Origin of the sequence: Bradyrhizobium sp. BRP20, assembly GCF_020194215.1 — a bacterium.
Classification (GTDB): Bacteria; Pseudomonadota; Alphaproteobacteria; order Rhizobiales; family Xanthobacteraceae; genus Bradyrhizobium; species Bradyrhizobium yuanmingense.
The window spans coordinates 56,420-111,630 of the sequence record NZ_JADYVY010000005.1 but is presented as its reverse complement, the minus strand read 5'-3'; the positions used below and the strand labels follow the sequence as shown (position 1 = coordinate 111,630).

56 protein-coding genes (2 of these 56 running past the window's edge) are annotated in these 55,211 nt (G+C 64.4%); 23 read left to right on the top strand and 33 right to left on the bottom strand.

Annotated elements, in window-relative coordinates; genetic code table 11:
• The 3 genes in view from hutI to hutU are tightly spaced (at most 10 nt apart) and all read left to right on the top strand, a layout consistent with a single transcriptional unit that may run on beyond the window.
• On the top strand, positions 1-200 hold the end of the coding sequence (gene hutI / locus I6F33_RS14195) for an imidazolonepropionase (RefSeq protein ID WP_225142982.1). Its footprint begins 1,015 nt before the window's first position; the window shows 200 of its 1,215 coding nt (coding positions 1,016-1,215); its start codon lies beyond the left edge, outside the window; the stop codon is at positions 198-200.
• Positions 197-1,756, top strand: coding sequence for a histidine ammonia-lyase (gene hutH / locus I6F33_RS14190; RefSeq protein ID WP_225142980.1), 1,560 nt, complete (start codon positions 197-199; stop codon positions 1,754-1,756). Before hutI ends, hutH begins: the two co-directional genes overlap by 4 nt.
• 10 nt (positions 1,757-1,766) lie before the next feature.
• Complete coding sequence (gene hutU, locus I6F33_RS14185) at positions 1,767-3,437, top strand: urocanate hydratase (protein WP_225142978.1); 1,671 nt, start codon at positions 1,767-1,769, stop codon at positions 3,435-3,437.
• A 7-nt stretch (positions 3,438-3,444) separates the two neighbouring features.
• On the opposite strand, the gene I6F33_RS14180 is transcribed toward hutU, so the two are convergent.
• Both I6F33_RS14180 and I6F33_RS14175 read right to left on the bottom strand, forming a co-directional pair.
• A complete protein-coding gene (locus I6F33_RS14180; protein ID WP_225142976.1) occupies positions 3,445-5,454 on the bottom strand; it encodes a bifunctional diguanylate cyclase/phosphodiesterase in 2,010 nt (669 codons plus the stop codon).
• A gap of 268 nt (positions 5,455-5,722) precedes the next feature.
• Entirely contained in the window at positions 5,723-6,856 is a 1,134-nt protein-coding gene (locus I6F33_RS14175; protein ID WP_225142974.1) for a hypothetical protein, read from the bottom strand.
• A gap of 457 nt (positions 6,857-7,313) precedes the next feature.
• Here I6F33_RS14175 and I6F33_RS14170 point away from each other — a divergent pair, with 457 nt between their 5' ends.
• Positions 7,314-8,123 (top strand): substrate-binding domain-containing protein, encoded by an 810-nt coding sequence (locus tag I6F33_RS14170; RefSeq protein ID WP_225133404.1) that lies wholly within the window; start codon positions 7,314-7,316, stop codon positions 8,121-8,123.
• Here I6F33_RS14170 and I6F33_RS14165 read toward each other — a convergent pair.
• Positions 8,097-8,795 (bottom strand): ABC transporter permease, encoded by a 699-nt coding sequence (locus tag I6F33_RS14165; RefSeq protein WP_036007971.1) that lies wholly within the window; start codon positions 8,793-8,795, stop codon positions 8,097-8,099. The genes I6F33_RS14170 and I6F33_RS14165 overlap by 27 nt on opposite strands.
• A 316-nt stretch (positions 8,796-9,111) precedes the next feature.
• Between I6F33_RS14165 and I6F33_RS14160 the strand changes: the two genes are divergently transcribed.
• From I6F33_RS14160 to I6F33_RS14145, 4 genes are all read left to right on the top strand, one after another.
• Positions 9,112-9,963: a 3-hydroxybutyryl-CoA dehydrogenase gene (locus tag I6F33_RS14160; protein WP_225142972.1), complete on the top strand. Its 852-nt coding sequence runs from the start codon at positions 9,112-9,114 to the stop codon at positions 9,961-9,963.
• Between the two features lie 138 nt (positions 9,964-10,101).
• Complete coding sequence (locus I6F33_RS14155; protein WP_036029348.1) at positions 10,102-10,566, top strand: group III truncated hemoglobin; 465 nt, start codon at positions 10,102-10,104, stop codon at positions 10,564-10,566.
• Positions 10,567-10,803: 237 nt separating this feature from the next.
• On the top strand, positions 10,804-11,457 hold the full coding sequence (locus tag I6F33_RS14150; protein WP_036007969.1) for a ubiquinol-cytochrome c reductase iron-sulfur subunit: 654 nt from the start codon (positions 10,804-10,806) through the stop codon (positions 11,455-11,457).
• A gap of 142 nt (positions 11,458-11,599) precedes the next feature.
• Positions 11,600-13,324, top strand: coding sequence for a methanol/ethanol family PQQ-dependent dehydrogenase (locus tag I6F33_RS14145; protein ID WP_085969009.1), 1,725 nt, complete (start codon positions 11,600-11,602; stop codon positions 13,322-13,324).
• Between the two features lie 92 nt (positions 13,325-13,416).
• Here the strand turns inward: I6F33_RS14145 and I6F33_RS14140 are convergent, their stop codons facing one another.
• The 7 genes from I6F33_RS14140 to xoxF5 all read right to left on the bottom strand — a co-directional run bounded on the left by I6F33_RS14140 (position 13,417) and on the right by xoxF5 (position 21,336).
• Positions 13,417-13,674: a hypothetical protein gene (locus tag I6F33_RS14140; RefSeq protein ID WP_036007962.1), complete on the bottom strand. Its 258-nt coding sequence runs from the start codon at positions 13,672-13,674 to the stop codon at positions 13,417-13,419.
• A gap of 72 nt (positions 13,675-13,746) precedes the next feature.
• Entirely contained in the window at positions 13,747-16,059 is a 2,313-nt protein-coding gene (locus I6F33_RS14135) for a molybdopterin cofactor-binding domain-containing protein (protein ID WP_225142969.1), read from the bottom strand.
• 1 nt (position 16,060) lies between these two features.
• A complete protein-coding gene (locus I6F33_RS14130) occupies positions 16,061-16,513 on the bottom strand; it encodes a (2Fe-2S)-binding protein (RefSeq protein WP_109142932.1) in 453 nt (150 codons plus the stop codon).
• A 647-nt stretch (positions 16,514-17,160) separates the two neighbouring features.
• Positions 17,161-17,724: an S-(hydroxymethyl)glutathione synthase gene (gene gfa / locus I6F33_RS14125; protein ID WP_036007953.1), complete on the bottom strand. Its 564-nt coding sequence runs from the start codon at positions 17,722-17,724 to the stop codon at positions 17,161-17,163.
• 31 nt (positions 17,725-17,755) lie between these two features.
• Positions 17,756-18,865: an S-(hydroxymethyl)glutathione dehydrogenase/class III alcohol dehydrogenase gene (locus tag I6F33_RS14120; RefSeq protein ID WP_027574628.1), complete on the bottom strand. Its 1,110-nt coding sequence runs from the start codon at positions 18,863-18,865 to the stop codon at positions 17,756-17,758.
• 60 nt (positions 18,866-18,925) lie between these two features.
• Entirely contained in the window at positions 18,926-19,417 is a 492-nt protein-coding gene (locus I6F33_RS14115) for a c-type cytochrome, methanol metabolism-related (RefSeq protein WP_036007993.1), read from the bottom strand.
• Between the two features lie 113 nt (positions 19,418-19,530).
• A complete protein-coding gene (xoxF5, locus tag I6F33_RS14110; protein WP_036007949.1) occupies positions 19,531-21,336 on the bottom strand; it encodes a lanthanide-dependent methanol dehydrogenase XoxF5 in 1,806 nt (601 codons plus the stop codon).
• 514 nt (positions 21,337-21,850) lie between these two features.
• On the opposite strand from xoxF5, the gene I6F33_RS14105 reads away from it, so the two are divergent.
• Positions 21,851-22,819 carry a helix-turn-helix domain-containing protein gene (locus I6F33_RS14105; RefSeq protein WP_025037738.1) on the top strand — a complete coding sequence of 323 codons (969 nt, stop codon included), beginning with the start codon at positions 21,851-21,853 and terminating at the stop codon, positions 22,817-22,819.
• A 55-nt stretch (positions 22,820-22,874) separates the two neighbouring features.
• On the opposite strand, the gene I6F33_RS14100 is transcribed toward I6F33_RS14105, so the two are convergent.
• The 4 genes from I6F33_RS14100 to I6F33_RS14085 form a co-directional block, all read right to left on the bottom strand.
• Positions 22,875-23,864, bottom strand: a complete 990-nt coding sequence (locus I6F33_RS14100) for a tripartite tricarboxylate transporter substrate binding protein (protein WP_036007944.1) — start codon at positions 23,862-23,864, stop codon at positions 22,875-22,877.
• Between the two features lie 111 nt (positions 23,865-23,975).
• Positions 23,976-24,905: an ABC transporter substrate-binding protein gene (locus tag I6F33_RS14095; protein ID WP_225142967.1), complete on the bottom strand. Its 930-nt coding sequence runs from the start codon at positions 24,903-24,905 to the stop codon at positions 23,976-23,978.
• Positions 24,902-25,255 carry a cytochrome c gene (locus I6F33_RS14090; protein WP_036007938.1) on the bottom strand — a complete coding sequence of 118 codons (354 nt, stop codon included), beginning with the start codon at positions 25,253-25,255 and terminating at the stop codon, positions 24,902-24,904. Before I6F33_RS14090 ends, I6F33_RS14095 begins: the two co-directional genes overlap by 4 nt.
• Positions 25,256-25,266: 11 nt before the next feature.
• Positions 25,267-26,931 carry a methanol/ethanol family PQQ-dependent dehydrogenase gene (locus I6F33_RS14085; protein ID WP_036007936.1) on the bottom strand — a complete coding sequence of 555 codons (1,665 nt, stop codon included), beginning with the start codon at positions 26,929-26,931 and terminating at the stop codon, positions 25,267-25,269.
• Between the two features lie 319 nt (positions 26,932-27,250).
• Between I6F33_RS14085 and I6F33_RS14080 the strand changes: the two genes are divergently transcribed.
• The 5 genes from I6F33_RS14080 (at position 27,251) to I6F33_RS14060 (ending at position 29,950) form a co-directional block, all read left to right on the top strand.
• Positions 27,251-27,643 carry an EF-hand domain-containing protein gene (locus tag I6F33_RS14080; RefSeq protein ID WP_036007934.1) on the top strand — a complete coding sequence of 131 codons (393 nt, stop codon included), beginning with the start codon at positions 27,251-27,253 and terminating at the stop codon, positions 27,641-27,643.
• Positions 27,640-28,125 (top strand): hypothetical protein, encoded by a 486-nt coding sequence (locus I6F33_RS14075; protein ID WP_225127670.1) that lies wholly within the window; start codon positions 27,640-27,642, stop codon positions 28,123-28,125. Before I6F33_RS14080 ends, I6F33_RS14075 begins: the two co-directional genes overlap by 4 nt.
• A 218-nt stretch (positions 28,126-28,343) precedes the next feature.
• Positions 28,344-28,424, top strand: a complete 81-nt coding sequence (pqqA, locus tag I6F33_RS14070) for a pyrroloquinoline quinone precursor peptide PqqA (RefSeq protein ID WP_008562446.1) — start codon at positions 28,344-28,346, stop codon at positions 28,422-28,424.
• Between the two features lie 228 nt (positions 28,425-28,652).
• On the top strand, positions 28,653-29,522 hold the full coding sequence (locus tag I6F33_RS14065) for a hypothetical protein (RefSeq protein WP_051056922.1): 870 nt from the start codon (positions 28,653-28,655) through the stop codon (positions 29,520-29,522).
• A gap of 218 nt (positions 29,523-29,740) precedes the next feature.
• Positions 29,741-29,950 carry a hypothetical protein gene (locus I6F33_RS14060; protein ID WP_036007926.1) on the top strand — a complete coding sequence of 70 codons (210 nt, stop codon included), beginning with the start codon at positions 29,741-29,743 and terminating at the stop codon, positions 29,948-29,950.
• 22 nt (positions 29,951-29,972) lie between these two features.
• Here the strand turns inward: I6F33_RS14060 and I6F33_RS14055 are convergent, their stop codons facing one another.
• Genes I6F33_RS14055 through I6F33_RS14035 form a run of 5 tightly spaced genes read right to left on the bottom strand, consistent with a single transcriptional unit; the run spans position 29,973 to position 33,634 of the window.
• Positions 29,973-30,320 (bottom strand): hypothetical protein, encoded by a 348-nt coding sequence (locus I6F33_RS14055; protein ID WP_085969007.1) that lies wholly within the window; start codon positions 30,318-30,320, stop codon positions 29,973-29,975.
• Between the two features lie 25 nt (positions 30,321-30,345).
• Positions 30,346-31,155 carry a pentapeptide repeat-containing protein gene (locus I6F33_RS14050; protein WP_036007988.1) on the bottom strand — a complete coding sequence of 270 codons (810 nt, stop codon included), beginning with the start codon at positions 31,153-31,155 and terminating at the stop codon, positions 30,346-30,348.
• A gap of 47 nt (positions 31,156-31,202) precedes the next feature.
• Positions 31,203-31,931: an ATP-binding cassette domain-containing protein gene (locus I6F33_RS14045; RefSeq protein WP_225142965.1), complete on the bottom strand. Its 729-nt coding sequence runs from the start codon at positions 31,929-31,931 to the stop codon at positions 31,203-31,205.
• The gene (locus I6F33_RS14040; RefSeq protein WP_225142963.1) at positions 31,921-32,658 is read right to left on the bottom strand and encodes an ABC transporter permease subunit; all 738 of its coding nucleotides are present in this window, start codon (positions 32,656-32,658) and stop codon (positions 31,921-31,923) included. Before I6F33_RS14040 ends, I6F33_RS14045 begins: the two co-directional genes overlap by 11 nt.
• A gap of 1 nt (position 32,659) precedes the next feature.
• Positions 32,660-33,634, bottom strand: a complete 975-nt coding sequence (locus tag I6F33_RS14035; RefSeq protein ID WP_225112040.1) for an ABC transporter substrate-binding protein — start codon at positions 33,632-33,634, stop codon at positions 32,660-32,662.
• Positions 33,635-33,721: 87 nt separating this feature from the next.
• Between I6F33_RS14035 and I6F33_RS14030 the strand changes: the two genes are divergently transcribed.
• Positions 33,722-34,081: a hypothetical protein gene (locus tag I6F33_RS14030; protein WP_109142938.1), complete on the top strand. Its 360-nt coding sequence runs from the start codon at positions 33,722-33,724 to the stop codon at positions 34,079-34,081.
• Positions 34,082-34,284: 203 nt separating this feature from the next.
• Here I6F33_RS14030 and I6F33_RS14025 read toward each other — a convergent pair whose 3' ends face one another.
• Both I6F33_RS14025 and I6F33_RS14020 read right to left on the bottom strand, forming a co-directional pair.
• A complete protein-coding gene (locus I6F33_RS14025; RefSeq protein WP_225112026.1) occupies positions 34,285-35,103 on the bottom strand; it encodes a quinoprotein dehydrogenase-associated SoxYZ-like carrier in 819 nt (272 codons plus the stop codon).
• 54 nt (positions 35,104-35,157) lie between these two features.
• Positions 35,158-36,081: a quinoprotein relay system zinc metallohydrolase 2 gene (locus tag I6F33_RS14020; RefSeq protein ID WP_225142956.1), complete on the bottom strand. Its 924-nt coding sequence runs from the start codon at positions 36,079-36,081 to the stop codon at positions 35,158-35,160.
• 126 nt (positions 36,082-36,207) lie between these two features.
• Here I6F33_RS14020 and I6F33_RS14015 point away from each other — a divergent pair, with 126 nt between their 5' ends.
• Together I6F33_RS14015 and I6F33_RS14010 are read left to right on the top strand one after the other, a co-directional pair.
• Positions 36,208-37,092 (top strand): substrate-binding domain-containing protein, encoded by an 885-nt coding sequence (locus I6F33_RS14015; protein WP_225142955.1) that lies wholly within the window; start codon positions 36,208-36,210, stop codon positions 37,090-37,092.
• On the top strand, positions 37,089-37,649 hold the full coding sequence (locus tag I6F33_RS14010; RefSeq protein WP_225142954.1) for a PQQ-dependent catabolism-associated CXXCW motif protein: 561 nt from the start codon (positions 37,089-37,091) through the stop codon (positions 37,647-37,649). The genes I6F33_RS14015 and I6F33_RS14010 overlap by 4 nt, the downstream gene beginning before the upstream one ends.
• A gap of 31 nt (positions 37,650-37,680) precedes the next feature.
• Here I6F33_RS14010 and I6F33_RS14005 read toward each other — a convergent pair whose 3' ends face one another.
• From I6F33_RS14005 to I6F33_RS13980, 6 genes are all read right to left on the bottom strand, one after another.
• Entirely contained in the window at positions 37,681-37,983 is a 303-nt protein-coding gene (locus I6F33_RS14005; protein WP_036007909.1) for a copper-binding protein, read from the bottom strand.
• Between the two features lie 136 nt (positions 37,984-38,119).
• Positions 38,120-38,734, bottom strand: a complete 615-nt coding sequence (locus I6F33_RS14000; protein WP_225142953.1) for a hypothetical protein — start codon at positions 38,732-38,734, stop codon at positions 38,120-38,122.
• Positions 38,731-39,579 carry an ABC transporter permease gene (locus tag I6F33_RS13995; protein ID WP_225112021.1) on the bottom strand — a complete coding sequence of 283 codons (849 nt, stop codon included), beginning with the start codon at positions 39,577-39,579 and terminating at the stop codon, positions 38,731-38,733. The genes I6F33_RS14000 and I6F33_RS13995 overlap by 4 nt, the downstream gene beginning before the upstream one ends.
• Positions 39,576-40,382, bottom strand: coding sequence for an ABC transporter ATP-binding protein (locus tag I6F33_RS13990; RefSeq protein WP_225142952.1), 807 nt, complete (start codon positions 40,380-40,382; stop codon positions 39,576-39,578). The genes I6F33_RS13995 and I6F33_RS13990 overlap by 4 nt, the downstream gene beginning before the upstream one ends.
• Positions 40,379-41,347, bottom strand: coding sequence for a YVTN family beta-propeller repeat protein (locus I6F33_RS13985; protein WP_225143216.1), 969 nt, complete (start codon positions 41,345-41,347; stop codon positions 40,379-40,381). Before I6F33_RS13985 ends, I6F33_RS13990 begins: the two co-directional genes overlap by 4 nt.
• Positions 41,348-41,355: 8 nt before the next feature.
• Positions 41,356-42,537, bottom strand: coding sequence for an ABC transporter substrate-binding protein (locus I6F33_RS13980; RefSeq protein WP_225142951.1), 1,182 nt, complete (start codon positions 42,535-42,537; stop codon positions 41,356-41,358).
• A 60-nt stretch (positions 42,538-42,597) separates the two neighbouring features.
• On the opposite strand from I6F33_RS13980, the gene I6F33_RS13975 reads away from it, so the two are divergent.
• Positions 42,598-43,167, top strand: a complete 570-nt coding sequence (locus tag I6F33_RS13975) for a DUF3280 domain-containing protein (protein ID WP_225142950.1) — start codon at positions 42,598-42,600, stop codon at positions 43,165-43,167.
• Positions 43,168-43,327: 160 nt separating this feature from the next.
• Here I6F33_RS13975 and fghA read toward each other — a convergent pair whose 3' ends face one another.
• Positions 43,328-44,173, bottom strand: a complete 846-nt coding sequence (fghA, locus tag I6F33_RS13970) for an S-formylglutathione hydrolase (RefSeq protein WP_128263293.1) — start codon at positions 44,171-44,173, stop codon at positions 43,328-43,330.
• Between the two features lie 69 nt (positions 44,174-44,242).
• Entirely contained in the window at positions 44,243-44,863 is a 621-nt protein-coding gene (locus I6F33_RS13965; protein WP_036007891.1) for a response regulator transcription factor, read from the bottom strand.
• A gap of 201 nt (positions 44,864-45,064) precedes the next feature.
• Between I6F33_RS13965 and I6F33_RS13960 the strand changes: the two genes are divergently transcribed.
• Together I6F33_RS13960 and I6F33_RS13955 are read left to right on the top strand one after the other, a co-directional pair.
• Positions 45,065-46,417 carry a histidine kinase gene (locus I6F33_RS13960; protein ID WP_225142949.1) on the top strand — a complete coding sequence of 451 codons (1,353 nt, stop codon included), beginning with the start codon at positions 45,065-45,067 and terminating at the stop codon, positions 46,415-46,417.
• A 164-nt stretch (positions 46,418-46,581) separates the two neighbouring features.
• Positions 46,582-49,050, top strand: a complete 2,469-nt coding sequence (locus tag I6F33_RS13955) for a TonB-dependent receptor (protein ID WP_225142947.1) — start codon at positions 46,582-46,584, stop codon at positions 49,048-49,050.
• A 4-nt stretch (positions 49,051-49,054) separates the two neighbouring features.
• On the opposite strand, the gene I6F33_RS13950 is transcribed toward I6F33_RS13955, so the two are convergent.
• From I6F33_RS13950 to I6F33_RS13940, 3 genes are read right to left on the bottom strand one after another with little or no spacing between them, the layout of a single operon-like run.
• Positions 49,055-50,080, bottom strand: coding sequence for an ABC transporter permease (locus tag I6F33_RS13950; protein ID WP_225142945.1), 1,026 nt, complete (start codon positions 50,078-50,080; stop codon positions 49,055-49,057).
• Complete coding sequence (locus I6F33_RS13945; protein WP_225142646.1) at positions 50,077-51,594, bottom strand: sugar ABC transporter ATP-binding protein; 1,518 nt, start codon at positions 51,592-51,594, stop codon at positions 50,077-50,079. Before I6F33_RS13945 ends, I6F33_RS13950 begins: the two co-directional genes overlap by 4 nt.
• A 33-nt stretch (positions 51,595-51,627) precedes the next feature.
• The gene (locus tag I6F33_RS13940; protein WP_036007875.1) at positions 51,628-52,581 is read right to left on the bottom strand and encodes a sugar-binding protein; all 954 of its coding nucleotides are present in this window, start codon (positions 52,579-52,581) and stop codon (positions 51,628-51,630) included.
• 382 nt (positions 52,582-52,963) lie between these two features.
• Here I6F33_RS13940 and I6F33_RS13935 point away from each other — a divergent pair, with 382 nt between their 5' ends.
• Positions 52,964-53,131: a hypothetical protein gene (locus I6F33_RS13935; protein ID WP_192893123.1), complete on the top strand. Its 168-nt coding sequence runs from the start codon at positions 52,964-52,966 to the stop codon at positions 53,129-53,131.
• A 61-nt stretch (positions 53,132-53,192) separates the two neighbouring features.
• Complete coding sequence (locus tag I6F33_RS13930; protein ID WP_036007872.1) at positions 53,193-53,600, top strand: hypothetical protein; 408 nt, start codon at positions 53,193-53,195, stop codon at positions 53,598-53,600.
• Positions 53,601-53,675: 75 nt separating this feature from the next.
• Here the strand turns inward: I6F33_RS13930 and I6F33_RS13925 are convergent, their stop codons facing one another.
• Complete coding sequence (locus I6F33_RS13925) at positions 53,676-54,251, bottom strand: nuclear transport factor 2 family protein (RefSeq protein ID WP_225142943.1); 576 nt, start codon at positions 54,249-54,251, stop codon at positions 53,676-53,678.
• Between the two features lie 80 nt (positions 54,252-54,331).
• Here I6F33_RS13925 and I6F33_RS13920 point away from each other — a divergent pair, with 80 nt between their 5' ends.
• Positions 54,332-55,211 carry the 5' portion of a LysR family transcriptional regulator gene (locus I6F33_RS13920; protein WP_225142941.1) on the top strand. It continues 74 nt past the right edge of the window, so only the first 880 of its 954 coding nucleotides appear in the window; it begins with the start codon at positions 54,332-54,334; the stop codon falls past the right edge of the window.

Below are 55,211 nucleotides of genomic sequence, written 5' to 3'. Positions count from 1 at the left end.
TGTTCCGGATGAATGTGGCCGAGTGCCTCGCCGGCGTCACCCGTGAAGGCGCGCGGGCGCTCGGCCTGCTGAACGAGACCGGCACACTGGAAACCGGCAAATGGTGCGACCTCGCGATCTGGGATATCGAGCGGCCCGCCGAGCTGGTCTACCGGATCGGCTTTAATCCCCTGCACAAGCGGGTATGGAGGGGGCAGTGACGGAGCAGGAGACAGCGGTCGTCGTCAAGCCGGGAACAGTGAGCCTCGACGATCTCTCGCGGGTGCTCGAAGGCGTCCCCGTCGTGCTCGATCCTTCGTTCTGGCCGCGTGTCGATACGGCTGCGCTGATCGTTGCGCAGGCCGCGCAGGCCGACGTCCCCGTCTACGGCATCAACACCGGCTTCGGGAAGCTCGCATCGAAGCGCATTCCGCCGGACCAGACCGCGCTGCTTCAGCGCAACCTGATCGTCTCGCATTGCTGCGGCGTCGGCCAGCCGACGCCGGAGCCCATCGTCCGCCTGATGATGGCGCTGAAGATCGTCTCGCTCGGCCGCGGCGCTTCCGGCGTGCGCCGCGTGGTGATCGAGCAGTTGCAGGACATGCTGGCCCGTGGCGTCTATCCGCTGGTGCCGCAGCAGGGCTCGGTCGGCGCCTCCGGCGATCTGGCACCGCTTGCGCATATGACGGCCGTGATGATCGGCCAAGGGCAGGCGATCATCGATGGCAAGACTGTATCCGGCAGCGAGGCACTCGCGGCCGCCGGCCTCACGCCGCTGACCCTTGGGCCCAAGGAAGGCCTCGCGCTGATCAACGGCACGCAATTCTCGACCGCCTACGCGCTATCGGGCGTGCTGCGTGCATATCGCCTCGCCCGCGCCGCACTGGTGACCGGTGCACTGTCGGTGGATGCGGCGATGGCCTCGACGGCACCGTTCCGCCCTGAAATTCAGGCGCTGCGCGGCCATGCCGGCCAGATCGCGGCGGCCGCGACGCTGACCGCGCTGCTCGACGGCAGCGACATCCGCCTCTCTCACCTGGAAGGCGACGAGCGTGTGCAGGATCCCTATTGCCTGCGCTGCCAGCCACAGGTTGCCGGTGCCGCGCTCGATCTGATCACGCAGGCCGCGCGCACGCTGATCGTGGAGGCCAATGCCGTCACCGATAACCCGCTGGTGCTGGTCGAGACCGGGGAGATCGTCTCCGGCGGCAATTTCCACGCCGAGCCGGTGGCGTTTGCCGCAGATGCCATCGCGCTGGCGCTGTCGGAGATCGGTGCGATCAGCGAGCGGCGCATCGCGACGCTGGTCGACCCCGCGCTCAATTTCGGACTGCCGCCGTTCCTCACGCCAGATCCCGGCATCAATTCCGGTTTCATGATCGCCGAGGTGACGGCGGCCGCGCTCTATGCCGAGAACAAGCAGCGTGCGCTCGCCTGCTCGATCGATTCGACGCCGACCAGCGCCAATCAGGAAGACCATGTCTCGATGGCCGCGCATGCTGCGCGGCGCCTGTCCGACATGGCCGACAATCTCGCCGCCATCCTCGGCATCGAGCTTCTGGTCGCTGCCCAAGGCATCACGCTGCGCGCGCCGCATGCAACCAGTGCGCCGCTGGTCGCCGTCATTGCCGCATTGCGCGAGCAGGTGCCCGCACTGGGCGCCGATCGCTACATGGCCGGCGATCTGGCCAAGGCCGCTGCATTGATCGAGGCCGATGCGCTTCCAGCTGCTGCGCTCGCCCAGCTTCCCACCGATCCGTTTCCGAGACTCGTCTGAAGAGGCCCGCATGAACCGCCGTCTGGACAATGACCGTACCATCCGCGCTCCCCGCGGCAGCGACATCAGCGCCAAGAGCTGGCTCACGGAAGCGCCGCTGCGCATGCTGATGAACAATCTCGACCCTGACGTCGCGGAACGCCCGAGCGAGCTCGTCGTCTATGGCGGCATCGGCCGCGCCGCGCGCGACTGGGAGAGTTTTGACCGGATCGTTGCGGCCTTGCGCAAGCTCGAAGCCGACCAGACGCTGCTGGTGCAGTCCGGCAAGCCGGTCGGCGTGTTCCGGACCCATGCCGATGCACCACGCGTGCTGATCGCGAATTCCAACATCGTGCCGCATTGGGCGACGCTCGATCATTTCAACGAGCTCGATCGCCAGGGTCTGATGATGTACGGCCAGATGACGGCGGGCTCCTGGATCTATATCGGCAGCCAGGGCATCGTGCAGGGCACCTATGAAACCTTCGTCGAGGTCGGTCGGCGTCATTACGGCGGCAGCCTCGCCGGTAAATGGATTCTCACGGCCGGCTTGGGAGGCATGGGCGGCGCGCAGCCGCTGGCGGCGACCATGGCCGGCGCTTCGATGCTTGCGGTCGAATGCCAGCCGAGCCGCATCGAGATGCGCCTGCGGACCGGTTATCTCGACCGGCAAGCCGCAACGCTTGATGAAGCGCTCGCGATCATGGCGGACGCCGCGAAGACGAACAAGGCGGTCTCGGTCGGCCTGCTCGGCAACGCCGCGGAGATCTTCCCTGAGCTGGTGCGCCGCGGCGTCAAGCCCGACATCGTCACCGACCAGACCAGCGCGCACGATCCCATCAACGGCTACTTGCCGAAGGGCTGGACGCTTGCCGAATGGGAAGCCAAGCGCGCGTCCGATCCGAAGGCAGTGGAGCGCGCCTCGAAGACGTCGATGGTCGAGCATGTCCAGGCCATGCTGGATTTCCATGCCCAGGGTATTCCGACGCTCGACTACGGCAACAACATCCGCCAGATGGCACAGGACATGGGCCTGAAGAACGCCTTCGATTTCCCCGGCTTCGTGCCCGCCTATATCCGCCCGCTGTTCTGTCGCGGCGTCGGGCCATTCCGCTGGGCCGCGCTGTCGGGCGATCCCGAGGACATCTTCAAGACCGATGCCAAGGTCAAGGAGCTGATGCCTGACGACAAGCATCTGCACAATTGGCTCGACATGGCAAAGGCGCGCATCCAATTCCAGGGCCTGCCGGCACGCATCTGCTGGGTCGGCCTCGGCGATCGCCATCGCCTCGGTCTTGCCTTCAACGAGATGGTGGCGCGTGGCGAATTGAAAGCGCCGATCGTGATCGGCCGCGATCATCTCGACAGCGGCTCGGTGGCGAGCCCCAACCGCGAGACCGAGGCGATGAAGGACGGATCGGATGCGGTGTCCGATTGGCCGCTGCTCAATGCGCTGCTCAATTGCGCCAGCGGAGCGACCTGGGTGTCGCTGCATCATGGCGGCGGCGTCGGCATCGGCTATTCGCAGCACGCGGGCATGGTGATCGTCGCCGACGGCACGCCCGAGGCTGCGAAGCGGATCGAGCGCGTGCTGTGGAACGATCCCGCCACCGGCGTCATGCGCCACGCCGATGCAGGCTACGACATCGCGATCGAGTGCGCTCGTGACAAGGGGCTCGATCTGCCGAGCCTGGCGACCTAGGCGAGGCTCAGGCCACGACCCTGGCCCCGGTGCCGTCGAGGCGCCGGCTCTCCTTCGCGAGATGTTCGCCAATCGCATCGGCAGGCATCGGCTTGGCGAAATAGTAACCCTGGATGAAGTCGCATCCCAGGCGGCGCAAGGTGTCGAGCTGAGCACGCGTCTCGACGCCCTCGACGACGCAGGCGATCTCCATGTCGTCGCAGAGGCCCGTGAGCGATTTGATGATCTTGTGGCTGACGGGATTCTCGTTGATGTCGGAAACGAAGCTGCGGTCGACCTTGATCTTGTCGAGCGGCAGCCGGTGCACGTGGCTCAGCGAGGAATAGCCGGTGCCGAAATCGTCCAGCGAAATACCGCAGCCCATTGCCTTCAGCGTTGCGATCGATTGTTGCGCGCGGACGAAGTCGAAGGTGACGGCGGTCTCGGTGATCTCGAAATCGATCCGTTGCGGCGGCAGCCCGCTCTTCTCGATGATCGAGATCAGCGGCAGGATGCCCTCCGCCGCACAGACGTCGTGGGCCGAGAGATTGAACGACAGACGGATGTGATCGGGCCAGGTCTTGGCCGTCGCAAGTGCGCGAACCAGCAACGCCTGCGTCAGCGGACGGATCAAGCCGATGCGTTCGGCGGCCGGGATGAAGTCGGCCGGCGACACGAGGCCGAGGCGGGCGCTGCGCCAGCGCGCCAGAACCTCGAAGCCGGCGGTGTGCTCGCTCATGGCATCGACGATCGGCTGGAACACCAGGTCCATCTCGGTGCCGAAATCGGCGGTGCGCAGCAGATTCTCGATGACTCCGCGACTGCGGATCTCGGCCTCGAGCTCGCTCGAGAAGATCACGGTGCGGCCGCGCAGATGGCGCTTGGCATGATAGAGCGAATAGTCGGCACATTCATAGAGTGCTTCCGCGGTCGTTGCCGATTGGGGAAACGAGGCAAAGCCGATCGAGCAGGACAGCCCGGTATGGGCAGTGTCGAGCTGATAGGGAAGTCTGACCTGGTCACCGATGCGCTGGCCCAGCCGCAGCAGGTCCGCATCGTCGGGGTCGCCGCAAACGACCAGGCCGAACTCGTCGCCGCCTAATCGGGCGAATTCGACCCGTTGCGGACCAAAACCCTCGCAGACCTCGCGGATGCGCCGGCCGGCCTCGATCAGGACGCGGTCTCCGACCGAATGGCCGTAATTGTCGTTGATCGGCTTGAAACCGTCGAGATCGATGATGCCGATCGCGATCCGAACTTTCCTGCGTTCGGCATCGGTGAAGGCGCTCGACAGCTCGGCGAAGAAGCGGCGGCGGTTCGGCAGCTCGGTGAGTGAATCGAGATTGGCAAGGCGGAAGTTCTCGTCAGAGAGCGCCTGCGTCGCCGCCTGTTGCGCGAGCAGCGACTTGCGGCTGGCGACGAGATCGGCGAAGTCGCGGTAGTAGATGAACAGCACCGTCACCATCGCGGCGGAAACCAGGAGGTTGTTGACCGCGATCGCCTTCAGCGTCGGCTCGCCCGTGGCAAAGAAGAACAGCACATAGGGCACGTCGACGATCAGCGTCACGATCAGCGCCGCCGAGCGCAGATGCATCAGCGAGAAGATGCAGCCGATCACGGTGACCGCCATGTAGAACGCGACCTGGCTCTTGGCGAAGGGATCGCCGTAGGGGTAGAGCGCGAAGGACCAGGCGGTGAAGCCGGCACCGATCGGCAGGGTCAGCCAGTTGGTGGCGCGCAGATTGCGCAGGATGTCGGCATCGCTGCGCACCAGCCGGCGCTGGCGTAGCCACCAGAAGGTCCGCAAGCCCGCGAGCACCGTCAGCACGGCCGGCACGATCATCGTCAGCCAGTCCGGCGCCACGTTCACATAGGTGTAGGCGACCGCAATCGTGTTGCTGATGAGGATGAAGTAGAGCAGCGGGATCTGCTTGGAGAAGGCGTCGAACTGCGCCCGCGTCAGGTCCGGATTGTCGGCGGGAACGCGAAACAATCGCATCGCGGCGGCAAGATGAGATTTCAAATCGGCAATAGGCATTGCAATACAAGCCCCAGATCCCCTGAAAAACGTGGGCAATCTTGCACGGCAGGGGTAAAGGGGCCGTTAGATCAATTCTGGCCCGGGCAGGCCAGCACTGGTTGCGCGCTGCCTTACGATTTTCCGATCGCGTGCATTGGTGAGGTCCCGTTAAGGATATCCGGCCGCAGCGTGCGCACGTCTCAGGCACAGGTCGCCCGAAATCGCTGCAGCTACCGCCTGCTATCGCCCATGCGCGACATCAGCCTAGCACATGGCCACGGTCGGATCAGGCGAGGACGGCCTGGCGCTCGCGCGCCGGTTCGCGGACGCGCTCGCTGGTCCGCGGCTCGGCAAGCTGCGTGAAGCTCCGATGGCTCGCCTGAACCGGTGCCTCGACGATCACGCCCTCACAGACGATCTGTCCGCCGAGCATCCTGAATTCCAGCTTGTCGTAGCGCGGCATTGTCTCGCCGGGTGCCGGGGGCAGCAGCCCGATGCTTCCCTGGATGTTCAGCGCGGCTTCGCCGGTGCCGTGCAGCCGCGGATTCCACATCCTGATTCCGCTCTCCGCCCAGCGCTGCCGGATCAGCGCCGCGCGGTCGGCGGGCTCTGCGGCTCTCGCGCGAACTTTCGGGACGTTGCGGATCTCTGGCGAAGGAGACGCGAGAGCCGGAGCCGGCTCGATATCGGTGACACCGCTCAAGGAGTCGTTAGTCGCCGCAGCGAGCGGAACATCGTTTGTAGGGACTTGCGGGCTTTCGACTACGAGCGCCGGTTCGCTGTCGGCGCTGGCTTCAGAGGCATCAGTCGTGACGCTATCGGCCTCGGCGCGGAGAAGCTCGACTTCTTCGACGGCGACCGGATCGACGGCAGCGGAAACGTCGGGCGAGGAGGCTGCCTCGATGATGACATCAGGGACATCAGTCAAGGCGGTCGCGACCTCCGCTGACGAAATCACAACCTCTTCTACGACGGCGGAGTCGACCTCTGCAGGAATCTCAGCAGGCGATGCATCATCATCAACGATGGCGAGATCAGAGGCTGCAACTGGCTCGCTCTCCGCACCGACCGATGCAGCCAGCGCCTCCTCGGAGGCTGGCGGCGTCGCGGGCGCCTCGATTTCCGTCACGGTCTCCGGAGAGGAGTCCCCGCTGATACGGATTTCGTCGGACGGATTCTCCGCGACGACAGACACAGCCGCATCGTTCTCCGCGACCAGAGCCTTGGTGGCGGGGGCAGCGTCGTCGCGCACCGGGGCGGTGCTGATCTCGGCGCTTGGAGCTTGAGCCGGGACCTCGACGTCTTCGATGATGGCGGGCGAAGCGTCCGTGGCGGCCGGCGCGACCTCAATGTTGCCGCTGTGCGGCACAGGCCGGAGTCGGGAAAACGCCCAATTCACCGCAGGGATGCGGCGCAGCAACGATATCAGTCTCGAAAGCACTGGGAGTTGTCCAAGAGGTGCTCGGCGTGAGGCAATCGCTGATTCGTCAGCAATATGAAAACCTGCCCCGGCCGTCACATCCGTGTCAATGTAGGGTGGACCAATTGCAGAACATCCGCGCATCCAGCGCGCATCCGCCCGAGTTACGCAACCCGCACAGCAGCCGATGATGCAATAATACCCCTGTTTTGCCCGACGCCGCAAGCGCGTCTTCGGCAACACCGAAATGCTCAAGCCTTTCAACCCCATCGCTACTGTGCATGGGGTTGTTTTTTCACTTCTTGTTTTGCAGGCGTGCCTAGCCCGCGCCGGCGCGTTTTTTCTGTCAGACGAGGTGCACCGCCCGCATCAACTCTCGTTGCAATCCAAGCTTGGGGTTCCCGTCGTCGCCGCGAGCCGCTATTCAGAACCGTCATTGTCTGGCCGAGGACGTCGCATGAGGAAGCTTGTCATCATCGGAGCGGTCCTGCTCTACTCCTCCATCGCATCCGCACAGGACCGCACCATCACCGTGGCTTCGACCACCTCGACGGAACAGTCGGGGCTGTTCGGTCATCTGCTGCCGCTGTTCTCGAAGGCCGAAGGCATCGGCGTGAAGGTCGTCGCCGTCGGCACCGGCCAGGCGCTGGACATCGGGCGGCGCGGCGATGCCGACGTGGTGTTCGTCCACGACAGGCCTGCCGAGGACAGGTTCATGTCCGAAGGGCAGGGCGTGAAGCGCTTCGACGTCATGTACAACGACTTCGTCATCATCGGCCCCAAGAGCGATCCGGCGCAGATCTCGGGCAGCAAGGATGCGGCCGAGGCGCTGCGCAAGATTGCGACCGCAAAGGCGCCGTTCATCTCGCGCGGCGACAAGTCCGGCACGCATGCGGCCGAGCTGAGACTATGGAAGGAGGCTGGCGTCGACCTCAGTGCCGGCAAGGACATTTGGTACCGGGAGATCGGCCAGGGCATGGGTCCGGCGCTGAACATGGCCTCGTCGTCGAATGCCTACCTCCTGTCGGACCGCGGCACCTGGCTGTCGTTCAAGAACCGTGGCGAACTCGCCATCCTGACCGAGGGTGACAAGCGGCTCTTCAATCAGTACGGCGTCATGCTGGTCAATCCTGCAAAGCATCCGAACGTGAAGGCAAAGGAGGGACAGGCCTTCGTCGACTGGCTGGTTTCGCCGCAAGGGCAGCAAGCGATCGCCGGGTACAAGGTCGGCGGCGAGCAGCTATTTTTCCCCAACGCGCCCAACTAGGACGAAGGCGACGGTCGAGACCGCGACGCTGAGAGCGAGCAGGATCAGCCCGAGTCCGAGCGCCAGCGGCAGCTCGCCTTTGCTGGTTTCCAGCGCGATCGCCGTCGTCATCGTGCGGGTGAAGCCACGGATGTTGCCACCGACGATGATGATGGCACCGACTTCTGCGATGGCACGTCCGAACGCGGCGAGAAAGGCCGTCAGCAACGAGGTCCGGCCGAGCGCGAACAGCAGGGCCATGCTGCGCAGGGCCGACAGCCCGTCGATCCGCGCCAGGTCGCCATACTCCGCCCACAACAGGCTTGCCGGCCGGTGCACCAGCGCCACCACGATCGGCGTCGCCAGCAGCGTCTGCGCGATCACCATGGCGGCCGGCGTGAACAACAAGCCCGCCGCCCCGAACGGGCCGGACCGCGACAGCAAGAGATAGAGCGCGAGCCCGACCACGACCGGCGGAAGCCCGAGCAGGGCATTGGTCAGGATGATGATGATTTGGCGTCCCCGGAAGCGGGTGATCGCAAGCAGGGCTCCAAAGGGGGCGCCGATCAGGAGCGCCAGGATGCTGGCGGTCAGGCTGACCCGCAACGACAGGGCGACGATGCCCAATAGCTCGGTGTCGGCGTCGCCGATTAGCGCAAAGGCGGCACCGATGGATCGTGCGAAATCGTTCATCCGGTCTCGGGCAAGCCCCTGTTCCGCGGTAGCCCCGCGCCGCCCTTCTCGCTGCTGCCGCTGCCATAATCAAGGGGCGAGGGGGTGGGCAGCCCCGCCGGAGCCGTTGGAGAAGGGCTCAGGATGATCGGTAAACGCGGCCAGGGACCGACAATCGAGGCGCCTGGCGGCCCCGCGGGCGGCTTTCTTCCGGCCTCGGATGCGCTAAGGAACAGGATCGGGTCGCGCCGGCCCAATGGCGGTGCTAGACCCTAATGCAGGAACAATGGAGCCGGGCTGCGACTGGCGCGCCCGCAAGGATGAAGGATGTGACACAATGATCCAGACCGTTGGCATCATCGGGGCAGGGACCATGGGGAACGGCATCGCGCAGGTCTGCGCGGCCGCCGGCCTCTCGGTCGTAATGGTCGATATTTCCGATGCGGCGGTGAACCGCGGCCTTTCGACCGTCGGCGGAAGCCTCGAGCGGCTGGTCAAAAAAGAGAAGATGTCGGCGGCCGACCGCGATGCGACGCTCAAGCGTATCACCGGCACCACGGACCGGGCGAAGCTGTCGGATTGCGACCTCGTCATCGAGGCCGCGACCGAGAACGAGGAGCTCAAGGTCAAGATCCTGAAGGATCTCTGCGCCACCCTGTCGCCGCGCACGCTGGTCGCGACCAACACCTCCTCGATCTCGATCACCAAGCTCGCCGCCGCGACCGACCGTCCCGACCGCTTCATCGGCATGCACTTCTTCAACCCGGTGCCGGTGATGGCGCTGCTCGAGCTCATCCGCGGCCTGCAGACCTCGGACGACACCCATGCCAAGGCGCTGGATTTCGCCAAGCGCGTCGGCAAAGTGGCGATCACGGCCAAGAACAGCCCGGGCTTCGCCGTCAACCGCATCCTCTGTCCGATGATCAACGAGGCGATCTTCGCGCTCCAGGAGGGCATCGCGACGGCGGAAGAGATCGACGCGGGCATGAAGCTCGGCTGCAACCATCCGATCGGGCCGCTCGCACTTGCCGATCTCGTCGGGCTCGACACCATGCTTTCGGTGATGGAGGTCTTTTACAAGGGCTTCAACGATCCTAAATATCGGCCAGCGCCGCTGCTGAAAGAGATGGTCGATGCCGGCCATCTCGGCCGCAAGACCGGGCAGGGCTTTTACACTTATTCCGCCTGACGAAGGCATTGGCGGCGGGCGCCTTAGCGTCCGCCGCCAGATCCCGCAATTTGCGCTGCGACAAAGACGCCGCGTGCGATAGGCCCGACAATGTCGAACGGGCGCCCTGCGGGGATAACGGAACGGATAGCAAAGGACATGTCGGATCGACTGAAGGCCGAGCGGGAAGCTGCGGCCGCGCGCCGGAGCCTGTTGACCCAGGATGCGATCGAGCGAACCGGGATCACCGAGGAGATGATTGGAGAACTCGTCACCCGCTTCTACGGACGCGTGCGCGAGGACGCGCTGTTGGGGCCCGTCTTCGGCGTCGTGCAGAATTGGGACGAGCATCTCGCCAAGCTCAGGGATTTCTGGTCGTCGGTAGTGCTGATGAGCGGCCGCTATCATGGCTCGCCGATGCGGGCACACCTGCCGCTCAGCCTGGCCGGCGGCCATTTCGATCGCTGGCTCGACCTGTTCGAGCAGACCGCGCGCGAGGTCTGCCCGCCGGCGGCGGCTGCACTCTTCATCGACAAGGCGCGTCGTATCGCCGACAGCTTTGAGATGGCGTCGGCAACACTTGCGGGCCGCATCGCTTCGCCGCGTCACGTGCTCAGGTCGTGAAGGACACGATGCCTGCGTGGGATTCCGCATCGCATCGTGGCGTCGCAGCAATTCCTCCATCATCGGATCTGATCTGCGAAATCATCATGCCATTCGCGCAACGCGATGTAGAAATCGCGAAAACGCGCTTGAACGCAGTTACTCCTACGCAATCAACGCGAGCAAAGCCATATTGATGCACTGCGGCGCCAAGTCTTCGCCTTGTTTTCGGCAGAGTTCCAGCGCCTGCTAGCGGGCATGGCTCGCGCATCGTTCGATACCCATTCATCATCTTCCGAAAATGCTACGGAACCCGACGTCGAAGCGGGCACCGAACAGACACGGCGATCCCTGCTGCTCGGTGCGATGGCGACGACGGCGTGTCTCGGCTGTTCAACCAGGGCCCGCGCAGGTGAGGATCCGCCCGGCTCGGATGAGCGGCCGCAGAAAGGCGATCTGCTCGTCTTCTCCGAAGGTGACCAGGAGGGAAAGCTCATCACTGCGGCTGATCTACGGGTCGGTGGACCGCCGATCCATGCCTGGCCGAAGGACCCCACCACATCGGTGGTGCGCAGCGCCTCGCGGCTCAACGAAATTCTGATCATCAAGCTCGATCCCGCCGACCTCGACGAGAAGACCCGCGCGCGCGCCGTCGACGGCATCATCGCCTATTCGGCGATCTGCTCGCATGCCGGCTGTCCCGTCACCGCCTGGGTGAAGAGCGATGTCGGCGACAAGGAGGTTTTCAAGTGCATGTGCCACAACTCCGAATTCGATCCCCGCGCGGGCGCGCAGGTCGTGTTCGGGCCGGCGCCGCGGCGGCTAGCAGCGCTGCCGCTGGCGCTCGCTGACGGTTCGCTCAGCGTCGCCGGCAATTTCATGGGAAAGGTAGGTGGCACACAGCCAGGATGATGGACGGTTGCGGGCTGGGCCCGCCTCACGACTAGCCGCCACCGCCGAAGGGCGGAAGACGGGACGAACGACAAGAATTCACAACAAGAATTCACAACAAGAATTCAAGCGGATGAAAAGGGGAACGTCCATGAAAACTTCCATGATCAGGAAGCAATGGTTACTGTCCGGCTTGGTCGCCTTCACGTGTCTTGCCTCAACCGCCGCTCTATCGGGGCCGATCGAAAGTTATTCTCCGGTCACCGCGCAGCGGCTGGAAAACCCCGAGCCCCACAACTGGATGCTTTACCGGCGCACCTATGACGGGCACGGCTATAGCCCGCTCGATCAGATCAACACCTCCAACGTGAAGAACCTCACACCGGTCTGGACCTTTTCCACTGGCGTGGTCGAAGGCCATCAGGCCCCGCCGATCGTCAACAATGGCGTGATGTTCGTGACGACCCCAATGGGCCAGGTGATCGCACTGAATGCGAAGACCGGCGACGAATACTGGCGCTACAAGCGGCAGCTTCCTGACGATCTGTTCCAGCTGCATCCGACCAACCGCGGCGTTGGTCTGTGGGAGGACAAGCTCTACCTCGCCACCACGGACGACCACGTGGTCGCGCTCGATGCCAAGACCGGCAAGGTGCTGTGGGACACGAAGGTGCAGGACTACAGGAAGGGGCAGTACCTCACCCTGATGCCCTTGATCGTCGACGGTAAGGTCATTGTCGGCGGCTCCGGCGGCGAGTTCGGCGTGCGTGGCTATATCGTTGCTTATGATGCCAAGGAGGGCAAAGAGTTGTGGCGGACCTACACCATCCCCGGTGAAGGCGAGCCCGGTCATGACACCTGGCAAGGCGACGACTGGAAGAACGGCGGCGGGTCGGCCTGGATGACAGGCAATTACGACAAGGAGACCAGGACGATCTATTGGGGTGTCGGCAATGCCGCGCCATGGCCCGGCGACTCGCATCCCGGCGACAATCTCTACACAGCCTCGGTGCTCGCGCTCGATCCCGACACTGGCAAGATCAAGGCCTATCACCAATACCACCAGAACGATTCCTGGGATTGGGATGAGGTCGACGCGCCGATGCTGATCGATTTGCAACGCAACGGCCGCACCATCAAGAGCCTGGTCCATCCCGGCCGCGACGCGATCTTCTGGGTGCTGGAGCGGACTCCGACCAAGATCAATTACGTCGCCGGATGGCCGTTCGTCTTCACTGACGTCTGGAAGGGCATCGACGAGACCGGCAAGCCGATCGTGGATCCAGCGCACAAGCCGGTGATCGGCAAGCGCGTCGAGTTCTGTCCCTCGCTGTGGGGCGGCAAGGATTGGCCATCGGCGGCCTACAGCCAGAGGACCGGCCTCGTCTACGTGCCTGCCAACGAGAATTTCTGCGGCGGCTTTACCGGCGAGAAAGTGCCACTCAAGCCGGGCGAGCTCTGGCTCGGCACCAAGCCGGAAGACATCGGCCTGAAGACAAAGCCGGGCGCGGATCATTTTGGCGAGCTCCAGGCCTGGGATCCCGCAACCGGAAAGAAGGTCTGGCAGCACAACTTCCCCAAGTCGCATCTGTTCGGATCGGTCACCGCGACCGCTGGCGATCTCGTCTTCGTCGGCGGGACCAACGACCGCTATTTCCGCGCCTTCCATGCCAAGACGGGCGAACTGCTGTGGGAGCAGAAGACCAACTCCGGCATCGTCGGCATGCCGGTGTCATATGAGATCGACGGCACGCAGTACATCGCGATCCAGTCGGGCTGGGGCGTCGACGCGCAGCGCATCCAGGATGCGCTCGTGACCAACAATATCGGCATCGAAGCCAACGTGCCGCAGGGCGGCGTCGTCTGGGTCTTCGCGCTGAAGAAATAGCTCCGCGGGCGGATCGAAAGAAGCGGAGCAGCGGGGGGTGGCGAATGCGGCGGATGGCAACATCCGCCGCATTTGTTTGCAGCGCCAGATAACTACTTCCCCTCGCGCTCGACCTTGTCCTTCTCCTTCTGGTTCATCTCGCGAATCTTGGGATCCGGATTGTGCTGCCCGGTGGTCTGGGTGGCGGAGGCGGGTGGGGCGTTGGCGTTCGGCAGCGAAGTCTGGTCGGGGCCGGTGGGGCGCGTCGCGGTGGTCGGCGGCGTCGTGTTGCTCTGGGCGAATGCGCCCGCGGCGGTCAAAAGAAAGGCGCCCGACAGCGAGACTGCGAGCGCACTTGAGATGTTGGTCATCGATCTGCTCCTGTCAGATCGATGGAAACGGCGCGAGGCGGCTTGTGTTCCGCCTCGCACTTCGGTTCCGTCTCACGCCTCCAATTGCTTGCCGATCGGAAGCGCGCGGATGCGTTTTCCCGTCGCTGCGAAGATCGCGTTGATCAGGGCTGGCGCGAACGGAGGAACGCCGGGCTCGCCGACGCCGCTCGGCGGCGTGTCGGGTCCGGGCGGCACGATGTAAACGTTGGTCACCACAGGCGAGTCGTCCATCCTGACGACCTGGAAGTCGTCAAAATTCTTCTGCTGCACCTTGCCGTCCTTGAAGGTGATCTCGCCGTATTTGGCGAGACTGAGCCCCATGATCGCCGCGCCCTCGATCTGCGAAGCGATGCGCTCGGGGTTGACATAGGTGCCGCAATCGATCGCCGTGTCGACCCGCGGCACCGTCAGCTTGCCCTTGTCGTCGACGGCGACCTCGACGATGGTCGCGATGTAGCTGACGAAGCTGCGGTGCACGGCGATGCCGAGACCGTGGCCCTTCGGCACCTTTCGTCCCCATTCGCCCTTCTCGGCGACCAGCTCGACCACCTTGCGCAGGCGCGCGGTGTCGATCGGGTAGCTGTCCTGGGGCTCGCCGTAATTCCAGAGGTCCTTCACGTTGGGCTTGACGATGCGAGGCGAGCCGATCAGCTCGAGCAGCATGTCTTTCTGGTCGCGGCCCGTTGCCTGCGCGATCTCGCCGACCATCGACTGGACGGCGAAGGCGCGCGGGATGTTCGAGACCGCGCGGAACCAGCCGATGCGGGTGAACGCCGCGGCTTCCGGGTTCTCACACGAGATGTTCGCGATCTCGAACGGCATATCGACCAGGCCCATGCCAATCTCGAACGGCGCCTGATGCACCGTGCCGGCGGCAAAGGTCGAGGCGATGCTGGGAGCTACGCTGCGGTGGCGCCAGGCGATCACCTTGCCGCTCTTGTCGAGGCCGGCCTCGATCCGCTCGACCGAGACGGTGTGCAGGAAACCGTTGTGGATGTCGTCCTCCCGCGTCCACTGCACCTTCACCGGCGCGCCGAGCTCCTTCGAGAGCAGCGCGGCTTCGAGCGCAAAGTCGCATTTCGACTTGCGTCCGAACCCGCCGCCGAGCAGGGTCACGTTGACCGTGACGTTGGCCTCGGGAATGCCGAGCGTCTTGGCGACGTCCTCGCGGGTGCCGCCGGGGCTCTGAACCGGCGCCCAGATCTCGGCCTTGTCGCCCTTGACGTCCGCGACCGCCACCGGCGTCTCCATGGCGACATGGGCGAGATGCGGAAGGTAATATTCGCCGACGATCACCTTGTCGGCGCTCTTCAGGGCAGCGTCCGCATCGCCCTCCTTGCGCAGCACGAGCCCCGGCTTGCGCGAGGCCTCCTCGAGCTCCTTGCGGTAGGCGACGGAGTCGTACTTGCCGTTGGGACCGTCGTCCCAGGTCAGCTTCAGCGCGTCGCGGCCCTTGATCGCCGCGCCTGTGTTGCGCGCGATCACCGCGACGCCGCCGAGCGGCTGGAATTTCGAGGGCCACGGCCAGCCGCGCACCTGCATCACCTTCTCGACACCGGGGACCTTCAGCGCCTCCGCCGGCTCGAACTTGACCAGTTTGCCGCCGGTCACCGGCGGACGGGCGATCACGGCATATTTCATGCCGGGCAGCCGCACGTCGGCGCCGTAGTTCGCCTTGCCGGTGGTGATATCGTGGAGATCGACAATGCCGATCTGGCCCTTGCCGAGATAACGGAAGTTCTTGGGGTCCTTCAGCTTGAGGCCCTCGATGCTGGGCACCGATTCCTTGGCGGCGTCGGCAGCGAGCTCGCCGAAGCCGAGCTTGCGCCCGCTGGCGCTGTGCACGACCTCGTGGTTGACCGCCTTGACCTCGGTCGCCGGCACGCCCCAGCGCTTGGCCGCGGCCTGCTCCAGCATTGTGCGAGCCGAAGCGCCGATCTGGCGCATCGGGATCAGATAATGCCGCGTGCTGCGCGAGCCGTCGGTGTCCTGGTTGCCGAACTTGACCTCGTCGCCATGGGCTTGCCGCACCTTGACCCTGGACCAGTCGGCCTCCATCTCCTCGGCCACGATCAGCGGCAGGCTGGTGCGCACGCCGGTGCCCATTTCCGAACGATGCCCGACGATGGTGACGATGCCATCCGCGCCTACCGAAACGAACACGCGCGGATCGACCACGACGCCATGCGGCATCTTGCCGGCGCCGGTCTCATAGGCGAGCGCCTGGCGCGACATCACGGGGGCGGCGAGCACGAAGCCGCCGGTGACGCCGAGCCCCTTCAGGATGCTGCGGCGCGACACCTTCTCGACCTTGATGTGCTTTTCGAAGCCGCGAAGCTTGCGGGGATTGTCGATGAAGTTCATGTCACACTCCCGTCGATGCGAGATGGACGGCGTTCTCGATGCGCTGATAGCAGCCGCAACGGCAGATGTTGCCGGCCATCGCCTCGCGGATCTGGTCGTGCGAGGGTTTGGGATTCTCCATCAGAAGCGCCGCGGCCTGCATGATCTGGCCGGCCTGGCAGAAGCCGCATTGGGGCACGTTGACCTGACGCCACGCCTTCTGCACCGGGTGATCGCCGTTCGGATGCAGCCCTTCGATCGTGGTGACCTCGCGTCCGGCGACGTCGTTGACGGACGTGATGCAGGCGCGCACCGCTTGCTTGTCGACGATGACCGTGCAGGAGCCGCACAGCGCCTGGCCGCAGCCGTATTTGGTGCCGGTGAGCCCGGCCTCGTCACGCAGGAACCAGAGTAGCGGGAGATCCGGGTCACCGTCCCAGCTCTGTTCCTGGCCGTTGATCTTCACCTTGATCATGATCGTGCCTCGCTCTTCATAAGCATGCCAAATTCAAAGTCCGCCGACGCCGGCCGGCGACGGTTCGTGCGTCGTCTCGCCAATCCCGCCGTGGTCCCGCGCGGGCAAATCCCGGAAGGAGGCAGGAACGCAGCTAGCGATGTCTGGATGTGCCCGATACCTCCCGTTTTCTTCTTAATTGATTGTACGTCGTGCGGCATCGTGACGGCGCGACCTTAGCAGAGATCGCGCCGACCCGGCGTTCACAGCCGAGTGTTCTCACCGGGAAAAGATTGCATCGACGGTTTGTCAAAAGCAGGGCGCGTCATCCGCCACGTTGCGTATCAAATGGACGCAACGAAAAAAGCTTCGTCCGCCGGCTGCACCGAACGGACGAAGCAGTAGGCCTCAGTCGAGGGAGGGAGAACGCAGAGCACCGCGAACTTCAAGCAGGAAGCGGACGGTCCTGCGCAGTCATTCAGAGACCAGGACTGAGGAGCCGATGGTCCTCACCCACGCGTGGTGCAGAAGCGGCGGCATCGCGCCGCGGTGGTCCCGGCAGCGGGGACCCGTGAGGCTCGCTGGCGGCAACGAACGCCAGCGAGCTCCAGATGGTGTAGCCAAGATCCGGCGGCCGGCCAGTTCAGGCGGGCGTCCAGGCAGTCTTCCTAAGCGGCTTTGGCCTTCGCGACATGGGTCGCGATCGCGTCCATCAGGGGCGGGGACAGGCAGTCATAGGGCTCGAGGCCGATCTCCTTCAGCCGCGAACGGATGCCGGCCATCTGCTCGGGCTTCACACCCGATTCGATCACGGAGGAAACGAAGGCGGCGAATTGCGGCGCCTGCGAGCCCTGCTCCTGGAACAGTTCGGGATGGATGAAGTCGAGGCCGTAGAACGGATGGTTCTTGTTCTCGATCCGGCCGTACATGTGCGTGCCGCAGGCCTTGCAGGCGTAACGCTGGATCACCGCGGAGGGGTCGACGATCTGGAGCTTGTCGCCGTTCTCGAGCACGGTGACGTTCTGTCGCGGCACGACGGCGACGACGGAGAAGGTCGCGCCCTGCGGCTTCCAGCACTTGGTGCAGCCGCAGGCGTGATTGTGGGCGACGTCGCCCTTGATGCCGACCTTCACCGGGTGGTCGCTGCATTTGCAGGCCAGCGTGCCGCCGGCGAAGCTGCCGCTGCCTTGCTTGATGCCGTTGTCGATCGAGGGATGGAGTGCAACAGTCATGGTCGATCCTCCTTGGTGTGACGTTTTCGAGCTAGAACACGACGACTGAACGGATGGATTTGCCCTCGTGCATGAGATCAAAGCCCTTATTGATCTCCTCGAGTTTGAGCACGTGGGTGATCATCGGATCGATCTGGATCTTTCCGTTCATGTACCAGTCGACGATCTTCGGCACGTCGGTTCGCCCGCGCGCGCCGCCGAAGGCCGTGCCGCGCCAGTTGCGGCCGGTGACGAGCTGGAACGGGCGGGTGGCGATCTCCTTGCCGGCCTCGGCGACGCCGATGATGATCGAGGTGCCCCAGCCGCGATGGCAGGCCTCCAGTGCCTGGCGCATCACGGTGGTGTTGCCGGTGCAGTCGAAGGTGTAGTCGGCGCCGCCGTCGGTGAGGCCGACGAGGTGCTGAACGATGTCGCCGGTGATCTTCTTCGGGTTGACGAAGTCGGTCATGCCGAACCTGCGACCCCATTCCTCCTTGGAATCGTTGATGTCGACGCCGATGATCTTGTCGGCGCCGGCCATCTTGGCACCCTGGATGACGTTGAGGCCGATGCCGCCGAGGCCGAACACGACCACGTTGGAGCCCGGCGTCACCTTGGCGGTGTTGACGACGGCGCCGACGCCGGTGGTGACGCCGCAGCCGATGTAGCAGCTCTTGTCGAACGGCGCGTCCTCGCGGATCTTGGCGACCGCGATCTCGGGCAGCACGGTGAAGTTCGAGAAGGTCGAGCAACCCATGTAGTGGTAGATCGGCTTGCCCTTGTAGGAGAAACGGCTGGTGCCGTCGGGCATCACGCCCTTGCCCTGTGTCGCGCGGATCGCGGTGCAGAGATTGGTTTTCTGGCTGAGGCAGCTTTTGCACTGCCGGCATTCCGGCGTGTAGAGCGGGATGACGTGATCGCCCGGTTTCACCGAGGTCACGCCGGGGCCGATCTCGCGGATGATGCCGGCTCCCTCATGTCCCAGGATCGACGGGAAGATTCCCTCGCTGTCGAAGCCGTCGAGCGTGTAGGCGTCGGTATGGCAGATGCCCGTCGCCTTGATCTCGACTAGGACTTCGCCGGCCTTCGGGCCTTCCAGATCGACCTCGACGATCTCGAGCGGCTTCTTGGCTTCGAAAGCAACGGCGGCACGTGTCTTCATCGGTAGCTCCTCAAATTCTCATCAGGCGCCAAGAAGTAGTCCTGGCAGCCCTCGTAACGTTCATTTCTTGCCCATGCAGGCGTCTTCAGCCTGGGTATAGGCCTCCGTCTTCTCCTCCTTTTTCGCAGGACGCTGCCGGCCCAAGGCGTCGGTGGAGCGCGCGCGGAGATAGACGTAGAGATCGTCCATGTAGCAGGCGACGTTCGGGTTGTCGCCGAAGGCCGGCATGACGTTCTCCTGCGCGGCCGAGATGTTCTTGCGGCCGGAGGCGACCACGCCGAGGAAGTCACCGTAGCTCATCGACTTCACGGAATCCCTCAGCGCCGGCGCGTATGTCGATCCCATGCCGTCGGGGCCGTGACACACGTGACAGTCCGAATGATAGCGGCGGTATCCGGAGTAGGTGAACCAGTCCACGGTGCCGTCGGCCGAAATCTTGTAGGTCGGGTTTCCGTCCTTATCGAGCCACTTTCCGTCGTCTTCCTTCTTCACGGCGGTCGGGTCGCCCGGACCCTCTGCGACCGCGCTTCCTCCGGACACAACGAAGATCATCATCACAGCAATGACAGAGCAGATTTGACGCAAGAGATTGTTCCTCGGTCGGCATTCGGTGGAGACGAGCCGGCGCGTGGAGCGATCCACGCGCCGGAGCGATGCTGACGGGTTTAGTTCGGCAGCGAGAACACGGTCAGGGTACCGCCGAGCGCCGTGTAGTTGCTGAGGGCCGCGTAGCCGCCGACCGCACCGAGGCCTGCGGTCGGGTCGGTCAGGCCTGCCGCCAGTCCGATGCCGGCCCAGCCGCCCACGCCGGAGAGAATGGCAATGTATTGCTTGCCATTGTTCTCATAGGTGGTGACGTTGCCGATGATGCCCGAGGGAGTCTTGAACTTGTAGAGCTCCTTGCCGGTCTTGGCGTCGACCGCCTTCAGGTAGCCTTCGAGCGTGCCGTAGAACACCACGCCCCCGGCGGTTGCGAGCGCACCCGACCAGACCGAGAACTGCTCCTTGTTCGACCAGACGATCTTGCCGGTCTTGTTGTCCCAGGCGATGAAGTTGCCCATGTGGCTTTCGCCCTGCGGCGGATACATCGAGAGCGTCGCACCCACATAGGGCTGACCCGCGGTGTAGCTCACCTTGAACGGCTCATAGTCCATGCAGACGTGGTTGGTCGGAACGTAGAACAGCTGCGTGTCCGGCGAGTAGGCTGCCGGCTGCTGGTCCTTGGTGCCGAGCGCGGCCGGGCAGATGCCCTTTGTGTTCTTGTCCTCTCCGCCGTGCTCGGTCGAGTATTGTGCGACGACCTTGGGACGGCCGTAGGTCGGCGAGTTCTTGTCCATGTCGACGCCGCTGGTCCAGTTCACCTTCGGGTCGTACTTCTCGGCGACCAGCAGTTCGCCGCTCTCGCGGTCCATCGTGTAGGCGAGGCCGTTGCGGTCGAAGTGCGTCAGCAGCTTGCGGTTCTGACCGTTGATCTGCTGATCGCTGAGGATCATTTCGTTGACGCCGTCATAGTCCCATTCGTCGTGGGGCGTCATCTGGTAGACCCACTTCGCCATGCCGGTGTCGGCATCGCGGGCGAAGATCGCCATCGACCATTTGTTGTCGCCGGGACGCTGCTTCGGGTTCCAGGTCGAGGGATTGCCCGACCCGTAATAGACAAGGTTCAGAGCGGGATCGTAGGAGAGCCAGCCCCAGGTGCAGCCGCCGCCGATTTTCCACTGATCGCCCTGCCAGGACTTCAGCGAAGAGTCCGGGCCGACCGGCTTGCCGAGCGAGGTCGTCTTCGCCGGATCGACCTTGATCTGATCGTCCGGGCCCGTGGAATAGGCGCGCCAGACCTGCTTGCCGGATTTGAGGTCGTATGCGGTGACATGGCACTGCACGCCGAACTCGCCGCCGGAGATGCCGACCAGGACCTTGTCCTTGACGACCAGCGCGGCCGACGTGCCGGTCTCGCCCTTCGCGGGATTGCCGTTGGTTGCCGACCAGGCCACCTGGCCGGTCTTGGCGTCGAGCGCGACGAGGTTGGTGTCGGCCTGATGCAGGATGATCTTGCCGTCGCCATAGGACAGGCCGCGGTTGACGGTGTCGCAGCACATAACGGGGATGACGTTGGGATCCTGCTTCGGCTCGTATTTCCAAACGATCTTGTTCTCTTGCGAAAGGTCAATGGCGTAGACCTTGTTCGGGAACGGCGTATGGACGTACATCATGTTGCCGATGATCAGCGGGCCGCCTTCGTGGCCACGCAGTACGCCGGTCGAGAAGGTCCAGGCAACTTGGAGTTTCCCGACATTCTGTGCGTTGATCTGGTTTAGCTTCGAATAGCGGGTATTGGCGTAGTCGCCCGCCGGCATCACCCAGTCTTTGGGGTTTTGCGACATCTTGATCAGCTCGTCATTTGCTGAAGCGCTGCCGACGGCGAGAGCCGCCGCCGAACCAAGACAGGTCGCCAGAAGCACCTTGCGCATAGTCATTCCTCCGTTGGTCTCGTTTATTATTTCCGAAGCATTGCTCAATCGCCGGGCTTCTCGTCCGGCGTCTGCTCGTGCAGGGCGGTCACGATGGGGACCAGAAACGATGCTGTGCTGTTTCCTCCTCCTGATGAGAGCCACGGGTCCACGTGCAGGAGCGGCCCGTTCTTGTTGTTCCTGCCGCAATCCCTAACGGCTTCGCCATCGGGAAACTTGCCCAAGAGCGAAGGCGGTTTGCTCGACAGCGCACGGAGGTGAAGATTTTGATTTTGCAGTAGCGAATTCAGCGGCTTCGGTGCGCCCTCGAGGCCGGCCTCGGCGCTCAGGTTCCCCTTGACGGCGCTGCAACTAAGGCGGAGGATTAAGTTTCAAGAGTGGCAATGGAACGATGGCGCTCGTTGCAAGAGACCGCTCAAATGCGAGGTAAACGTCACGCAATCACGGCTGAGGGCTCCGGCAGCGCTGGTTGCGATTCGCGCCGAACCTCCGGATCAAATCAGTGGCTGGATTAATGTCCGACACCATTCACACGCTCTCGACGACCGGAATGACGCCGAAGCGGCAGATCCAGAGCTGGATCGACGGGCTCACGAGCCTGTGCGGGCATTTCGACGTCGATCCGCTGGAAGCGTCCTCGCTCGAAGGTCGCATCGATTACACCACGGTCTCGCGCCTGAAGCTCTGCCAGATCGAGGTCAGCCAGCATCGCATCGCGCACACGCTGGCGCGCGCCAAGGCCAATGAACACCCGTACATAAAGATCCACTTCCAGACCTACGGCGTGTCTTATTTCGAACAAGAAGGCCGTCACATCGAGATCAATCCGGGCGACATCATCGCCTATGACGTCTCCTGTCCGCATTCGATCATCAGTCCTGCCTTTACCCGTCATGACGTGGTGATCGTGCCGAAGGCGCTGCTGCGCGACCGCGGATTCCCGTCGCAGCGGATGCCGGCGTGCAAATTGACGGCGAAGACGGGGACCGGGCGGATCGCCCACGATTTCGTCCATGCCACCTTCGACGAGGCGGCAAAGCTGTCGGCCAACAGCGCGGTCGGCGTCGCCGATTCGCTGATCGACCTGTTGCTGCTGCCGTTGCGCGAAGCCGACACGATGTTCGATCGTGTCGGGCCCGAAGCGATGTATGTGCGCGCGCAGTTCTTCATCCGGGAGCACTTGCGCGACCCGGATCTGTGCATCGACCAGATCTCGGCCGAGCTCGGTTGCTCCAAGCGCTATCTGCACATGCTGTTCTCGGAGCGCGGCACCACGGTGAGCGACTACATCTGGCAGGCGCGGCTGCAGAACTGCCGCCAGGAGCTCGAGGCCCACGCCGGCAAGACCATTACCGACGTCGCCTTCTCCTGGGGGTTCTCCAGCTCATCGCATTTCAGCCGGGTGTTCCGAAAATACTTCGGCGTGGTGCCGTCCTCGATCCACAAGGCACAGCAGGGCGCGGCGAGCTCGGGCGAGCATTAGACGCGGTTTTTCCAGAAGCGGCGAGGCCGTCCTCCTGATGCGCCCAACTTTCTGATCAGGCCGGCTCGAGGCCCAACGACTTCGCGCTCTCGATCCAGATCGGCAGCTCGCGCTGGTACAGCGCATTAGTCTCCTTGAAGCCGATTGCGGGCTCGAGCACGAAAGTCGAGAGAACCTCCTTCACTTTCGGATCGGTGTTGGCGGCGACGCAGAGCTCGGCCAGGCGGTCGACGACGGCTTGCGGCGTCGCCTTGGGCACGGCCCAGCCGGTAAATCCGCTCACGGTGAAGAATTTCGACGTCGCGCCCTGCTCGGGAAGGGTCTTGATCGCGGGGATCGCATCGACCTTCTTCGAATGCACGGCGAACACCGTGCCGCGGTCGCTTTGCAGGACCGACTGCGCGGCCGTGTAGCTGCCCATCGCGGCATCGAGGGTGCCTTCCAGCATTCCCGTCCACATCGGCGCCTCGCCGCGATAATGCACCGGCTCGATGTTGAGACCATACTGCTTGTTGAGCTCGTTGACGGTCATGTGCGGGGCCGAGCCCGCGCTGTAGGTGCCGAAATTCACCTTGCCGCTCTTGCGCGCGAAGGCGACGAAATCCTCCAGCGTCTTGACCCCGGTTTTCGGGTTCGCGACCAGCAACAGGCCCGCGCCGGGAATGACGCTGACGAGCGTCAGATCCTTGTCCATGTCGTAGCCGGGATTTTTCATCACCACCCGGTTCATGATGTAGGTGGTCGAGATCGAGCACAGGATGGTGTGGCCGTCGGGCTCGGCGCGGGCGACTTCCGCCGTCCCGATCGCGCCGGAGGCGCCGGGCTTGTTCTCGATGACGACGGTCTTGCCGACCTGCTTGGAGATGAACTCGCCATAGGCGCGCGCGAGCAGGTCGGTCTGGCCGCCGGCGGGATAGCTGCAGATCATGCGAATTTGCCGCGCCGGCCAGCCGCCCTGCGCCGATGCGCCGCGCGCGACGAACGGCATCGCCAGTGCACTGGTACCGGCGGCGATGAAGTGGCGGCGATCGAGCTTGGCGGACATGATTCTCTCCCTGATTTTTGCCGAACCTACTGCATCAGGCCGTCGCTGCCATGGGCCGCAGGCGAGACAGATTGGCGCATTGGCTCGCACTGCGTTCGGGCCGCGGGAGCCTCACCGCTGGATGATCTTCGTCCAGACATCGCCGAGGATCGCGGGCTCGCGCGGCGGCAGATAGGTGAGGCCGGCCTGCTTGCCGAATTCGGCGATCTTGCCCGAAGCCGTGAGCTCAGTCAGCGCCTTGTTGACGGCCGCGATCAGCGCGCCATCGCTGGCGAGCCCGACATAGCCGCGATTGGCTCCGATCGGATAATAGTAGCCGGACGCCGTGATCGCCGTGTCCGGGTGCGCGGCGCGATGGGCGTCGAAGCGGGCAAGATCGATCAGCGTCGCGTCATGGTCGCCGCGCTCGAGTCCGCCGAGGAGATCGTCGCGGCCGGGGACGAGATGGGTGATGTTGTCGATCAGGCGCCCCTTGTCGAAGGTCATCAGGATGGCGTCGCCGAGCGATCCGCTTTCGATGGCGAGACGAAGGCCGGCGAGATCGCCGATGTCGCCGACCTTGCGCCCACGGGCCTTTGGCCCCAGCACCACCGTCATCGGCGAATAGATGTAGGGCTGGCTCGGCGCGAGCACGCCGAGCGGGACGCGGCGCCGCCGATCGTCGCGCGTGGCGCCGGCGAAACCCGGCAAGCGCGCCGTCTTCATCCCGGGTGCGACAAGCGAATCCTGCGTCAGCGCGTAGCCGCCGACCAGCGAGCAGCGCCCGTCCGAGAGCAACGCATTGGCCTCGAGCTGCGGGCTCGAATCCTCATCTAGCCTGCTCTCGAACCACTGGATCTTCAGCGGGCGTCCCATCCGCTCGGCGATCGCCTGCGCCAGCAGCACGTCGAAGCCGGCATCCGGCTTGTCGCGGCGATGCACCGAGAGCGGCGGCCGGTCCTCGTCGAGACAGACCTTCAGAGGATCGTCGGCTGCGAGAGCGACCGACGCCATCGCGGACAGAACGGCCGCAGCGCTCCAGGCAACGCGCCGGCCCCTCATGGCTTCCTCCGGCTGGAGACGAACGCCCAGAGGTTTCCGATCTCGTCGTCGCTGAGAATGTCGGCCCAGGGTGGCATCTTGTTGTTCTTGCCGTTCTTCACCGTGGTGACGAAGCGCGTCTTGTCGTCGGGAATGGCACGCAGATCCGGCGTGACGGTGCCGGAATTCATCAGATTGGGGCCGTGGCAGTGGGAGCATTTCGAGGCGTAGGTCGACTTACCATGGTCGATCTGCGCCTGCATGGTATTGCCGGTGGTGTCATCGGCGCGGGCGGTCGCCGCATGCGCGACCGAGAGCACCGCGACGGCGGCGATCATCGCCGCCGTCTTGTGAGAGATCACTTTCAGCATCGTACCCGTGTTTACTGCTTGACCGCAAAGACCCACAGCGAGCCGCCGGGCGGCACGTTGGCAAGCCGCTCGTCGCCGGAGAACAGCGAGTAGACGCCGCCATAGCCGCTCGTCACGGCGACATACTGCACGCCGTCCTGCTGCCAGGTCACCGGCTGTCCCTCGATGCCGGAGCCGGTCTGGAACTGCCAGAGCTTCTTGCCGGTGTCGGCGTCGAAGGCCTCGAACTCGCCGGTCAGCGCGCCAGAGAATACGACGCCTCCGGCCGTCGAGAGCACGCCGGAGAAGCGCGGAATGTCGCTCGGCGCTTCCCATTTCGATTTGCCGGTCATGGGATCGATAGCCTTGAGATGGCCGCGCGGCCCGTCGCCGTATTCCCAGAGGTCGGTCAGGTCCATGCCGAGGTACCATTCGCCCTGCTTGTAGGTGACCGGCTCGGTCTTGTACCTGCCGCCGAACGCGAGCGTGTTGGCATAGGCAAGGCCGGTCTGCGGATTGAACGACATCGGCTCCCAGTTCTTGCCGCCGAGGATCGAGGGATAGACCGTCACCTTCTTGCCCTCGCGTGCGTCCTTCGAGATGTCGGTCTCGATCGGACGTCCGGTCTTCATGTCGATGCCGGTCGCCCAATTCACCTTCACGTAAGGATTAGCCGCGAGCAGCTTCCCGTTGGTGCGGTCGAGCACGTAGAAGAAGCCGTTGCGGTTGGCATTCATCAGCGTCTTGGTTGGCTTGCCCTCGATGTTCACGTCGGCGAGCACCATCTCGGCCACGGCGTCGTAGTCGAACGGATTGTTCGGCGAGAACTGGTAGTGCCACTTGATCTTGCCGGTCTTGGGATCCAACGCCAGGACGGAGCAGGTGTAGAGATTGTCGCCGGGGCGCACCGCCGAGTTGAACGGGCCGGGATTGCCGGTGCCCCAATAGATCGTGTTCAGCTCGGGGTCATAAGAGCCGGTGATCCAGGTCGAGCCGCCGCCGAGCTTCCAGGTGTCGCCCTTCCAGGTGTCGCCGCCGGGCTCGTCCGGCGAGGGGATCGAGTGGGTTCGCCAGAGATGCTTGCCAGTCGCCGGATCCCAGCCGTCGATGAAGCCGCGGGTGCCGAATTCGGCGCCGGAAATGCCGGTGATGACGACGCCGTCGGCAACGAGCGGGGCCACCGTCATCGAATAGCCTTCCTTGATGTCGGCTGCCTTCTGCCGCCACAGCTCCTTGCCGTTCTTGGCGTCGATGGCAACCACGTGGGCATCGAGCGTCGTACGGAACAGCTTGCCCTCGTGAATCGCGACGCCGCGGTTAATGATGCCGCAGCAGACGATTCGCGGCGTCTCCGCCGGATATTCGATCTTGCTCTTCCAGATCTGCTTGCCGGTCTTGGCATCGACCGCCATCGTGGCATTGTGCGAGGTGACGTAGATGACGCCCTGATAGACGATTGGCTGTGATTCCTCGCTCCGATCGTCATTGAAGCTGTAATTCCAGATTGGGACGAGATTCTTGACCGTATCCTTGTTGATCTGCTTCAGCGTCGAGAAGCGCTGGAGATTGTAGCCCATTCCGTAATTGAGAACGTTCGATGTGTCGGTCGCACCCTTGACCAGCTGCTCGGTGGTTTGTGCATTTGCACAGGTTGACGCAAGCATGACGAGGCTCGCGGCCATCGCAAAGCGTTTCATCCGTTCCTCCCAAAATGCGCGCCTTTTGACGCTGCGGCTGCAACACTCCGTCGGAAACCAAAACGCGTCAATACGAAAGTCGTAACTGCCGTGCCGATATCGTCGGCGGTCACCTGACGGAAACCTGACAAAGGCAACTCCAAACTTGTGCGCAGACGCTGAGAAATTCCGCGACGCGAAGCACTATTGGGAGCAGGGCAATGCATCTCTACCGGTTGTGGCGCGCGCAAGTTGCAGGTCCGGACTTGAACCGAGGGCCGCTTGCGGGTTTATCTCGGCTCTGCCCCATTGATCTGGGGGCTATGTCAGGGAGGTCTCGATGATTTCGGCTCGCTCGATTGCCCTTGCACTTGTGATTGCACTTTCGGCCGGTCCGGCGTGGTCGGCCTCCGGCAATGCGGTCAAGTTGTTCGACACCGACAATGACGGCACGCTCGATCTTGCCGAGGTGAAGAAGGTGGCCGCCGCCTCGTTCGCAAAGCTCGATCCCGATCGCGACGGCACGCTCGATGCGCGCGAATTGCGTGGACGGTTGAGCGCGAAAGAACTCGCCGCGGCAGACCCCGACCGCGACGGGACCCTCACCCTCGACGAATATCTGTCGGTGGTCGAGCAGCGTTTCAACGCAGCCAATCCCGACAAGGATGGAACGCTGGATGCGAAGGAGCTGAATTCGCGTGCCGGGCGCGCGCTCGTACGATTGCTCCGGTGAAGCGCCGCAAGCGGAACGGGCATGACGGGCGTAACGTTTGCGATCATTCCGGCCTGACGCTCGGGAACATCGGGCTGCTCGGCCTGTTTCTCCGCATGTCCTGCCGGCGCCGGGGCTGCGCTGCGGGAGAAAAGGAGATGCAAATGAATACGAAGCGTTCCCTTCTTGCTGCCTGCGCAATCCTGACGCTGAGCGCCGGGGTTGCGGTCGCCGGTCCCTGCAACACCGGCAGCGCCAGCACCGACAAGACCGACAAGGATGCCGGTTCTGGCCCTGTCACCGTGGGCTCCGCGCAATCGCACACGTCCGGTTCGGCGAGCGATAGCAGCCAGCATCCGCCGACCAGCACGATGAACCGGGCCAGCGGTGAATCGCCGGCGTCGTCCGAGGATGCGCAGCGGCAAATGCAGAGCGAGCCGACGGCGGCTCAGCGCGCCGCGGGCGCCAAGCCGAATGCCGAAATGGCCGACAAGGACTGCTGACGGCACCGTTGTCGATTGGACGCGCGGTGCATTGCACAAGGCGGTGTCTCGCTGGTCGTGTTTGACCAGGAGGGAACTTGCTTTGTCCGAGAGAGAAATTGCGGCCGCGAAGTATCGGCACAGACGTGACGGCAGTCGAATCGAGGCTTGAACTGCACTCGACGCAGCCCTAGGTTTTTCGCCGCGCGATGTCGCGCTCAATACCTTGGGAGACCCGAATGGCTTGGAAAGCTCCGAAGATCGTGGAAGTGCCGGTCGGCATGGAAATCAACATGTACGCCTGCGCCTCGCGCAAGTAAGACCGACGACCTGCCGCGGCTTCAATGGCAAACGCCGTCGGAGCCGTGGCAGTGTCGGATCTGCGCCTCGCCGTGCTCCATGCTTTGCGGATCGCGCGAAAGCCGCACGTGGAGGGGCTTCAATTCTTTCCCCGCAAAATTTCGACCGTGCTCTGCGGCAGTGTGTTACGCTGACGCCCGGTCAGCGCTGCTGCCGCATCACAGCGGCGCGCGCCTTTGGGGCACGGGATGGGCGGCAGAGCCTGCAAGTTCTGGACGGTGATCGTGTGCGCGATCGTGCTGGCGCCGGCGCGCAGCAGCGCCGAGGCAGGTTTTGATACCGAGCACATCTTCGGCTTCATGATCGGCACCGATATCGGCAATGTCGGCGAGCGCGAATTCCAGACCCAGACGACGGGGCGCTTCGGCAAAGGCGGGGGCGCTTATCGCGCCCTTGAACATGAGGTCGAGATCGAGGTCGTGCCGCTGCCGAATTTTCGTGTCGAGGTCGGCGGCACCGCCAGCTTGCACCACATCACCGGCGTCCCTGATATCGACGACCGCCGCCAGTTCAACTTCCAGGGCATCTCGCTTGACCTGCGCTATCGCCTGCTCGACCGCGAGCGCGCACCATTCGGCTTCACGATTGCGGCCGAGCTCCACGGCGACCGCATCGACGAGACCAGCGGCGCGAAAGGGCGGATGTACGGCACCGAATTTACGCTCGCCTTCGATCGCGAACTCATTCCGAACTTCGCGATCGGCGCCCTCAACCTGATCTACCAGCCGGAATGGGCGCGCTTCGAGATTGGAGGGGCATCCGAGAAGAGCTCGACGATCGGGGCCGCGTTTGCCGGCCTGGTTCGCGTGCGGCCCAATGTGCTGCTTGGCGGCGAGATGCGCTACTTCCGGCAATATGAGGGCATCGGCCTTAGCGAGTTCTCAGGCCAGGCCCTGTTTGTCGGCCCCACCGCCTATTTCCAGCTCTCCGAGCGTTCCCGGCTCACCGCAAGCTGGAGCATGCAGGCCTGGGGGCGCCCGGCCGGCTCAGGCGGCAATCTCGACCTCGTCAATTTCGAGCGGCATCAGGCGCGATTGGTGTTCGGCGTGAACTTCTAACACGGAAGGTCGTCATGCTCGGGCTTCTCCCGGCTACGCGGCCGAAGCCGCTTCGGCGAGGCGACGGCCCGGGCATCCACGTTCTTTGTTCCACGAGGCAAGGCGTGGATGGCCGAGCCCGGCCATGACGAGGCTTCGGCGCTATGAAACTTCCCCCTCCTTCGCGCGTAGCTTCATGTGCTAATCTCTCCATCGCCCCCTTGCGAGAGGATCCCGGCATGAACCCGATTGACCTGGTGGTGACTGTGTGCGCGGTGCTCTCGCCTGCGACCTGCGAGGAGCGGCATCTGGTGTTCCACTATTCCGGGTCGCCGCGGCAATGCGCGATGGCCGCGCCGCCCTATATCGCGCAATGGGTCGGTGAGCATCCGAAGTGGCACGCGGTGAAGTGGCGCTGCGAATATCCGCACCCGAACGACAAGGCGTGAGCTGCCAGAATCGGTTCGAACGCTACTTGGTGCAGTCCTTCAGATCCTTGTCCGCAATCGAGAACACTGCATCCGCCTTGATCTCGATATCGCGGACGACGCACTGCCGTGCATTGGGGTAACTGACCCTGGCGTCGTAGCGGCCGGGCTCGACGCCGGTGATGCGCAACCGCTCGTCGTGGTCGACCTCCTTGTCCTTGTCATTCAGGCACTGGTTCGGACCCCAGTCGGTCTTGCCGGCGGGTGCGAGCTGGAAGCCGGAGATGGTCTCCGTCGTGAGATTCCAGAGCCTTATGCCCTTGCCCTTGGTCTGCGCGGCGGCTTCGCCGGCAAGCGTCAACAACGCGGTCAAAGCAAGAACCCCACGCATCAGCCAGTCCTCCCAAAGGGCGCCGTCATTCCCTGATCAGGCGCTCGCGGTTCTTTGCCTTGTCGAAATTCTTGGCGCGGTCAAGGCCGTTTGGTGCGATCAGCTTCGCCGAGACGAGATCGGCGCCGTCGAAATCGGCGTCGATGACGATGGCGCCGGTCAGATCGGCTCCGCCGAGTTGGGCGTTTTTCAGTGATGCGCCGCTCAGATCGGCGCCCCTGAGGACTGCGAATTCGAGGTCGACGCGCGACAAATCGGCGTTGCGCGCGTTCAGCCGTTCCAGCTTGGCGGATCTCAGCACCGCGCGCATCAGTCCCATCGACTGGTTGCGCATATCGGCGCCGAGATTCGCGTCCGCGATCGAGGCGCCGACCAGGCTTGCGCCGGTGAGGTCGGCAGCGATGCGCGCTCCTGACAGGTTCGCACCGTCGAGACGCGCGCGGGCCATTTGCGAGGCGAATAGATTGGCGCCCTTCAGGCTTGCGCCGGTAAGATCCGCATCCAGCAGCCACGCCTGATCGAGGATCGCACCGTCCAGCCGGGCGTCTCGAAGTATTGTCTTGTTGAGCCGCGCGGCGCGGAGAACCGTGTTGGACAGGTCCAGCCCCGAGAGATCGAGACCCGACAGGCGTTTGCCGGTGAAATCGGCAGGCTGCTTTGGGCTCGCTTTGGCCAACATGGCCTCGACCTCCGGCCTCGTCATTTCAGCCGAGACCATCGCGGGGGAGGTGAGGTCGACGCCACGCATCATGTCCTGCGCGCCCGCCGTCACCGCAACGAGTGCGAGGCTAAGCGCTGCAAGACCAAGCGTTGCGAAGGCGACTGTTCGTGTCATCATCAGCTCCGCCGCCCGCTAATCTAGCACGTCCGCCAGGCGACCGGCTATGAGGCATCTCGCTCAGTGCGGTCGCCTTGAGTTCGTTGCGCGAGGCCGGCCTTGATCGCCGCAATCTCGGCTTCGCCGCGTGTGTCGCGCGGGATGCCGATAGGCACCTCGGCCACGATCCGCGCTGGTCGCGGCGACAGGAAGAACAGCCGGTCGCCCAGGCGCACTGCATCGTCCAGGCTGTGTGTCACCAAAAGCGTCATCACCGGCCGGCTCGCGACGAGCGTTGCAATCTCATCGCGCAAGCGTCCGGCGAGAGCGTCATCGAGCGATGCCAACGGTTCGTCGAGCACCAGAATATCCGGCTCGACGGCAAAGGCGCGGGCGAGCGCCACGCGCCGGGCCAAACCCAGCGAGAGCTCACCGGGATAGTGGTCGCGATGCGCTTCCAGCTCCAAAATCCTGAAGAGCTCGGCGAGCCTGGCATCAGCGACATCGGGCGCAGCCAGCCGCACATTCTGCTCGACCGAGCGCCACGGCAGCAGGCGCGGCTCCTGGAACACCATGCCGATCCGTGCCTCCGCCGGTCGCGCGACGTGGCCCGCAAAGTCGTGGTCCAGTCCCAGGATGATACGCAGCATCGTGCTCTTGCCGCAGCCCGAGGGGCCGATCAGCACGCCGACCTCGCCGGATTGCAGCGCGAACGTGACGGGCGCCAGCACCTCGTGCGTTCCGCCCGCGGCACTCCTGAAAGTCTTGCCCGTGATATCGACCTCAAGCCGCACGGGGCCGCCACCTGTTTGCGCGGGCTTCGAACGGCTGCACCAGCAAGGTTTCTATGACGAGCACGACGGCGGCGAAGGTGAGGGAATAGGCCAGCAGCCGCGGCGTGTCGAACAGCTGGAAGGCGACGCCGATCTCGAAGCCGACGCCGTTCGGCCGCCCCAGCAGCTCGGCGACGAGCACGATCTTCCACACCAGCGACAGGCCGGAGCGGGCCGAGGCCGCGATATAGGGCGCCAGTTGCGGCAGCACGACGTGGCGGAAGGCGCGCCAGCGCCGCATTGCGAACACGCTCGCCATCTCGTCGAGCGAACGGTCGAGCGCGCGGGTGCCCTCGCGCAAGGTGACGATGGCGGTCGGCAGCTTGTTGATGGCGATCGCTGCGATCGCGGCGGCCTCGGTGAGGCCAGCCCAGATATAGGCCAGCACGATCACGACCAATGCGGGCAGGTTGAGCAGCAGGATCAGCCAGGGATCACCGAGCCGGTCGGCGAGCTTCACCCGGCCCATCAAATAGCCGATGGCACTGCCGAGCGACATCGCGAGTGTGAAGGCGAGCGCGACGCGCGCCAGCGTGGCGCCGAGATGCAGGAATAGCGCGCCGCTTGATGCTTCCGCGATCATCACCTGAAGCACCGCCGGCGGGGAGGGCAGCTTTGCGCCGCCGACCGCGAGCGCGGCGATCCACCAGATCGCGAGGAACAGGGCGAACGACAGCAGGCGCAGCACCTCAGTCTCCGGGGACTGCGTGATAGAAGGTGCCGGGATCGAGCTCGGCTGCGGGGCCGACGAGGTCGCGGCCGCCGATCTCGGCCAGCACGCGGTAGAGCACGCGCGCGTCCTTTTCCTCGTCATCGATGCTCCGGCGCGGAATGCCGTCGCTGTAGCGATCGCGGTAAGTCTTGAGCAGGGCGGGATCGGTCGTGCCGGTAAGCGGCGCGACCTTGTCCCAGGCCGCATCCGAGGTCGCCAGCAGTTCCTTGGCCTTGCGGGTCATCGCGATGAAGCGCGCGACTGCCTCCTTATGGCTCGCCGCCCAGCTCTCGTCGAAGACATAGCCGACCGCGGCGACCGCGCCTTTGGCGCCCAGCTTCGGCAAGATGTCCTCGATGCCGGTCAGGCGCCTGAAACCCTTGGCCTCGAGCTGGGCGCAGAAATTCCAGAAGTTGAGGCTCGCATCCATCTCGCCGTCCAGCGCCTTGGCGGCGATCAGCGGCGGGGCGCCGTAGACGATGGTTGCTTCCGATTTCAGGTCGACGCCGTCCTGCTTCATCCGCGCCTGCAGCAGCAGCCAGCTCTTGTCGATCGCCCCGCCGGCGACCGCGAGCTTGCGGCCCTTGAGGTCGGCGAGCGTCTTGATCGGCGATGAGGCCGGCACCATCACGGCGCCGAGCGCGCTGGAATAGGGATAGAAGGTGAGCTTCGCACCGAGCGTGCGCTCGCGCGACACCCACAGCCAGTCCGACAGGATGATGTCGGCGCTGCCGGCGCGCATCGCGATCTTGCCGGCCTCGGTGCTCGCGAGCTCGGTGACCTCCAGCGCCAGGCCGGCCTCCTTGTCGAGGCCGGCGCTTCGGATCGCGGCCAGCTCCCACGAGAATGTTCCGGTCTTCTGCACCGCAAGGCGGATTGTGTCCGCAGCGCCGGCAGGTGCGGCTAGCGCCAGCACCGTTGCGAGCGCCCAAATTCGCGCCAAAACTGTCATCACCTTGTGAGCCGTTTCCTCTGACAGAGTGCTTTTCAGCACAATACGCATAGCATAGCCTTGGTCGCAACCAGCGGGAGGACGCGCATGGATCTGGCCGGACGGCTACGACCGATTGTCGCCGCATTGACGGCGCTCGCTGCCAGCGTATGCGTGGCACGGGCCGAAGAGGCCAATGATTATCCCACCGCGGCGCGCGCGGAATACGTCTATGGCTGCATGAAGGCCAACGGCGAGACGCGCTCCGCGATCGAGCAATGTTCCTGCTCCATCGACGTGGTCGCCTCGATCATACCCTACGAGCGCTATGTTACCGCCGAGACCGCGCTCAGCATGTCGCAAGTGCGCGGCGATCTCGGCGTGCAGTTTCGCACCTCGGAGCAGGCCAACTCGGCGGTGAATGACTTAAGGCGCGCGCAGGCGGAAGCCGAGGTGAGGTGTTTTTAGCTATCGCGGCACAGACGGTGCGATCTTCCTTCTCCCCTTGTGGGAGAAGGTGGCGCGAAGCGCCGGATGAGGGGTTCTATCGGCATATTCCAGCATGAGAGGCAGGTGGGCGCGGAAACATACCCCTCACCCGTCTCGCCGCTACGCGGCGATCCACCCTCTCCCGCAAGGGGAGAGGGGGCTTCAGCGCAAGTCTGACGAAACTAAGTCCCCGGTTTCTCCACATCCCATTCATTGCGGAACACATGCCCGTCCGTATCCCGGGCCTCCGCACGAAAGCGCTTGGCGCCGTTGGAGACATAGGTGAAGCGCAGGTTGGGATCTTCCGAGATCGAGATGCCGCCTTCCATCGACAGCACGGGGCTGTCGTCCTGCGTCAATCTGAGCTGGTTGATGAAGAAGGCGGGGATATAGAGCTGCGTGACCTGGTCCATCTGCAGGCCGGAATTGTTGGGATGGCCGATCATGATCTGCGCTTCGCGCAGCCGGCTTGCCGGACCCTCTTCACGGGCGAATTGCCGGTAGCGCATCTGGCCGAGCCGGTTCTTGGCTTCCTCCACGTTCTTTGCAGCCGGCGCCGAGCAGCCGCCGGAGGCCTTCACATAGACTTTCGAGACGTAGAGCTGACCGTCGCTGAGCTCGGCGACCGCGTGCACGTCGGTGTAGTTGTTGACGCGCACACGGGTCGAGATTTCCGTGACATTGGCGTCCGGGCCGAGTTCGAACTTCGCGGCCATCGGCGCGGGATTGCGGTCGATCACCAGCGTGATCGAACGGATGCGTCTGCTGTCGCCGGGCGACAGCTTGCTGCGCAGCGTCACCGGCACGATGGCGGCATCCTCGGCGCGATAGGGCATCTCGATGCCGATGACCTCGGCGCCGTCGTTCATCGGCCGGTTGCTGAAGATGTCCTGCACCAGGCCCGGCCAGGGATCGTAGGCCTCGTCCGCCTGCGCCGGCACGGCAAAGGCGATGCCGAGGAGCAGGGCAATCAGGGGCAGGCGGCGTGTGCATGCCGTCATGGTCATGCTCCTCGGTTTAGGTGAAGCTGATCTCCTGCCAGCGTAGCGCGCCCGCTATTCCCATTCAATTTCCGAAAATGCTGCAGTTGCGTTGCGGGCGTTGTAGTCCTCGAACAGCTGCCAGTGCGGCCGCTCGTCCGCCGCCGCCTTGTCCGCAGCGGCGCGGATCGGCGCGCCCCTCTTGTTCAGGGCGCGGACGTCGGACAGCAGCGTTGACAGGTAACGTCGTTGATCGCTCAGCGCCGCTGGCCAGTCGCTCACAGGACCGTGACCGGGAACAACGCGCAGCGCCGGGATCGTCTCCAACTCTTTCAGCGTGGCGAGCCAGCCGCGAATGCTGCCGTCCATCACCGGAATGTGGCCGAGAAAGACGAGATCGCCGGCAAGCAGGGTTTTGGTGCTCTCGTCGAACACGGTCAGATCGTTGTCGCTGTGCCCGGCCGGCCAATCGCGCAAGGTCAAGCGGCGCGAGCCCAGATCGAGCGTGAGCGTGTCCGTTACGAGCAGGGTCGGCGGTACGATCTTCACGGGATCGATCAGCTCGGGGCCCATGAGGCGCCTGAAATTGTCGAGATAGAAGGGCCCGCGGCTCGCCAGCGCCTGCGGCAGCTTGCTGTGGCCGACGAAGCTGGTTCCCTCTGCCATGAAGGCAGCATTGCCGAAGACATGGTCGGGATGGCCATGGGTGTTGATGACATAGCGGATCGGCTTTTGCGTGCGCGCTCGTACCGCCGCCAGCAGCGCCTCGCCTTCGCGCAGGCTGCCGCCAGTGTCGATCACGGCCACCGCGTCACCTCCGATGATGAAGCCGATATTGGCGATGCCGCCTTCATTCTCGCGGCTCATCAGCGCTATGGCCCCGGAGTGTACGAAGATTCCCGGCGCGACTTCGCTCACAGGCAATTCGCCCGCCCCGGCGCGTGCTAGCGTAGCTGTTACCAGGGACAAGGCTGCGATCACGAGAGCGATGCGAGACACTTTTCCGCCTCAGTTCAAAGGATTGGCCTCATTGCACTGCAACAAAGCAAAGCCGGCAAAAGTTGGCACACGTGGCGCGTCATGCGTTGCATGGATTACATTCAAACAAAACGAGGAGGAAGCGCGATGACGCAGGCCGGACGACATCGTCGCTGGTGGTTTTCACTCTGGATCGTGATCGCATCGTGTGCCTATGGCGATCTCGCCATCGCGCAGACCAACGAGACCGGAGATCTCTCATTCGAGCTGGTCGACCCGAAGGTGCTGCGCGTCTGCGCCGACCCGCGCAACCTGCCGTTCTCGAACGAGAAGGGCGAGGGCTTCGAGAACAAGCTCGCCGAGTTTCTGGCGGACAAGCTGCAGAAGAAGCTGGACTACGTGTTCTTCCCGCAGGCCGCCGGCTTCGTGCGCATGACGTTGGGTGCGCATCGCTGCGACGTCATCATGGGCTACCCGCAGGGCGACGACCTCGTGCAGGGCACCAATCCCTACTACCGCACGACCTATGCACTGGTTGCCAAGACCGGTAGCGGGCTCGAGGACGTCGACACGCTGGAGGACGCACGCCTGAAAGGTAAGCATATCGGCATCGTCGCCGGCACGCCGCCGGCGACCAATATGGCGTTGGCAGGCCTGATGGGCGATGCAAAGCCCTATCAGCTGATGATCGACACGCGCTTCGACAATTCCGCGCGGGCGATGATCGACGACCTCGCTGCCGGCAAGATCGACGCCGGCGTGCTCTGGGGACCGATGGCCGGCTATTATGCGAAGAAAGCCGGCCCCTCGCTGCACGTCATGCCGCTGGTCAAGGAGACCACCGGGTCCAAGCTGGTCTATCGCATCGGCATGGGCGTGCGACCCGCCGACCAGAACTGGAAGCGGCAGCTCAACCGGGTGATCCAGGAGAACCAGGGCGAGATCAACAAGATCCTGCTCGATTTCGGCGTGCCGCTGCTGGACGAGAACAACCGGCCGCTCGGCGCGGAGACGGCCAAGAAGGCGCCATGAGCCGGCCGCTTGCCGCTGCGTTCGTCGTTGCCTTGCTCGTGGTCCCGGCGTCGGCGCAGCAGCAGGAGCCGTTCGAGCCCGAGGGATATCGTACCGACAATTATCGCGCGCCGGTGCCGGCGACGCTCGCTGGCGCGCGCGTGCTCACGACCGGCGAGGCGGAGGCGATCTGGCGTGCGAACAGCGGCACCTTCGTTGACGTGATGCCGCGCGCGCCGAAACCAAAGAACCTTCCTGTGAGCACGGTGTGGCGTGACGCGCCGCGCAGGAACATTCCGGGCAGCTTCTGGCTGCCGGACACCGGCTACGGCAACTTGCCGCCCGCCATGGACGATTATCTTCAGCGTGGCCTCGCGCGCGCCTCACGCGGCGACAAGGCCGCGCTGCTGGTGATCTATTGCCTCTCCGATTGCTGGATGTCCTGGAACGCGGCGAAGCGTGCGCTCGCTTACGGCTATGCCAACATCGCCTGGTATCCTGACGGCACCGACGGCTGGGAGGGCGCGAAGCTGCCGACGGAAGAGGCGCAGCCGGAGCCGCGGCCGGAGCAACATTGATGCAAGCAGGAGAGATCAGGCGCCAGCGCCGTTACTTCTGCTTCTGCAGCTTCGTCAAGGTGCCCGTACCGTTGGTCTCGGTCGCAGAATAGCTCACCCTGTCGCCGGCATGGACGGCATCCAGCATCGCCGCATCCTTGGCCTTGTACTCCTGGAGCGCGCCGGCGCTGCCTGTGCTGGCGCCGACCGTGCCCTTCTGGGTCTGCTGGATCGAAATCGTGCCGTTGAGCCGATCGATCCGCGTGATCATCCCCGTCATGTCGTCAGCAAAGGCGCTGGTTGCGAGCATGCTGAGGACCGCAGCGCCCGCAAACATGATTCTTGTGGTTCCCATCGAGGCCTCCCGACGTCTTGAGTTCACGTCGACAAGCCATCATAAATCGATTTGGTTCCGGCACATAGCGCGGCGAAAGGTTAACGTTGCCGGGGCGATTGCGGGAACTTTTCGTGAGCGGTCAGCGTAACTGACGCTATTCCATTTCCTGCTGGATGACGCGTCCGAGCGCGAACAGGCGCTGGTCGAGCGAGGTTGGAACCTCGCAGACGAAGCGCACCACCTTGTTACGGTCCTCGAAGATCCGGGTCTTCCAGATCAGCTCGTTGCTGAGCGCCTGGACCTTGGCCTCGTCACGCGGTGTGGCCCCTTGCAGGGCCTGGAGCTGAATTGCCTCCTCGCGGATCTTGTCGGCGGCATCGCGCTGCTTGCGGCTGACTCGCTCGAGTCCGTTCATGACCTGGGAGCGCTGGGCGTTGAGCGTGTCGAACAGGCCGGCGAACAGCAGCTTTGCGTTCGCGGTCTTGTCGGCAGCGGAACCGGCGAGAAACTCCTTCACCAGCTTTTCCGCCTCATCCAGTGGCGTCTTGCGCGCGGCCAGTTTCGCAACGAGCGCGCTGATCTTGGCGTCGTCCTTCCATCTGTTCTGGACGTCGTCGAGCGGCGGACCGCCCCACACGGCCGCCAGCGAGATCTCGGGCACCTTCGCCTGGGTGCACGGCCAGTCCGGATAGCGCGGATCGGCGGCGTGCGCCGTCGTGCTCGCGACAGCGAGCACCAGTAGAGAGGTGACCAGAACCCGAACAATCATCCTTCGCCTCCCGCAGGCCCGCGTCGCGCCAGCCCGCGCGAGGGATCATAGGCCAGGATCGCGCCGATCATGAAGACGATTGTGCAAGCAGCGACCACCGCCAGCGAGATCCAGTTGATCTGGCCATACAGCGCGAAACGGATCAGCTCGACCGCATGGGTGAACGGATTGGCCTCGCAGAGGTAATAGAGATAGGGGTTGCCCTCCTGCACCCGCCAGAGCGGGTAGAGCGCGGAGGAGGCGAAGAACATCGGGAAGATCACGAAGTTCATGACACCGGCGAAGTTCTCCAGCTGCTTGATGCCCGACGAGATCAGCATGCCGAGCGAGCCCAGCATCAGCCCCGACAGGATCAGCGCCGGCAGCACGGTGAGATAGCCCTGGGGCGGCGGGGTGATGTCCCAGAGCCAGGCGATCAGCAGGAACGCATAGACCTGGAGCAGCGATACCGCGGTGCCCGCGAGCAGCTTGCAGAACAACAGGAACCCCCGCGGCAGCGGGCTCACCAGGAGCGTGCGCATGTTGCCCATCTCGCGGTCATAAACCATCGAGAGCGAGGACTGCATGCCGTTGAAGAGCTGGATCATCGCCATCAGCCCGGGCGCGATATAGACCTCGTAGAGGATGTAGGTCTCGTAGGGCGGGATGATGGAGATGCCGAGCACCTGGCGGAAGCCGGCGGCGAAGATGAACAGCCACACCAGAGGCCGCACCAGCGCCGAGACGAAGCGTTCGCGCTGATGCAGGAAGCGCAGGCCCTCGCGCCAGACGATGCCGCTGAGGCAGGTCATGTACTCGGCGAACGAGAAGCCGCGCGGCGCCTCGCGCGTCGTGATGCTGCTCATGCGCCGCCTCCAGGCATGGTTTGTGCGCCGGTCAGGCGCATGAAGGCGGTGTTGACGTCCTGCGCGCCTGTTGCGGCGATGACGCGGCTCATCGGCCCCTGCGCCAGCACCTTGCCCTGGTGCAGCACCACGAGATCGTCACCGGGCATGATCTCGTCGAACAGGTGCGTGGCCCAGAGCACGCCGATGCCTTGCTCGGTCACGAGCTGGCGGACGTGGCTGATGATGTCGGCACGCGCCTTGACGTCGAGGCCGACGGTCGGCTCGTCGAGCAGCAAGAGGCGCGGCTGGTGCAGCAGCGCCCGGGCGATCTCCAGCCGCCGCATCTGTCCGCCCGAGAGGTCGCGCACCTTGCTTGCAGCGCGATCGGCAAGGCCGATGCGGCCGAGCAGCTCGGCGCTGCGCGCCGAGGCCTCGCGGCGGCCAATGCCGTGCAGGGCGGCGTGGTAGAGCAGGTTCTGCGTCAGCGACAGGTCGAGATCGAGCGTGCGCGGCTGGAATACGACCCCGAGCAGCCGCAGCGCCTCGCCGGGGCTCTTGCTGACGTCGTGCCCGAAAATGCCGACGCGGCCGGACTGGATGCCGAACAGCCGCGTGATCAGCGAGAACAGCGTGCTCTTGCCGGCGCCGTTGAGTCCCAGCAGCGCCGTGAAGCTCGCGGGCTGCACATTGAAGGACACGTCCATCAATGCGCGCCGCGGACCATAGGCATGGCTGACGCCGTCGATCGACAACGCCGGCACCGTGGCTCCTTCGGGTCTCGGCGTCTCCTGCGCTTCGGCGATCGGGGCGGGGCTGGTCATGGCGCGATCGCAACGCCCCAGGGCAGCTCGCCGACCTGAATGGTCTTGATCACCTTCTGCGCGGCGACGTCGATGACGGAGACGTCGTTCGACACACCGTTGGTGGTGAGCAAATATTTCTCGTCCGGCGTGAACGCCACGTGCCAGACCCGCTGCCCGACCAGGAGATATTTCGCCACCTTGCGCGAGGCGACGTCGACCACCGCGATGCGGTTGGCGGGGCCGAGCGCGACGAAAGCGGTCTTGTCGTCCCTGGTCATGCCGATGCCGACCGGCTGGATCGCCTCTTTGCGCAGGCCCGGGATCTCGAACGTGACCTTGCCGATCACCTCGTGCTTTTTGGGGTCGATGATCGAGACGGTGCCGCCGATCTCCGAGGACACCCATACCTCCGAAGAATCGTGCTTGTACTCGGCAAAACGCGGCCGCGCGTCCACCAGCACGTTGGCGACGATCTGGCGCGTGGCGGTGTCGATGAAATGCGCCATGTTGGTGGTTTCCGAGGTGTTGATCAGCGTCTTGCCGTCCGGACTGATGGTCATGCCCTCTGGCTCGACGCCGACCTGGATGTCGCCGAGCCGGGCGCGCTTTTCGAGGTCGATCACCGTCACCGTGTTGTCGTTCTCGTTGGCGACATAGAGCGTCTTGCCGGCGGCATCCTGCGCGAACAGCTCGGGGTCGGGTCCGGAGGGCAGGCTGTCCACCACGGTTTGCGTCTTGGCGTCGATCACCTGGATGGTGTCGTCGTCGCCGACCGCGACCATCACGAACTTGCCGTCGCGGGTAAGGTCGATGCCGCGCGGACGCTGGCCGACCTTGATGGTCTTGGTCACGGTCCAGCTGTCGGTATCGATCACCGAGACTGTATTGCTCTTCTCGTTCGAGACATAGGCGATGAACGCATGCGCTGGGGCTGCCGCCAGCGCCAATGCGGAGAGAAGTCCAACACGCCACATCCGCGACATCTGCATCCTCATTTCAGCTTGCATTTGCTCTCCGGGCGATCGTAGCCGAGCGTGTCGAGCTCGGAGACCTGGTGCAGGAATCCTTCCTGCGGCGACACCGACACCACCATCCGGCCGTCGACGAGGAGGATCGGCTGACGCAGCTGCAGGTTCCAGTCGCGCAAGGTCAGCCGCGTGCCCTTGAAGGCGGCGACCGAGAAATCCGGGCCCTTGATGAAATCGGTGACCTTCCTGACCTCGCCGGAATTGGTGCGCGAGGTGGCCTCGCCGATCATGCGCACCGCCGTCCAGGCCTGCATGTCGCGCGCGGTCATCCGGCGCAAATTCAGCTTGATGAAGCGGTTCTGCATCTGGATCGCGCCCCACTGATCCTGCGATGCGTCCCAGCTGCGCGGCACGAGGCCGGCCGAGCCGGCGACCGGGCGCGGATCCCAGGTGCGATAGGGCAGATAAGAGCCGAACACCTCGCTCTCGTCGGCGGCGACCAGCACGTCATAGGCCGGTGCCTGCTGCGTGAAGACGGGGATCTGACGCTGGATCTGCGCCACGCCGCTATCGGTGCGCCGCGCGCCGCCCTTGTCCTCGAAGGTCCGCTCCTGCACGATCTTGGCGCCGAACCGCGCGGCGGTGCGCCTGATAGCATCCGCGAACAGCTTGTCCTCGTCGTGCGAGCCGACCACCAGCAGCCAGCGCGACCACTTCTTCCACACCAGATATTGGCCGAGCGCATCCGCCAGCATCGCACGCGTCGGCGCGGTGTGGATGACGTTGGCGCGGCAATCGGTCTCGCGCAGCCGCTCGTCGATCGCGCCGGCGTTGAACAGCAGCGTGCCGCGGTCGCGCAGGGCGTCCGCGACCTTCAAGAGCACATCGGCAGGCAGGTCGGCGACGATGAAGCCGTTCTTCTCGGCGAGCGCGGTCGCAGCCTGCGCCACGTCCTCGCCTTCCCTGATGCGGCGCTCCTCCAGCGTGAAGCGCTGGCCGGTGAATTTCCCGGTGGTGTTGTTGTCCTCGATGGCAAGGCGCGCGCCGGCGAGGCCGTCATTCTCGGCAGGCTGCTCGGCCAGCGACAGCGTTGATCGGGTGCCGGCGATTGCGAGATAGCCGACGCCGATCGTGACGGGATCGGCCGCAAGCGCGCTCGTCGCGGCAAGACCAAAGCCGATCAGGCCGGCCAACCATCGGATCATGTTTCCTCCAGACGATCTCCCCGGCTTGACCGCCGGTGAAGAATTGTCTCTGCTTCAAGCATGACCAATTTGTCAGGCCGTGCAACCCCGCATTTCGTCCCCGCGCGCGCGAAGCCGGGCATCACGATCATGCGAGCATTGTTGGCAACCGCAGCATTGCTGTGGACGGGGGCGGGCGCGCTCGCCGATCCACCGAAGCTCGCGGTGTTCGATTTCGAGTTGGTCGACACCAGCCTGCCGGGCGAGTTCTACGGCTCCAAGCCGGAAGAGGCGCGGCTCATGCGCATCAGCGAGCAGCTCCGCAAGGAGCTGGCAGAGTCGGGCCGGTTCCAGGTGCTTGACATCGCGCCGGTACGGGAGGCCGCCCGTGGCGCGAACCTGCAGGCCTGCGGCGGCTGCGACCTCAAGCTCGCCGGCCAGCTCGGCGCCGATCTGGAGATCACCGGCCTCGTGCAGAAGGTCTCCAACCTGATCATCAATCTCAACATCTATCTGCGCGACGTGAAGACCGGCAACATGGTCGCGGTCGCCAGCGCCGACATGCGCGGCAACACGGATGAATCCTGGTCGCGCACGATGCGCTATCTCATCCGCAATCGCCTGCTGGCGCCGAACTACGGGAAGCCGTGAAGGGGTTTTCCCTCTCCCCTTGTGGGAGAGGGTGGCTCGCCGCGTAGCGGCGAGACGGGTGAGGGGTTTCCATCCCCACGAATGGTCGTGCGAGCGGAGAGAACCCCTCATCCGGCGCTTCGCGCCACCTTCTCCCACAAGGGGAGAAGGAAGAACGTAGTCACCCCTTCAATCTCTCCGCATGCCAGTGCAGGTGATCGCTCATGAAGGTCGAGATGAAATAATAGCTGTGGTCGTAGCCCGCCTGGCGCCGCAGCGTCAGCGGGATGCCGGCCTTGGCGCAGGCGGCCTCGAGCAGCTCCGGCCTGAGCTGCTCCTTCAGGAAATTGTCGGCCTCGCCGACGTCGACCAGGAAGCCGGAGAACTTGGCGCCGTCCTCGATCAGCGCCACCGTGTCGTGATTGCGCCAGGCCTCCTTGTTCGGTCCGAGATAGCCGGTCAGCGCCTTGATGCCCCAGGGCACGAGCGAGGGCGCCACGATCGGGGCAAAGGCGCTGGCTGCGCGAAAGCGGTGCGGGTTGCGCAGCGCCACCGTCAGCGCGCCGTGGCCGCCCATCGAGTGGCCCATCACCGATTGCCGCCTGGCATCGACCGGAAAGCTCTCCGCAACCAGCTTCGGCAGCTCGTCCGTGACGTAGCTCCACATGCGATAATTGCGCGCGAACGGCTCTTGCGTGGCGTCCACATAGAAGCCGGCCCCGAGGCCAAAATCATAGGCGTTGTTGGCATCGCCCGGCACGTCGGGGCCGCGCGGTGAGGTGTCGGGCGCGACGAAGATCAGGCCGAGCTCGGCGCAGGCCTTGCGGAATTCGCCTTTCTCGGTGACGTTGGCATGCGTGCAGGTGAGGCCGGAGAGATACCAGACCACGGGCAGCTTGGCGCCGTCCGCATGCGGCGGGATATAGACCGAGAACACCATGTCGGTTCCGGTCACCTGGCTGGCATGGCGATAGACGCCCTGCACGCCGCCATGGGATTTGTTGGTCGAGACAGTCTGAATCGTCATGCCTAAGAGCTCCGTGGCATCTCACCACACCAAGATTGCAACGCTTGTGTGACCGAATTCGTGGCGTGGTCAGGCGACACCGCTGTCGATCGCCAGCCGCACCAGCTCCACCGAGGTCTTCACCCCGAGCTTCTGGCGCATGATGGACGAGGTATTGGCCACCGTCTTGTAGGACGATTGCACCAGCCACGCGATCTCGGACAGGCTCTTGCCGGCGCTGAGCAGCCGCAGAATCTCCATCTCGCGCGCGTTCAGCTTCGACAGCGGGTTTTGTGCCAGCGTCGGCCCGGCGAAGGCGATGCTGCGCGCGATCGCGGTCGGAAGATAGGTGCCGCCGCTTCCGACGGCGCGGATCGCCTCGACGAGGTCGTCGGGGTCGCCAGTCTTGGAGACGTAGCCCTTGGCGCCGCACTCGATCGCACGCGCGGCGAAGGCGGGGTCGTCATTCATGCTGAACATGATGATGCGCGCCTCGGGCGCGCGCTCTAGGATGCGGCGCGCGAGCTCGAAGCCGGAGACGGTTGGCAAATTTATGTCGATGATGCAGAGGTCGGGACGTTCGACGATGAAGACGCACTCGCCGTCCTCGGCGTCGGCGGCTTCCAAGATTTCGATCTCGCCTTCGTCGGCCAGCACGGCACGGCAGCCGGAGGCGACGATGGGATGATCGTCGACGATCAGAATGCGCATAGGCGTTCCCCGCGACAGCCCGTTCCCTTGGAGCTTGCCTGTTCTGCGCCGCATGAGACTGACCAGGCAAGACGCGCGTCTCGTGTCGGCTCATGCAACCCGGCTGGGATTGCTGTACGCTTCCGATTAGATATCGGGCGGTTCGCCTCTGTCAACGTCGTCGGACAGGCGCCAACCCTTCGCGAGGCACGAGCGAGACCAATGTGGCAGAATCTTTCCTTGCGCGGGCGCATCAATCTCTTGCTGGCGCTGCTGCTGGCGCTGGGGCTCGCGGTCAATATCGGCCGGCAGATCGCCGAGGCCGGCCCGCGCGTGCAGGCCGAGGACCAGAGCGTGATCCGCCTCGCGCGCGAATTCATCGAGATGATCGTTGCCGATCTCAACGAGGCACCCGATCCTGATGCCAGGCTGAACCAGATCGCCCGCGATCTCAGCCGCCTACGCCATGTCAGCATCGCGCTGCACGATTCCGGTGGGAACCCGCTGACGCCCCGCCGGCTTGGCTCCGAAGTCGACACGCGTGCCCCGCCGGCCTGGTTCGTCAGCCTGGTCCATCCGGAGCAGACCGCGGTCAGCGTGCCGGTCTCGATTCGCGGCAAGCCCGGCTCGCTCGTGATCACCTCGCATCCCGACGACGAGATCGCCGAGATCTGGGACGGCATCGTGACCCAGCTCGAGGTCGGCTCGGTGATCGCGCTTGCGCTGTTTTTCCTGATGATGAAGGTGGTCGGCCGTGCCCTGGCACCGTTGCAGTCGCTGGCGGACGCCATGGGGAAGCTCGAAAGCGGACATTACGAGGCCCGCGTCGCGCCGGGCGGCGCGCCGGAGCTCGCGGCGATCTGCACCAGGCTCAACCATCTTGCCGCGACGCTTGGTGAAGCGGTCGAGGACAAGCGGCGCCTCGCCGAGCGCGCGGTGTCGCTGCAGGACATCGAGCGCAAGGAGATCGCGCGCGAATTGCACGACGAGTTCGGACCCTATCTGTTCTCGCTGCGCGCACATGCGAGCGCGCTGGCGAAGCAGGCGGACGGACGCGAGCCGAGTGCCGATGCCGTACGCAAACATGGCAGCGCCATGCTGGAGCAAATCAATGCACTCCAGCAGTTCAATCGCCGCGTGCTGGAGCGTCTTCGGCCCGTGGGCCTTGCCGAGCTCGGCCTGCGCCAGGCGCTCGAATCCCTGTCGCGGCTGTGGCGGGAGTCGCGTCCCGACGTGGCGATCGAGACTTCGATCTCGCCGGCGCTGGGCCCAACCGGCGAGACCGCCGATCTCACCATCTACCGCATCGTGCAGGAGGCGCTCACCAATGTGTTCCGCCACGCCGGCGCGACCTCGGTCAGCGTCGTCATCGAGCCGGTCGAGCAGGCCGGCGGCCGCTTCTGCGCCCGGGTGCGGGTCAGCGACGACGGCCGCGGCATGGAGCCAGGCCAGAAGCTCGGCTTCGGCCTCGTCGGCATGCGCGAGCGGATCCTGGCGCTCGGCGGCACGCTCAATGTGGTCTCGGGTGAGGGCGGTGTGACCGTGGAAGCGCTGGTGCCGACAGCGGCAACCTGATCGCATCCAAAGCGATCGGGAAAAATTCCCGATTTGGTCGGGAAAATGGGTGTGGATAGGGTCCGACCTTTTGTGGCTGGCGTCCCCATTGCGGCCGAATAAACTCGTCCCGACCAATCGGCGGAACATCAAAACAGTCGGTGGTCACGGATGGGAAGGCGGGGATGGGCAAGGTTGTTTCGTTCAAGCGTGCTTTGTTGATGGCTTCGGTGTCGACCGGGCTGGTATCGGGCTTGGTCTATGCGACCCCTGCCGGGGCCGCGCCGGACGAGGAGACCAACGTCCAGAACCTGCCGCCGGTCGAGGTGACCGCACCACCTTCGGCGCGGCGCGCGGCGCCGTCGCGACCTGTTGCGCGCGTGGGGGCGCCGGGATCGGCCGCGCCGAGGACACGCCTTTACGTCTATCCGACCTCGCCGGGCACCGGCCGGGGTCTCGATGTCGACAAGGTTCCGTCGGCGATCAATGCCGTCGATGCCAACCAGATCAGGCGCACCGGTTCGCTGAACGTCACGGACGCGCTGCGCGACAACATCGCCGGCATCAACATCAGCGAAGTCACCGGCAATCCGTTCCAGCCGGATGTCGAATTCCGCGGCTTCGTCGCTTCGCCCGTGACGGGCACGCCGCAAGGCCTTGCGGTGTACCAGAACGGCGTCCGCATCAACGAGGCCTTCTCGGACGCCGTCAATTGGGACCTGATTCCGACGGCCGCGATCAGGTCGGTGACGCTGGTGACCAACAATCCGGCCTTCGGCCTCAATGCACTCGGCGGCGCGATCAACCTGCAAATGAAGGACGGCTTCACCTATCAGGGCGCCGAGCTCGACCTCATGGGCGGATCGTTCGGCCGCATCCAGGGCTCGGCGCAATGGGGCAAGCAGGTCGACCAGAACTTCGCCGTCTACGGTGCGCTCGAAGGACTGCGCGACAACGGCTTCCGCAATTTTTCCCAATCGACCGTGCGGCGCTTCTACGGCGATGTCGGCTACAGGGCCGGCGACAGCGAATTCCACGCCAATATGGGCGTGGCCAAGAACGATTTCGGCGCCAGCGCCACGGTCCCGGCCGAGCTGCTCGACAGATATTGGGGCGCGACCTACACCACGCCGCAGACCACCTCCAATCGCGTCGGCTATCTCAACCTGACCGGCAAGGTCGACGCGACGCCGACCTGGACGCTCGAAGGCACCGCGCGTGTGCGCAGGTACGAGCAAAAGGTGGTCGACGGCAACCCGACCGATGTGGAGGAGTGCGCTGCAGATCCGGCGCTGCTCTGCTTTGGCGACGACACCTCACCCGCCTACGGCGCGGGCGGCGTGCAGCTTGCCAACCCATTTGCGCCGGGCACGATCCTCGGCGCGATCGACCGCGGCTCGATCCGTTCGACCACGTTCGGCGTGTCGGGGCAGGCCACCAACACCGACCAGTTGTTCGGTCATGACAACCGCTTCGTGGTGGGCGCAACCTATGACGCCAGCGTCACGCGCTACAACGCCTCCTCCGAAATCGGCTCGATGGGAGAGAACTACGTCGTCAGCGGCAGCGGCGTTTTCCTGGGACCGACTCCTGTGGCGGACCCCGTCGCCGGCCCGGTCTCGCTGCGGACCGTCAATCAGTATAACGGCCTCTACGCGATGGATACGTTCAACGTCACGGAAGCCTTCGCCATCACGGGGGGCGGCCGCTTCAATGCGGCGCGGATCACGTTGGAAGATCAGCTTGGGACTGCGCTCAACGGCGATCACACCTTCACGCGTTTCAATCCGATCATCGGCGGCACCTACAGGATCACGCCGGAATTGACCGCCTATGCCGGCTATTCCGAGGCCAACCGCGTGCCGACACCGCTCGAGCTCGGCTGCGCCGATCCCGCCAGGCCCTGTCTCATCGCGGCCTTCCTGGTTGCGGATCCACCGTTGAAGCAGGTCGTCTCCAAGACCGTGGAGGCCGGTTTCCGGGGCACCAAGGAGTTGAACATCGGCACCCTCGGATGGAAGATCGGCGGCTTTCGCGCCACCAACCACGACGACATCATGGCGGTGCCGGTCGTTGGCCGGACTGGTTTCGGCTATTTTTCGAACGTAGGCCGCACACGGCGGCAGGGGCTCGAAGCCGAAGTCAACATCAAGTCTCCGACGCTGCAGTTCCAGGCGAGTTACGCGTTCGTCGATGCCCGCTTCCTTGATCCGCTCGAGCTCGGCTCGGAGAGCCCGTTTGCCGACGATACCTCCGAGACCATTCAGGTCAGGCCCGGAAACCAGATCCCGGCAGTCCCGCGCCACCGCGTCAAGGTCGGCGTCGACTATGCCGTGACCGACGTCTGGAAGGTCGGCGGCAACGCGCTGTTCGTCTCCAGCCAGTATCTGGTCGGCGACGAGTCCAACCAGTTCGCGAAGCTGCCGTCCTATACGGTGTTCAATCTCCACACCTCCTATCAGGTCGCGAAGAACGTCCAGCTCTACGGCCGCGTCGACAACATCTTCGACAAGCGTTACGTGACCTACGGCCAGTTCTTCGACCGCGACGCCTTGCCCAACTTCACCAATGGCGGCGCGGATTTCACCGACCCGCGCTCGCTGAGCCCGGCAAGGCCGCGCGCGTTTTACGCGGGGTTGCGGGTGACGTTCTAGATTTTCACTCCACCTTCACGCGCTCGAGCGGAGCCGCAGCGACGTTCGCCTGCTCCCGGCCTTTGGCCGCACTCGCGCGGTGGCGTCGCTGCGCCAGATATTGATCGCCGAGCACGCCGACCAGGATCACCGTTCCCATCACCGCGAAATTGAGCGAGCTCGGAATGCCCAGCAGGTTGACGAGATTCTGCAGCACCTGGAGCAGCACGGTGCCGAGCACGACGCCGATGATCGAGCCTTCGCCGCCGCGCAAGGAGCAGCCGCCGAGCACGGCGGCCGCGATGGCGTAGAGCTCGTAGAACGAGCCGTGCACCGCCGGCGAAATCGAACGGGTGTACATCGCGATCAGGATCGCCGAAAACGCAGTCAGCCCGCCACAGATGACATAGGCCGAGATGATCACGCGGTTGGTGCGAATGCCGGAGTAGCGTGCCGCTTCCTCGTTCTTGCCGACGGCAAGAAGATAGCGGCCGAACACCGAGCGGTGAAGCACCACCCAGGCGATCACGGCCACCACGGCGAGCGCCACCACGCTGTGCGGCAGCGGGAATCCGAGCACGTTTGTGCGGCCGGCGGCCAGCCATTCCAGCATCGGAAAGCTCGCGCCGAAGCCGAAGCCCGCCGTCGCGTCCTCGGTGTAATAGCGCGCCGCGCCGCGATAGATCAGAAGGCCGCACAGCGTGACCACGAAAGCCTGGATCCGCATCCTGGTCACCAGCGTGCCATGAACCAGGCCGATCACGAGCCCGGCCGCGACGATCATCGCGAGGGCTACGACCCAGTTGACGTCGTGATTGACGATCAGGTCGATGAACAGGACGCCCAGCAGTGCGATCACCGAACCCACCGACAGCTCGATCCCGCCGATGATGATGATGAAGGCTTCGGCGATGGAGAAGATGCCGAACAACCCGATCTGGTTGGCGGTGTTCGAGAGATTGCCGACGTACAGGAATCTCGGATTGATCAGGGCGACAACGGTCCCGACCACCAGAATCAGAACGAGAAGGCTCAGGTCTTTCTTGCTCAAGGTCCCTCCGCCGTGATTGTGTGGCCAACGGCAAGCTGCAGCACATTGTGCTCACTGAACTGGCTGCGATCAAGGAAGCCCGAGATCGCGCCTTCATGCATCACCGCGAGCCGGTCGCTGACCCCGATCACCTCCTCCATGTCGCTGGAGATCATCAGGATCGCCACCCCGGCATCGGTCAGGCGGCGCAGCATGCCGTAGATTTCCTGCTTGGCTCCGACGTCGACCCCACGCGTCGGCTCGTCGACGATCAGCACCTTCGGCCGCATCGACAGCCATTTGGCGAGCACGACCTTCTGCTGGTTGCCTCCCGACAGCGAGCCGACGGCGGTCTTGACGTCGGGCGCGCGGATTTTTAGGCGCTCCCGCTGACGCACCGCGTTCTCGTTCTCGCGATCCGTATCCACCAGCCAGAAGCGCATATAGGACGCCAGATCCGGCAGCGAGATGTTTTCGGCGATCGAGACGTCGAGCAGCAGGCCAGCGCCCTTGCGGTCCTCCGGAACGAGATAGATGCCTTGCTCGATGGCGGCCCGTGGGCTTGCGATACGGATCGGCTCGCCATCGAGACGTATCGTGCCGCCACGCAGTGGGTCGATGCCGAAGACGGCGCGGGCGAGCTCGGTGCGGCCGGACCCGACGAGACCGGCAAGCCCGAGGATCTCGCCGCGGCGGACCGACAGGCTCACGGCCCGGCCGGGATAGGTGTCGGTGACGGCATCGACGATCTCCAGCACGCTGGCGCCGGGCGGCGCGGCCGGCGGAACGTAGAGCGATTTCAGGTCGCGGCCGATCATCAAGCGGATCATCGCCGCCGGAGAGAGCTCCGCACGCGTCAGCGCGCCGACCACGCGACCGTCGCGCAGCACGACCGCACGGTCGGCGCACTGCATCACCTCGTTGAGCCGATGCGTGATGAAGATGATGCTGACGCCGTGGGCTTTCAGGCCGGCCACGGTGCGCATCAGGCGGTCCGTCTCGGCGAGCGTCAGGCTCGAGGTCGGCTCGTCCATGATGACGAGACGAGCGTCGAGCGAAAGCGCCTTCATGATTTCGACCAGCTGGCGCTGCGCCAGCGACAGGTCGGCGAGCGGCGCATCGGCCGCGAAATCGCAGCCCAGCCGCTCCAGCAGCGGCGCGACATCGGCATACATCCGTTTGCGGTCGATCAGCCGCAAGGGCCCGCCGTGCACGGGCTCGCGGCCGATGAAGACGTTGCCGGCGACATCGAGATTGTCGAACAGGTTCAGTTCCTGATGGACGAAGGCGATGCCCGCCTTGATCGCATCCGCCACGGTGAGCGAAGATCGCGCGGCGCCATCGACACGAATAAAGCCGCCGCTGGGCTCCACGACCCCGCCGAGCACGCGCATCAGCGTCGACTTGCCGGCGCCGTTCTCGCCGATCAGCGCAACGACCTCGCCGGGCGACACCTGGAGACCGACGTGGTCGAGGGCGACCACGCCTGGATAGCTCTTGCTGATGTCGACCAGTTCGAGAAACGGTTCTGGCATGGCAGGCTGCACGGCGGGCAGCGCGGATCTCTCCTATTTCTTCAGCATCTGCTTCATCGAGGCCATGAACTCGTCGACATTCGCCTTTTCGATGACCTTGCCGGGCACGATGATGATACCGTTAGCCGGAATGCCGGACTTGTTGCCGCCGATGTAGTTCGCCATCAGCTTCATGCCCTGATAGCCCCATTCGAACGGCTGCTGCACCACCGTGCCGACGATGCTGCCTTCCTTGACGCCACCGAGCGTAATCGGATCCTCGTCGAAGCCGATGATCTTGATCTTGCCGAGCTTGCCGGCCTCCTTGAGCACCTCGTAGATCCGCGGTGTGTTGTAGGAGTAGAAGCCGACGAGGCAGCTCACATCGGGCATGGCGGCGAGGATGTCCTCGACGTTGCGCTTGGCGCGGGTCTGGTCGATCTCGTCGCCGCGAACGTCGACGAGCTCGACCTTCGAGCCTTTGAGCGTCTCCTTCACGCCTTCGATGCGCTCGCGTGCGTTGTCGGCGCCGGGTAGGCCGACGAAGCCGACGCATTTGCCGCCGTTCGGCAGCGCCTTGACCATCAGCTTTCCTGCCTCCTTGCCGAGGTCGGTGTTGGAGGAGCCGATATAGGCCACGCGCTTGGATTTCGGCGCGTCGCTGTCGGTGGTGAACAGCACGGTCTGGGACGCAACCTTGTTGAGATGCTCGGTCTGGTTCTTTGGATCGACTGCGCTGACCATGATGCCGGCGGCACCGGCGGCGACGAGGTCGTCCATCACGCGCTGCTGCACGGCGGCTGCAGCCTGTTCCGGATATTTGAACTGGAGCTCGTAGTTGGGCAGCTCGCCCTGCGCCTTCTTCATCCCGGCCTCGGCGATCTTCCAGAAGTCGGACGCCCCGTTGACGACGAAGGCCAGAACCTTCTTGTCCGCCGCATCCGTCGGGCCGACACCCGCTGCGATCGCGAAGGCAACAGACACACCTGCAACCAAGAGACGCTGCATATCATTCCTCCCCTAAGGCGGTCGGCCCTTTTTGATGGCCAACTCTGCTTGAACCCAGATTGGGCGCATGCCTCACCCCCAGCGGCACGGCAATCAGCCGCTACCCGCATCGTTGCGGCAGAGGCGGGTCACCAACCCGGCCGGCGAGGTGAAATGAGGCACGTACCTCAAGCTAGCAGAAGCCCGCCGCGCACGCAATTGGAAGCAACGGTCTGGACGTCAACCGCCGCGCTCAGGCTGGTGTCGCCGGTCCCGCGGCAGCCTTGTCGGGCAATCCGCAGCCCGCTTGCGCCTTTAACCGATTGGAAACCATCGCAAATGATCTGAAAATTGTAACGAAACTCTCCGGCCGTCTCCGCGTCGGTTCGCCGGAGGGCCCGTGATGACTGAGCAGCAGTTGAGAGAGCAGGAATTCCAGATTGCGCGGTACCGGCATCTGGAGCGCGAGGTGACCGATCCGCTTGCAGCGTGTCTGCTTCACAGCATCATCGAGGAGCTCGAGGCCGAGCTGCGCAAGGAAAGGCCGGATTGGCACGGGCCCGGTCATTAACCGTTTGTTGGCGCTAATGATGCCAATTGTCGGCGTGGGAATACCAGGGGAGGCTGCTCCCATGCTGAAGGACGGCACCTACGCCGCTTGGTACAAGACGCCCATCGACCAGGGTACCGGGATCGTCCATGTCGCAGACGGCCAGATCTGGGGCCGTGACAGCCTGATGACCTATCACGGCACCTGCCAGATCGATGGAGATCGCTTCACCGCAACCGTATTGACGAAGCGTCACACCGACGGACGCGCCACCGTGTTCGGCAACGATCAAGAGCTGACGTTGACGATCGAGGGAAGCTGCCCTGGCAAGATCGCGACCTACACCGCGACAGCACCTCAGGCGCCGGGCATGATCCTCCACGGAACGCTCATCCTCAGGGAACAACAGCCGCCCCCACCTGAACCACCAGGGCAGATGCCGGCATTCAATCCCGACAAGCTGCCGAAATTGCCGAAGCGCTCGCGCTGATCATCGCGACGAAATCGCACGTCGTCTCGACTGGCCGCCGGCCGGCTCCGAATCCAGCTCATCTGCAGCGCTTCGTCATTTTTCCTCCGGCCATCCCCGGGCGAGTATCGCCGCCTGTTGCAAGGTGATGCTTCGGACCAGCGGGTCCGCATGACGGTGCACGAGTTGCCAATCCGTGCCGTCCTTGCGGTAGACTTCGGTCACGCGCAGCGACCAGTCTTGAGCCGGCAACCCGCCCACCTCGGCGCGCTGGCGCTCGACCATGACGAGAGCGACGAGCGCGTCGGATGCATAGGTTTGCAAAACCTCAAGTTCGGTTTGGCCTTCCCTGAAGTATCGGGAGAGGGCAGCCAGACGCTGGGGACTAGCGTCGAATCCCCGACTCGCAGGCCCGCCGAAGGGCTGCATCAGCGTGAAATCGGGCGCGATGCGGACAAGCTGGGACCAGCGGTCCACATCGCCACGCATGAAGGCGGCATTCTTCTCGCGGGCGCGTTCGACGAGGCCTGCTATCGCGTCGCTTCCAGCGGCCGCACCGGCCGAAAGCTGACCGGACAGGGGAATTGCTGCGGTAGCGGCCATCATCGAGCGCCGCGATATCTTTTCCTGCTCGCATGGCCACCTGTTCAGCCCGGACGGTTTGTTGGTCATTTCTCAGCTCCTGATCGAACGACGAGCGCCCATGCATGAAGCCTTGATCCCAATGAATCCAGCGATATGATTTCAGCAACATGCTGAACCAAATTGATCTATCCAGGATTGATCTGAATCTCCTCGTGCTCTTCCGCGTGGTCCTGGAAGAGCGCCATGTCGCGCGTGCAGCCGCTCGGCTGAGCCTGACGCCGTCGGCTGTCAGCCATGCGCTTGGCCGGCTCCGTCTTCTACTGAACGATCCGCTGTTTCTGCGGACCCCGAAGGGGGTCGTTCCAACGGAGCGGGCCTTGGAGCTTGGAGAGCCGGTGGCCGAGATCATCGCGCGCGTCGAACAGCTGATCGGCTCGGCCACACCGTTCGACCCGGAGCAAAGTGGCCGTCGATTTACGATTGGCGCTCCCGATGCCGTACTGGTCTCAGCGATCGGTCCGCTGTTGCAATCGATCGCGACTGCGGCGCCCCACATTGATATCGGGCTGATCCACCTGATGCCTGCGCCGCGCGGTGGCGCAATCGGAGAGCCTTGGCAGCAAAGCCTAGACATGCTCGAACGACGCGAGCTCGATATCGCAATGCTGCCGCTGCCGGCGGTATCACCGCGTTTCGAGGCGCGCAGGCTTTACGAGGAGGAGTTCGTGCTGGCCATGCGCAAGGGGCATCCCTTCGCAAAAGCGCCAACCCATGCTGCGTTCGCGCGATCACAGCACCTGCTGGTCTCTCTCAGTGGGGAACCGCGCGGTTTCGTTGATGAGATGTTGGCAAAGCACGGCCTCGAACGCCGCATCGCTTTGACTGTTCCGAATTTCATGATGGCGCTTGCCCAGCTTTCCGGGTCTGATTTGATCGCCGCATTGCCGCGCCGACTGGTGGAGCAGCACGCCAGCCGTTTCGGCCTCGTGTTGGTCGAGCTGCCTTTCGCGCGCAAACCGGATACGATCCGGGCCATCGCGACCAAAG

Excerpts from the sequence above, each read along its gene's own strand:
- I6F33_RS13935 (WP_192893123.1), top strand. The coding sequence starts at position 52,964 with ATGACTGAGCAGCAGTTGAGAGAGCAGGAATTCCAGATTGCGCGGTAC.
- I6F33_RS14115 (WP_036007993.1), bottom strand. The coding sequence starts at position 19,417 with ATGATCTTCGTTGTGTCCGGAGGAAGCGCGGTCGCAGAGGGTCCGGGC.
- I6F33_RS14035 (WP_225112040.1), bottom strand. The coding sequence starts at position 33,634 with ATGACAGTTTTGGCGCGAATTTGGGCGCTCGCAACGGTGCTGGCGCTA.
- I6F33_RS13930 (WP_036007872.1), top strand. The coding sequence starts at position 53,193 with ATGCTGAAGGACGGCACCTACGCCGCTTGGTACAAGACGCCCATCGAC.
- I6F33_RS14170 (WP_225133404.1), top strand. The coding sequence starts at position 7,314 with ATGAGGAAGCTTGTCATCATCGGAGCGGTCCTGCTCTACTCCTCCATC.
- I6F33_RS13985 (WP_225143216.1), bottom strand. The coding sequence starts at position 41,347 with ATGTCGCGGATGTGGCGTGTTGGACTTCTCTCCGCATTGGCGCTGGCG.
- I6F33_RS14180 (WP_225142976.1), bottom strand. The coding sequence starts at position 5,454 with ATGCCTATTGCCGATTTGAAATCTCATCTTGCCGCCGCGATGCGATTG.
- I6F33_RS13975 (WP_225142950.1), top strand. The coding sequence starts at position 42,598 with ATGACCAATTTGTCAGGCCGTGCAACCCCGCATTTCGTCCCCGCGCGC.
- I6F33_RS13925 (WP_225142943.1), bottom strand. The coding sequence starts at position 54,251 with ATGACCAACAAACCGTCCGGGCTGAACAGGTGGCCATGCGAGCAGGAA.
- I6F33_RS14130 (WP_109142932.1), bottom strand. The coding sequence starts at position 16,513 with ATGATCAAGGTGAAGATCAACGGCCAGGAACAGAGCTGGGACGGTGAC.
- pqqA (WP_008562446.1), top strand. The coding sequence starts at position 28,344 with ATGGCTTGGAAAGCTCCGAAGATCGTGGAAGTGCCGGTCGGCATGGAA.
- I6F33_RS14010 (WP_225142954.1), top strand. The coding sequence starts at position 37,089 with ATGAGCCGGCCGCTTGCCGCTGCGTTCGTCGTTGCCTTGCTCGTGGTC.
- I6F33_RS14055 (WP_085969007.1), bottom strand. The coding sequence starts at position 30,320 with ATGCGTGGGGTTCTTGCTTTGACCGCGTTGTTGACGCTTGCCGGCGAA.
- I6F33_RS13955 (WP_225142947.1), top strand. The coding sequence starts at position 46,582 with ATGGGCAAGGTTGTTTCGTTCAAGCGTGCTTTGTTGATGGCTTCGGTG.
- I6F33_RS14050 (WP_036007988.1), bottom strand. The coding sequence starts at position 31,155 with ATGACACGAACAGTCGCCTTCGCAACGCTTGGTCTTGCAGCGCTTAGC.
- xoxF5 (WP_036007949.1), bottom strand. The coding sequence starts at position 21,336 with ATGCGCAAGGTGCTTCTGGCGACCTGTCTTGGTTCGGCGGCGGCTCTC.
- I6F33_RS14120 (WP_027574628.1), bottom strand. The coding sequence starts at position 18,865 with ATGAAGACACGTGCCGCCGTTGCTTTCGAAGCCAAGAAGCCGCTCGAG.
- I6F33_RS14000 (WP_225142953.1), bottom strand. The coding sequence starts at position 38,734 with ATGATTGTTCGGGTTCTGGTCACCTCTCTACTGGTGCTCGCTGTCGCG.
- I6F33_RS13945 (WP_225142646.1), bottom strand. The coding sequence starts at position 51,594 with ATGCCAGAACCGTTTCTCGAACTGGTCGACATCAGCAAGAGCTATCCA.
- I6F33_RS13940 (WP_036007875.1), bottom strand. The coding sequence starts at position 52,581 with ATGCAGCGTCTCTTGGTTGCAGGTGTGTCTGTTGCCTTCGCGATCGCA.
- I6F33_RS14015 (WP_225142955.1), top strand. The coding sequence starts at position 36,208 with ATGACGCAGGCCGGACGACATCGTCGCTGGTGGTTTTCACTCTGGATC.
- I6F33_RS14005 (WP_036007909.1), bottom strand. The coding sequence starts at position 37,983 with ATGGGAACCACAAGAATCATGTTTGCGGGCGCTGCGGTCCTCAGCATG.
- gfa (WP_036007953.1), bottom strand. The coding sequence starts at position 17,724 with ATGACTGTTGCACTCCATCCCTCGATCGACAACGGCATCAAGCAAGGC.
- I6F33_RS14145 (WP_085969009.1), top strand. The coding sequence starts at position 11,600 with ATGATCAGGAAGCAATGGTTACTGTCCGGCTTGGTCGCCTTCACGTGT.
- I6F33_RS13960 (WP_225142949.1), top strand. The coding sequence starts at position 45,065 with ATGTGGCAGAATCTTTCCTTGCGCGGGCGCATCAATCTCTTGCTGGCG.
- I6F33_RS14060 (WP_036007926.1), top strand. The coding sequence starts at position 29,741 with ATGAACCCGATTGACCTGGTGGTGACTGTGTGCGCGGTGCTCTCGCCT.
- I6F33_RS14165 (WP_036007971.1), bottom strand. The coding sequence starts at position 8,795 with ATGAACGATTTCGCACGATCCATCGGTGCCGCCTTTGCGCTAATCGGC.
- I6F33_RS14100 (WP_036007944.1), bottom strand. The coding sequence starts at position 23,864 with ATGTCCGCCAAGCTCGATCGCCGCCACTTCATCGCCGCCGGTACCAGT.
- I6F33_RS13965 (WP_036007891.1), bottom strand. The coding sequence starts at position 44,863 with ATGCGCATTCTGATCGTCGACGATCATCCCATCGTCGCCTCCGGCTGC.
- I6F33_RS13990 (WP_225142952.1), bottom strand. The coding sequence starts at position 40,382 with ATGACCAGCCCCGCCCCGATCGCCGAAGCGCAGGAGACGCCGAGACCC.
- I6F33_RS14150 (WP_036007969.1), top strand. The coding sequence starts at position 10,804 with ATGGCTCGCGCATCGTTCGATACCCATTCATCATCTTCCGAAAATGCT.
- I6F33_RS14085 (WP_036007936.1), bottom strand. The coding sequence starts at position 26,931 with ATGAAACGCTTTGCGATGGCCGCGAGCCTCGTCATGCTTGCGTCAACC.
- I6F33_RS14155 (WP_036029348.1), top strand. The coding sequence starts at position 10,102 with ATGTCGGATCGACTGAAGGCCGAGCGGGAAGCTGCGGCCGCGCGCCGG.
- I6F33_RS14065 (WP_051056922.1), top strand. The coding sequence starts at position 28,653 with ATGGGCGGCAGAGCCTGCAAGTTCTGGACGGTGATCGTGTGCGCGATC.
- fghA (WP_128263293.1), bottom strand. The coding sequence starts at position 44,173 with ATGACGATTCAGACTGTCTCGACCAACAAATCCCATGGCGGCGTGCAG.
- I6F33_RS13995 (WP_225112021.1), bottom strand. The coding sequence starts at position 39,579 with ATGAGCAGCATCACGACGCGCGAGGCGCCGCGCGGCTTCTCGTTCGCC.
- I6F33_RS14030 (WP_109142938.1), top strand. The coding sequence starts at position 33,722 with ATGGATCTGGCCGGACGGCTACGACCGATTGTCGCCGCATTGACGGCG.
- I6F33_RS14160 (WP_225142972.1), top strand. The coding sequence starts at position 9,112 with ATGATCCAGACCGTTGGCATCATCGGGGCAGGGACCATGGGGAACGGC.
- I6F33_RS14080 (WP_036007934.1), top strand. The coding sequence starts at position 27,251 with ATGATTTCGGCTCGCTCGATTGCCCTTGCACTTGTGATTGCACTTTCG.
- I6F33_RS14140 (WP_036007962.1), bottom strand. The coding sequence starts at position 13,674 with ATGACCAACATCTCAAGTGCGCTCGCAGTCTCGCTGTCGGGCGCCTTT.
- I6F33_RS14090 (WP_036007938.1), bottom strand. The coding sequence starts at position 25,255 with ATGCTGAAAGTGATCTCTCACAAGACGGCGGCGATGATCGCCGCCGTC.
- I6F33_RS13980 (WP_225142951.1), bottom strand. The coding sequence starts at position 42,537 with ATGATCCGATGGTTGGCCGGCCTGATCGGCTTTGGTCTTGCCGCGACG.
- hutU (WP_225142978.1), top strand. The coding sequence starts at position 1,767 with ATGAACCGCCGTCTGGACAATGACCGTACCATCCGCGCTCCCCGCGGC.
- I6F33_RS14095 (WP_225142967.1), bottom strand. The coding sequence starts at position 24,905 with ATGAGGGGCCGGCGCGTTGCCTGGAGCGCTGCGGCCGTTCTGTCCGCG.
- I6F33_RS14105 (WP_025037738.1), top strand. The coding sequence starts at position 21,851 with ATGTCCGACACCATTCACACGCTCTCGACGACCGGAATGACGCCGAAG.
- I6F33_RS14135 (WP_225142969.1), bottom strand. The coding sequence starts at position 16,059 with ATGAACTTCATCGACAATCCCCGCAAGCTTCGCGGCTTCGAAAAGCAC.
- I6F33_RS14025 (WP_225112026.1), bottom strand. The coding sequence starts at position 35,103 with ATGACGGCATGCACACGCCGCCTGCCCCTGATTGCCCTGCTCCTCGGC.